This is a genomic window from Marinobacter sp. (assembly GCF_041595835.1).
Classification (GTDB): Bacteria; Pseudomonadota; Gammaproteobacteria; order Pseudomonadales; family Oleiphilaceae; genus Marinobacter.
This window is the reverse complement of sequence record NZ_JBFHJO010000017.1, coordinates 1-54,134: the sequence shown is the minus strand read 5'-3', so window position 1 is coordinate 54,134 and position 54,134 is coordinate 1. Positions and strand designations below refer to the sequence as shown.

Genomic DNA, 54,134 nt, shown 5'->3' with positions numbered 1-54,134 from the left:
GCTGGCGGAATGCGCCGCGCATCTGGATGTCAACGTAAAGACCATTCAGCGGTGGTTCGCCCGTGAACTGGGCATCACCTACGGAAAATGGCGCAAACAGGCCCGGTTGCTGGTGGCACTGGAAGAGCTTGCGCTGGGACGGAGCATCCTTGATGTGGCTCTGGAGGCCGGTTACTCCAATCCAAGCGCCTTTACCGCAATGTTCCGCCGTGAGTTTGGTATCGCGCCAACGGCTTTCCAGCGGGCCCAGCGCAAAGCGTCTGAGTGAGGGGCTGGCTGTGTTTGTCGTGCGTATGTCAGTAACAGGTAACTCTCCAGAAAATGTCCATTAATCGACGATTGAGGTCTATCCGTCGTTAGACGGGGGTGGCAGCTATTGGCAAGCTTAACGCCCCTCGACAACCCTGGTTACAAGCAATGATCGCCAATCAATCAACTCCACTTCAGCACGAACTGCTGAAACAGTTAACTCGGATTGCAGATGCTCTGGAGCGGGCATACCCCGCCGAACAGGATCAGCAACTGGACCCTGATATCATCGCATTTCAGTGGCAGTACCGTCTGACGCAAGGGGGAAAGAAAGCGGTTTTGCTTCCCGTTCCGAACCCGGGGCTGATCAGCTTTGACCAACTGAAGTCGGTAGATCGACAGAAGCAACTCATCCGGCAAAATACCATCCAGTTTCTTGAAGGAAAGCCCGCCAATAACGTGCTGCTGACGGGCTCACGGGGTACGGGCAAGTCTTCGCTGGTGAAGGCCTGTCTGCATGAGTTTCACCATCAGGGTCTTCGGCTGGTTGAAATCGACAAGGAAAACATCGGTGATCTGCCGGAAGTCATCGATATCCTGAGCCGCCAGCAGGGCAAGTTCATATTGTTCTGTGATGATCTGTCTTTTGAAGAGGGTGATATAGGCTACAAGCGCCTCAAAACAGCCCTGGATGGTTCCATAACCGGACAAACCTCCAATATCCTGATCTACGCCACCTCCAATCGCCGCCATCTGATCGCTGAGCGTATGTCGGATAACCTGAATATGATCCGGGGCGCAGACAACAGGCTTCATCCGGGTGAGGAAATCGAAGAGAAGATCTCCCTATCCGAGCGGTTTGGGCTTTGGATATCCTTCTATGGCTTTTCGCCCGATGAATACCTTGAAGCCGTCAGGCATTGGCTTAAAGAGTACGAGGTTCCGGATGAGGCCTATGAAGAGGCGGTCATACATGCAAATCGCTGGGCAACCCAGCGAGGTTCTCGCTCCGGGCGTATTGCCGCGCAATTTGCCCGTGACTATGCGGGACAATTTGCCTGACCTTTACATTTTAAAGTCCCGACAGGTACTGCGAGATGAGTGATTTCCTGAAGCTGGGTAAGAATACGGGCGGCCGTGATTTTATCGTTGGCGATATTCACTTCAAAATGCCGGATTTTTTTCATGGCCTTAACGCGCTTGATTTCAACCCGGCATGCGACCGTATTATTTCGGTCGGGGATCTGATCGACCGGGGCCCCGATCCGGCGGGTGGATTGAAACTATTGGATCAGTCCTGGTTTCACATGGTGATGGGTAATCACGAGCAGATGCTTATTCAGGCGTATGACAATGATCCATGCGGATCGTCTCCTGCAGGAGGGGCAGCCTGGTGGGATTCGATAGATCAGCGGTCCCGCATCCGGATCGTCCAGCGACTAAAGTATCTTCCGGTTGCCATCGAACTGGAGTCTGAGCAGGGGGGAATTGGGATAGTTCATGCCGACGTCCCTGTCGGGATGGGGTGGTCCGAGTTCAAGAGCGATATCGTCAACGAGGAAACCAAACGTTACGCGCTCTGGGGCCGGAAGCGGGTCAGAGATGCAATAGTGTCAGGCGTTCACGGTGTATGGCGTGTTTGCGCGGGCCATACCAAAGTTCCGGCGCCACTCCGGCTGGGCAACTATCTCGCCCTCGACTGCACCGGTGGAAACGAAGGTGCTCTCGCTTTCTACTCGGTCAGAGAGGATCGCATCTACACCTTTTAGCTTACCGAGGGCTCTACGTTTGAGCGCTACGGTTTTTCGGGGAATTACAGATCAGCCAATGGTTGCATCCGTTTTAACCCGGCTGCCATAGGCGCGCAGAAAAGTGGTCACCGCCCCGGCACCTGTTTTTAACCTGCGTCTGGCCCTGTGGGGCTTCTGGCCACTGGTATTGGCAGGGGGCCCGGATAACTCCGACCAATAACCTGGATGCCGCACGATGTCGGACATGCCCCTGCACAGCTAACCTTTACTCGGCCGTTAGCAACATTTTGACAGCCTTTTCCTTTGCCGCCTGGCCAAAAATGTCATAAGCCTTTTCGATATCGTTGAGCTTGAAACGATGAGTCACCAGGTCCTCTGGTTTTACATCACCACTCTCGACAACCTTCATAAGTACAGGGATGGTGTTCGTGCTTACCAGGCCTGTACGCACGGTAATGTTCTTGATCCACAGGTCCTGTAGTTTGAACTCAACGCTTTTACCGTGAACCCCTATGTTCGCGATATTGCCACCAGCACGGATGATGTCCTGGCAGATATCGAAGGTTTCGGGAATGCCGACTGCTTCCATCGCAACGTCCACACCCTCACCATTGGTCAATTCTTTAATGGCTTCAACAGGATCTCTGGCGATGGTGTCAGTGGCGCCTAGCATTTTGGCCATGGCCAGGCGGTTTTCATCAGGGTCGATCATGATGATTCGCGCTGGAGAGTAAAATCGCGATGTCATCACCGCGGCTAACCCGATAGGGCCGGCACCGACAATGGCTACGGTATCGCCAAGCTTTACTTCGCCGTTCAGGGCACCAATCTCGTGTCCTGTGGGGAGAATATCACTCAACATAACGGCTGCAGCCGGATCCATTCCGACGGGCAGTGTGTACAGGCTGTTGTCTGCGTGGGGGATGCGCACGTATTCGGCCTGCGTGCCGTCGATCAAATGGCCGAGGATCCAGCCTCCGTCGCGACAATGGGCGTAGATGCCACGCTTGCAATAATCGCAACGCCCGCAAGACGTAACGCAGGAGATCAATACCTTGTCGCCTATTTTGATGTTGCTGACGCCGTCGCCGACTTCTTCAACGACACCAACACCTTCGTGGCCTAGGATGCGGCCTTCTGTAACAGCGGGCACATCACCTTTCAGAATGTGGAGGTCGGTACCACAAATGGTTGTGTGGGTAACACGAACTACCGCATCCGTTGGTTTATTGATGGTAGGTTTTGGTTTGTCTTCCCAGCTATGTTTGCCCGGTCCGTGAAATACCAGTGCTTTCATAATGCATCCTCCTGTTTCGATGTAGAGTTGCCTGTAGAGAGTATAGTTGTGATCGGGTGACGTGCTGAGTAGGTGGTGATTACTTGACATGAATCAAGAAGAGAGCAGAGGCGTGAATTGTTTGAAAAATATACGATTCAGTGTTTGCAGAAAAGATAGTAACCAATTACTATCTTTTCTGTAGTCAATCATATTAAAGAGAGCATCCAACGATGGCGGGGCGGTTTGGCGATCATAAAGTTATGGCCCTGGCTGGCCTGATTGGCGGGGTCCTGTTGATAGTGTTCCTTGTGTCTTTACGAGAAGGGCCCGCACGTAATTTGACACCAACCGAGCCGCCAACATTAACGGTGATTGAAGTACAGCCTTCTCCCTTTGTTTATAAGGCTCGCGGGCCTGGCATTACCCGGCCCGCAAAAACCTGGCTGGCTGTTGCCAGCGTAGCTGGCCGGGTTGTGACGCGCCACCCGGATCTGGAAAGTGGCAAGCTGCTGCCGGCTGGTACGCTATTGCTGGCACTGGATTCCGCCCGTTACGAGTTGGCCATTGCAGAATCCGAGGCAGAGCTGGCTTCTCTGGTTGCAGAGCAAGCCCAATTGAAAGCGGAGAAACAAAATACTCACAGCCTTCTGGAACTGGAGAGTGAACGGCTTATATTGTCCGAAGGCGAGCTCAGCCGCATTGAGCGCCTGCTAAAAACCGGTGCAGTATCCCGGTCGCGGCGGGATGAACAGTTACGGGCAACTTTGTCGCAGCGCCAGTTGGTGCAGTCTCTTAAAAATCAGCTCTCCTTGTTCCCGTCCCGGCAGCAACATCTTGAGGCGCAGCTTCAGCGCGCAAACACCCGGCTTGAACAAAGCCGGCGGGATCTTGAGGATACCCGCTTTATCGCGCCCTATGATCTCCGCATCCGTTCCGTTGAAGTGGACCTTTACCAACATATAGGAGTTGGTCAGCCGTTGTTTCTGGCAGACGGAATTGAACAGGCTGAAGTCGAGGCACAGGTGCCTCTGGCTATGCTGCGGCGGCTGATGTCAGCCGTGTCGAAACCGATTGAGGCCGGGCGACCTGTGCTGGATATTGCGGAACGGCTGGATTTTTCAGCCATTCAAGGTGAAGTACGCCTTACTGGTTTTCCTGAAGTTCGCTGGCCTGCAAAGGTAACAGGAATTGCCAGTGGTTTGAGTCCCGGTACCCGGACCGGGCGTGTGATCGTTGCTATCAGTGAGCCCTACAGTCTTGAACATGTGCCTGAACGTCCCGCATTGCAACGGGATATGCATGTTCAGGTTGTCCTTTCCGCCAAAGGTCAAAATGATCTGCTGGCGGTGCCGGCATCAGCGGTGCATCAGGGTGAAGTCTATGTGCTGGGTGAAGATAATCGTCTGAAGCGGCAGCCGGTGACCATTGCTTTTGAACAGAATGGTCTTGCCGTGATTGAGAGTGGGGTGAACGCCGGCGATACGCTGATCACCGATGACCCCGGCCTGGCTATCTCCGGTATGAAAGTAACGCCATACCGTAACCGGGATCTGGAGCAGCAGTTGCAGCAACGGGCGTTAGGTGAAGAGCTATGATCCGCTGGTTTGCTGGTCACCCTACGGCGGCTAACCTGCTGCTGTTACTGCTTCTGGCTGCGGGATTGTTTGCGGCTCCTGACCTCAAGCGGGAAACCTTTCCTGACTACCGTCCGGTGGAAGTAAGTATCGATGTTGTCTATCGCGGTGCCAGTGCTGCAGATGTTGAAGATGCCATCTGTCGACGGCTTTACGATGCTGTCAAAGGTCTGGATTATCTGGACGAAATAGAGTGTGTCGCACAGGATAATCTTGCTCACGCCATCGTCAGCATGGAAGCAGGCGGAGATTCTATCCGTTTTCTGAGTGATATAGACACAGAAGTGAACGCCCTGACAGATCTTCCCGCCCGGGCAGAAAGGCCAGTGGTAAGGGAGTTGCACCGAAGTGATCTGGTGGCAGCGGTGGCAGTACATGGTGATCTGGCGCCGAGTCAGCTGGAAGATTATGCGTTGGGGCTGGAAGATCGCATCATGGTGCTTCCCGGGGTTGCAGACGTATCGCTTAAAGGCCTTTCCCAACGGCAATGGCAGGTTGAGGTCGGCAGAGACCTGCTCGCGCAATACAATCTGTCAGCTCAGGATCTGGCCATGCGGCTTCGGCAGCAGAGTATTGATGTTCCGCTGGGCACACTGGAGACACCAGAGCAAGATATCCTGTTACGGTTTACCGATCAGCGGCGCAGCCTTGAGCAGCTTTCTGATTTGGTAGTGGTATCCGGTGTCGGAGGCGGAGAGCTTACCCTCGGGCAAATTGCAACGCTGACAGAAACCGGCGAACAGCCTGAAGCAAAGATCTATTTTAATAACCAGCGAGCAGTGGTTTTGGAGGTTAGTAAAACACTTCAGGATGACTCCCTCGACGTTCTGGAGGAGCTGACAGCTCTTATAGAAAGTGAACGTCAGCGCATAAGCGCACCGCTCAATCTGACGCTGACCCAGAACATGACCAACATTGTCCGGGATCGCCTGGAAATGCTGGTAGGCAATGGGCTGCAAGGTCTTTTATTGCTGGTTGTCGTATTAGGTCTGTTCTTCCGGCCGCGCCTTGCATTATGGGCGGTGCTTGGATTGCCTGTGGCTTTTGCCGGTGCCTTTCTGGTGATGGGTCTTACTGGTCTGACGCTGAACATGATTACCTTGGTGGCGCTGCTGATGGCGCTGGGTATCGTTATGGACGACGCGGTGGTGATCGCCGATAACATTGCTGTTCAGGCCCGGGCGGGCGCTTCACCTCTGGCGGCCGTTGTGGTTGGCACCCAGCAAGTGTTGCCAAGTGTTATGTCCTCTTTTCTGACTACTGTATGGGTATTTGCCCCTCTGGCGTTTCTGGTGGGAGAACTGGGGGCTGTGCTTAAAGTGCTGCCAGTGGTTTTGATTGCGGCGTTGTTTGCCAGCCTGATTGAAGCCATCTGGATTTTGCCTCATCACTTGAAAGGCAGTGTGTTGTTGTTGCAGACGCCCCATCAATCCCGTTTCAGAACAGGGTTTGATCGGAGATTTGGTGTTTTTCAGGAATACATCGGCAAGCTTGCCGACAAAGCCGTGAGCTGGCGTTATGCGGTTTTGGGCGGGATGTTGTTTCTTCTGCTGGGTACGGCAGGCTTCATGGCGGGCGGGCACATCAGCACAGAAGCAATGCCGGATCTGGATGGTGACACCCTGGAAGCTCGTATCCTGATGCCTCAGGGCACCCCGTTAGCACGTACCGAACGTGTTGCCTCTCAGGTGTCGGAGGCTATGTGGCAATTGAATGATGAGCTGACGTCTGAGCAACCCGGAGAAACTCCGTTAGTGCGTGCGGTTCAGGTGCGTTTTAATTACAACCCCAGTGCGCAGGAAGCTGGTACTCATGTTGCAACGGTCATGGTTGACTTGCTGAGTGCTGAGCAAAGAAGCATCACGCTGGACGAACTGACGTTTGCCTGGCGTGAGCATATTGGTGATATTCCGGGGCTTTCCAGCCTGATTATTCAGGAGCCGGGGTTCGGGCCAGCGGGTATTCCGATAGAAGTACGCCTGCAGGGAGAGGATCTTGATGCGCTTAAAATGGCAGCGCTGGATGTCAGCATGCACCTGTCCGGATATGAGGCGGTCTACAACATCATTGATGATCTCCGGCCCGGTAAACCCCAGCGTACCTTCACCCTGAAAGAGGGCGCTTTAGCGACGGGGGTAACCGCAGACATGGTGGCTTCACAGTTGCGGGCAGACTTTCTGGGAGAAATTGTGGATACCCAGCGGATCGGCCGGCGTGATGTAGACATTCTGGTGCGCCAGGCGGAATACGACAGGTCCAGCCTGGATGACCTTGCTGACCAGACCATCACCATGCCCGATGGTCGGCACATACCATTGGAAGTGGTTGTGGATACCCACGATCAGAGGGGCTGGGCCATGATTACCCGGGTGGGTGGTCAGCGTACCGTTACGGTTCAGGCAAACGTGGATGCGGGTAAGGCAAGTGCTCAGGCGGTTGTTAATGATATGAGCGGGGAATGGCTTGCAGTATTTCATCAGCGCCACCCAGATGTGTTACTCAGTTTTGAAGGGCAGGTAGCCCGTTCCGCTGAAACCGGTGGCTCCATTATACGGGGGCTGCTGATTGGTTTGCTTGGCGTATTTGTGATTCTGTCTTTCCAGTTCCGCAGTTATCTGGAACCGCTTATCGTTATGCTGACCATTCCACTGGCCTTTGCCGGGGCATTGTGGGGGCACGTTCTGATGGGCTGGTACATATCGATGCCTTCAATGATTGGCGCAGCGTCTTTAGCGGGTATCGTAGTGAATAATTCCATACTGTTGGTTCAGTTTATTAAGGAAAACCGCAGTAAGGGAATGACCGTGGTCGTTGCCGCAGGGAAGGCCAGTCGGGAACGGCTCCGCGCCATTCTCATTACCTCAACTACCACGATTGCTGGTCTGTTGCCCTTGCTCGCGGAAACCAGTGTCCAGTCTGCCGCCATCAAACCATTGGTGATTTCCGTGGTGTTTGGTTTGCTGGTTACAACCGTGTTGGTTCTGGTGATGATCCCGGCAATCTACGTGTTGTTTGATGACTGGGGCTGGACGCAGCGTGAGCATGAAGACGACAGTAACTGTGATATTGCATGAGAGCGAATAATGGATAAATCCCGAGCCAAGAACCTTCCGGCGGAAGAGCGTCGGAATGTGACTGTGGAGGCGGTGCTTGACCTTGCCGCAACAACCAACCCGGGCGAGATCACAACGGCCGCGATCGCTAAACACATGCAATTGACTCAGGGCGCGCTGTTCCGGCACTTCCCGAATAAAGAAGCCATCTGGCGGGCAGTTATGAAATGGGTGGCTGAGAACCTGATGTCGAGAATCGAGAAGTCAGCAGAAGGAACTGAGTCGCCGTTGGCGGCAATGGAAGCCATGTTTATGGCACACATTGCTTTTGTGTCTGAGCATCCCGGTGCGCCCAGAATGCTGTTTGGTGAGCTGCAGGGTGCTAAACCCACGCCGGCGAAGCGGCTGGCCCATGAGTTACTCAAGCAGTATGCGGATCGCCTGAATGGATTGATTGATACGGCAAAAGCTCGGGGTGATTTACCGTGTAACCTGGACAACCATGCCGCCGCGACACTCTTCATTGGCACAATTCAGGGGCTGATTATGCAGTCTATGATCTCCGGTGATATGGCTCAGATGTGTCGGGATGCACCCGGGGTGTTTGCCATATACCGCCGAGGTGTAGCCTGTCTGGCTCCGGAAACATCTACCACCTCAGATGAGTAATCCGGCTCGCGCTTGGTAAAGAAAAGGAATAATGGTATTTTCGTGGCCTTACCGGACTGGCCATTACCGCATTTATACAGGGCGCTATCAGCAGAATCGCTTTATGCCGGATTCACCGAAAAATGACGAATACTGGATGGCCCGGGCATTGATGCTGGCGGGGCGTGCTGCGTTGATGGATGAGGTTCCCGTAGGGGCCGTCATTGTTCACAATGGCCGGGAGATAGGCGTAGGGTATAATGCGCCGATTACCGGCTGTGACCCCACAGCTCATGCTGAGATTCGGGCCCTGCGTGATGCGGCGGCCCGGGCGGGGAATTACCGGCTCACCGGAGCCACACTGTATGTCACGCTGGAGCCTTGCACTATGTGTGTTGGTGCCATTGTGCACAGTCGTATCAGTCGTCTTGTTTACGGTGCCCGAGAGCCCAAAGCGGGCGCGATCGAGTCAGCCCGGCGCACGCTGGACGAACCCCACCTGAACTGGCATGTTGAAACAGAGGGTGGTGTTTTAGAAGAGGGCTGCAGTCAGATTATCAGCGATTTTTTCAGCCGCCGGCGGGCCGAAATCCGCCAACGGCGCACACAACATTCAGGGAAGGAGTAATTCTACGTGAAAGTACTAGTAACAGGCGGTGCCGGTTATATTGGTAGTCACGTTGTTCGCCAGTTGGCGGAAGCTGGTCACGATATTGTCGTTTTCGATAACCTGTCTACTGGATATCGTTGGGCGGTGACCGCAGGCGAGCTGGTGGTAGGCGATCTGGCTGATGAACACGCGATTGAACAGGTGTTTGCCGCAAACAACTTTGAAGCTGTACTGCATTTTGCTGCCAATATTGTGGTGCCAGAGTCGGTTTCCAATCCACTCAAATACTATGGCAACAATACCCGAAACACCCTGAATCTGCTTAAGGCGATCGAACGTCATAAAACCCCGTACATGGTCTTCTCCTCAACCGCTGCGGTTTATGGCATGCCGGAGCAGACAGTCCTGACGGAAGATCTTCCTTTGGCACCGATCAATCCATACGGCGCTTCGAAAATGATGAGCGAGCGTATGATCATGGATCTGGCTGCTGCCTCCAGTCTTAACTACGTGGTGTTGCGCTATTTCAATGTGGCAGGTGCCAACCCCGATGGCCTCCTGGGGCAGGCGACACCTGAAGCGACTCACCTGATTAAAGTGGCTTGTGAATGCGTTACTGGACAGCGTGACGGAATGAGCGTTTTCGGCACCGACTACGACACCCGTGACGGCACCTGTATTCGGGATTATATCCACGTTGAAGATCTCGCCAAGGCGCACGTTATGGCGCTGGATTATATGGCTCGTGGTGGTGAATCTCAGGTACTGAATTGCGGTTACGGAAGTGGTTTTACCGTGAATGAAGTGATTGACGTGGTTAAAGCTGAATCCGGCGTTGATTTTCCTGTTCAGAAAACCGGTCGCAGAGCCGGAGATCCGGCAGCGCTGATGGCCGATAATGCCCGGATCAAGCAGGTTCTGGGGTGGCAACCTGATTACGATGACCTCAATACCATCGTCCGCACAGCGCTGGCCTGGGAAAAAATCTGGCTTCAGAAAAAAGCAGCTAAATAACGCTTTAACTTATTCTTCAGGAAAGAAGCATGAAAATTACGATCTTTGGAACGGGTTATGTGGGGCTGGTGACCGGAGCCTGCCTGGCCGATGTGGGGCATGACGTGCTTTGCATGGATGTGGATAACGGCAAAATCGAAAAGCTCAGGAACGGTCAGATACCTATTTATGAGCCTGGCCTGGATGCGATCGTCAAACACACCGTTGAAGCCGGCCGCCTGTCGTTTACCACCGATGCGGAAGAAGCGGTAAAACACGGAACCCTGCAATTTATAGCAGTAGGCACGCCGCCTGATGAAGATGGCTCTGCCGACCTCCAATATGTGCTGGCGGTGGCTAAGTCTATCGGTCAATACATGGATGACTACAAAGTCGTTGTAGATAAGTCTACGGTTCCCGTGGGTACTGGTGACAAGGTAAAGGGCGCAGTACGGGCTCAGTTGGATCATCGCGGGATTGAGTTGGATTTTGATGTGGTCTCCAACCCGGAGTTCCTGAAAGAAGGGGCGGCCATCAATGATTTTATGAAGCCTGACCGTATCATTATTGGTACTGACAGCGAGAAAGCGGCGGATGTGCTCCGGGAGGTTTACTACCCCTTCAACCGTAACCACGATCGCATGATTTTCATGGATATCCGCTCTGCGGAACTGACCAAGTATGCTGCAAACTCCTTGCTGGCTACAAAAATCAGTTTCATGAACGAAATGTCCAACCTGGCTGAGCGTCTGGGTGCTGATATTGAGGCTGTACGCCGGGGTATTGGTTCTGATCCCCGGATTGGCTACCACTTTATCTATCCGGGTTGTGGTTATGGCGGTTCCTGTTTTCCTAAAGACGTGCAGGCACTGGCTCGAACCGCGAGTGCCTGTGGTTACGACGCCAAACTGCTGAATGCTGTAGAAGAAGTGAACTATGCCCAGAAGCACGTCCTGTTTGACAAGATCAGCCACTACTTCCAGGGAAACCTGAAAGGCAAAGTGGTTGCGCTCTGGGGGCTTGCATTCAAACCGAATACAGACGATATGCGTGAGGCATCATCCCGGACTCTGATGGAAAGCCTCTGGAAGGCCGGGGCGAGTGTCCAGGCGTTTGACCCTGAAGCGATGAACGAAACTCAGCGGATTTATGGTGACCATAGCGGATTGACGTTGTGCGGTACCAAGGAGCAGGCTCTTAAAGGTGCTGATGTGCTGGCGATATGCACGGAATGGAAAGAGTTCCGCTCGCCAGACTTCGACGTTATCGCGGGTATCCTGAAAGAACAGGCGGTCTTCGATGGCCGTAATCTGTACGAGCCGGAAATGCTGGAACGCTATGGTCTGACCTACTACGCGATTGGTCGTGGGCAAAACCAGTTCCACTCTATCGATTAGTGGCGAAGGGATGGCTATGTTTGAGCTTCATGAGCGCTTAGCGGCGGATACCCATAGCCTGGGGCGGTCCCGGTTGTGTGATATCCGGCTGATGAATGACCGGACCTGGCCATGGATTATTCTGGTGCCTGCGGTTGCAGGCATACGGGAAATTTACCAGCTGACACCAGAACAGCAGGTTCGGCTGCTGGAGGAGTCGTCAGTACTCAGCGAAGGCATGATGAAGCTCTTCGGCGGCGATAAGATGAACGTAGCGGCACTCGGGAATATGGTGCCGCAACTTCACCTGCACCACATTGTCCGCTTTGAAGATGATCCGGCATGGCCGGCTCCGGTATGGGGTAAGCAGGCTGCGGTGCCCTATAGCGAAAATGAACTGGCCAGTATCCGTGAAAAGCTCAGGCCCGTTTTGCTGCAGTTGGCTTGATGTATTAAATGATTACTCATCCCGGCCCTGCTGCCATTGAGCCAGGGTATGGGAGCCTACCAGAATCATCCTCAACTCAATCTTTAGCTTTGTTTTTAGTTCTTCGCATTCTTTGGGCGTTGCATCAAGCGCCTCGGCACCTTGACTGAATACCAGCGTTACCATGGCTTCCGCCACCAGGCGGGCATCAGATAATGGTTTATTTTGCTCCTCAGCAAAGCGGTGCAGATCAGCGGCCAGCTCTGTGACGAAATGTTCAATCTCAGCCTTGACGGCGGTTCGGAACGGTTTGGAAACCCCGGTGCGTTCTCTCAGCATCAGCCTGAAAAGGTTGGCATTGTTGCCAAGGTATTCCATGAAAGTGTCGACAGAGGTTGATATGGCGCTACCATCCCGGACAATTCGTTTTCGCGCCTGGCGCATCAGTTGCCGCAGAGCTACGCCGCCTTCATCGACCAGGGCAAGGCCCAGTTCATCCAGATCTGAAAAGTGTCGGTAGAAGGAGGTAGGGGCAATGCCTGCTTCCCGGGCCACCTCTCTCAGGCTCAGGCTGCCAAAGCCCCGGTCTGCGCTAAGCTGAGTCAGGGCAGCATCCATCAATGCCCGCCGGGTTTTCAGTTTTTGCTCTGCTCTGGTGGCCAAAATACCTGCTCCAATGACTGCCTGAAGGCAGCATTCTAGCCGTCAGTTCCTTTGGAGTCATCCGAGTGTCTGAAATGCGTTCCGGTACGCCTGATTTTCAGTGTCATTGTGTTTATAATGGGCGGCTTTTCCAGTAAGGTCGCAAAAGTTTTTAACGGCCAAGATTTTGCTTGCCCAGACATTACGAATTAACGCACACATTCAGACACAACGGGAACCGGTATGCGCAGTCACTATTGCGGTGGGATCAACGAATCTCACATTGATCAGGAAGTTACACTCTGTGGATGGGTACATCGCCGCCGTGACCACGGTGGGGTTATATTCCTGGATCTGCGGGACCGGGATGGCATTTCTCAGGTCGTCGTAGACCCAGACACCGAAGAAAGCTTCGCTCTGGCCGAGAAAGTTCGTAGTGAGTTTGTTGTAAAGGTAACCGGCATCGTGCGCCGTCGCCCTGCCGGGACCGAAAATAACAACATGCCTACGGGCCAGGTAGAACTGCTGGGTAAAGAACTGGTCATCCTGAATGCTGCTGCCACGCCACCGTTCCCACTGGATGAGCACGTAGACGTAGGTGAAGATGTTCGTCTGCGCTATCGCTTTATCGATCTGCGCCGCCCGGAGATGATCAACCGCTTGCGTTTCCGCTCCCGGGTGACCAGTTACCTCCGTAACTTCCTGGACAGCCGTGGATTCATGGATGTGGAAACCCCCATCCTGACCCGTGCAACCCCGGAAGGTGCCCGTGATTACCTGGTGCCTAGCCGTACTCACGAAGGTTCATTCTTCGCGTTACCCCAGTCTCCACAGTTGTTCAAACAGATGCTGATGGTGTCTGGTGTTGACCGTTACTACCAAATTGCCAAGTGCTTCCGTGACGAAGATCTGCGTGCCGATCGTCAGCCGGAATTTACCCAGGTAGACATCGAGGCCTCTTTTGTTGATGAAGAAAGCCTGATGAACCTGAACGAAGACATGATCCGCGCCCTGTTCAAAGATGTTCTGGATGTGGATCTGCCTGAATTCCCACGTATGCCGTACGCTGAAGCCATGCAACGCTTCGGTAGTGATAAGCCGGATTTACGTATTCCGCTGGAGTTGCAGGACGTTGGCGATCTCGTTGAAAGTGTCGACTTCAAAGTCTTTGCTGGCCCGGCCAAAGACCCGAAAGGCCGTGTCGCAGCCCTGCGTGTGCCGAAAGGTGGAGAACTGAGCCGCAAGCAGATTGACGAATACACCAAGTTTGTCGGCATTTACGGTGCTAAAGGTTTGGCCTATATCAAGGTCAATGAACTGGCGAAAGGTGTTGAAGGCCTGCAGTCCCCAATCGTGAAATTCCTGGGCGATGACGTTGCTCTGGCTATTATGGAACGGGTAGGTGCTGAAGACGGAGATATCGTGTTCTTCGGTGCTGATAAAACCGTTGTCGTTAATGAAGCCCTGGGTGCGCTACGCATTAAAGTGGGGCACGACCTGAACATGTTGACCTGTGAATGGGCTCCAATGTGGGTAGTAGATTTCCCGATGTTCGAGGAAACTCCGGACGGCGGTCTGACAGCTATTCACCACCCGTTCACGGCACCGTCCTGCAGTCCTGAAGAACTGGCGGCTGACCCGGCGAACGCTTTGTCCCGTGCCTATGATATGGTTCTGAACGGTACCGAGCTGGGAGGCGGTTCCATCCGTATCCACGACGGCGAAATGCAGGAAACAGTGTTCCGCATCCTCGGTATCAGTGAAGATGAAGCCCGCGCGAAGTTTGGCTTCTTGCTGGATGCTCTGAAATTCGGTTGCCCGCCACACGGAGGCCTCGCCTTTGGTCTTGACCGTCTGGTGATGCTGATGACCGGTTCGTCGTCTATTCGTGATGTCATTGCCTTCCCGAAAACCCAAAGCGCAACCTGTCTGATGACCCAGGCGCCGGGTGGAGTAGATGAAAAACAGTTGAAAGAACTGCACATTCGTTTGCGCCGCTCCGCTAAGGCTGCGGAAAGTGACAAGACTGAAGATGCAGAATCATAAGTGCTGAAACCAGGGGGCGGCGTAGGCCGCCTCTTTGGTTTGACCATCCTCTTACACCTCTGAGGGCAAGCGGATGCCTATCATCCTGGGGGTAGACCCCGGTTCCAGAATTACCGGCTACGGAATTATCCGAGTGGAAGGCCGCCAGATCGAATATCTCGATAGTGGCTGTATTCGAGTGGGCGAAAAGCCTATGGCTGAGCGCTTGCAAACCATCTTTCAAAGCCTTGGAATGTTGATTGGCGAGTTTCGCCCGGAAGAGTTCGCCATAGAACAGGTGTTTATGGCCCGGAACCCAGACTCAGCCCTGAAGCTGGGGCAGGCCAGGGGAGCTGCAATCGTCAGCGCTGCGAACAGTGGGCTTGCGGTTCACGAATACTCGGCCCGACAGGTTAAACAGGCCGTTGTAGGCACCGGCGGCGCTGAAAAATCTCAGGTTCAGCATATGGTCCAGGCACTTCTGGGCTTATCCCGGAAGCCCCAGGAAGACGCTGCCGATGCACTGGCTATTGCCCTGTGCCATGCCCATATGAATCAAAGTATGCTGAAGCTGGCAGGCGCGGGCGGGAAAGTCAGAGGCGGGCGTGTTCGGCGTCAACAATAACAGGCTTTAGGTAGCCACAGGAGGCGGGCTTTGATTGGACGTATTCGGGGAATGCTTGTAGAGAAAACCCCAGGCCAGGTACTGGTTGAATGTTCCGGGTTAGGGTACGAAGTTGATATTCCTTACACTACCTTCTTTCACCTGCCAGAAGCCGGGCATGAGGTGACACTCCACACCCATTTTGTTGTCCGGGAAGACTCTCAGGGCCTGTTTGGTTTTGCCTCGAGGCTTGATCGCAATCTGTTCCGGTTGTTAATCAAAGTAAACGGTGTCGGGCCAAAAGTAGCGGTTGGCATCCTGTCGGGGCTGGATGCCCAGCAGTTCATTCGGTGTGTTGAGGGTCGAGACATAAATGCCTTGGTTAAGTTGCCCGGCATTGGCAAAAAGACGGCTGAACGACTGTTGATTGAAATGACCGACCGTATAGGTCAGCTTGAAGGGCAGTTTGTGCCTTCTGCGCCAGAAGTGACGGCAGGTGGGCGCGCGGCCAGCGCTGTTTCTGTCGGCCCTGACCCTCGAGAAGAAGCCGAAGCCGCCTTGATAGCTCTTGGCTACAAACCCCAGGAAGCGGCGAAAGCTATCAGTAAAGTGGCTGAGCCGGAGATGAGCAGTGAGGCGCTAATAAGGCTGGCGCTGAGAAATATGATTCCAGCCGGGTAGCCCCGGCTTTTTTGTGTCGCATGATGACACTAATGTGTATAGAGCTTAACGTGACTCAGCTCGCGCCCTTTGTACAATTGGTGCAACCTATAAGCCTTGGGTGGCTAGCGGGCACGTTGTTTATTCCCAGCAAGCGGATAATGCCATGATCGAATCGGACCGACTGATAACGGCAAAAGCCGGAGAATACGAAGAAGTGCACGACCGTGCTATTCGCCCGACGCTGTTATCTGAATATGTTGGTCAACCCACCGTCCGTGAGCAAATGGAGATTTTCATCTCTGCGGCACGGGCCCGGGAAGAGGCTTTGGATCACACTCTGATTTTCGGCCCTCCTGGCCTGGGCAAGACTACCCTGGCGAATATTATTGCCAACGAAATGGGCGTGGCTATCAAAACGACATCCGGTCCGGTGCTGGAAAAAGCGGGCGACCTGGCGGCTATGCTGACTAACCTCGAAGAAGGCGATGTTCTTTTTATTGATGAGATCCACCGCCTGAGCGCCGCGGTTGAAGAAGTCCTTTATCCGGCCATGGAAGATTATCAGCTGGATATCATGATCGGAGAAGGCCCGGCCGCGCGGTCCATTAAGCTGGATTTGCCACCGTTTACCCTGGTTGGTGCCACAACTCGTGCCGGGCTGCTGACGTCTCCGCTACGTGATCGGTTTGGTATCGTTCAGCGGCTGGAATTTTATAACACTGCCGACCTGACCCACATTATTGCGCGTTCGGCCCGGCTTTCGTCCGTAACACTGGATGATGGTGGTGCTTTTGAAATTGCACGCCGTTCGCGGGGGACACCTCGAATTGCTAACCGTTTACTACGCCGGGTGCGGGATTTTGCAGAAGTACGTTCGGATGGACGCATTACCGCCGATATTGCCGACCAGGCGTTGAATATGTTGAAGGTGGATAGCCAGGGCTTTGATCATATGGATCGCAGGCTGCTTCTGGCAATGATTGAAAAGTTTGACGGAGGCCCTGTCGGCGTTGAAAGCCTGGCTGCAGCGATCAGTGAGGAGCGGGGTACCATTGAGGATGTGCTGGAGCCTTTTCTGATTCAGCAGGGTTTCATGCTACGGACACCCAGGGGCCGTATGGTGACTTCCAGCGCTTACCAGCATTTTGGTGTCGTACCACCCAAATCTGGGAGAGAGAATGACGTTTTTGAGTGATGCCTTGGGCCCGAAAGTATTTGAACTACCTATCCGTGTGTATATAGAAGATACCGATGCGGGTGGTATTGTCTTCCATGCGAAATACCTGCACTACATGGAGCGCGCCCGCACGGAATGGGTTCGCAGTCATGGGGTCGAACTAAGAGCCGGGCTGGAAGATAACGTCAGTTATGTGGTTCAGCGGATGAACCTGCATTATGCAGCACCCGCTAAACTGGATGACCAGTTACTGGTAACGGCTGAACCGATTGCGTCATCGAGGGTATGGATGACCTTTCGCCAACAGGTTCTGCGGGCGAATGACCGGCAACTGATGTGTGATGCTGAGGTGAGGGTGGCGTGTGTCGCCTTAGACACTGGCAAGCCCCGAAGGTTGCCCGAAAACATGAAAGAAATTCTTGAGAAAGTTATTTAATTATCTGAAAAATATAGAAACTTGTTTGGGAGCGTACAGTGGAATCGGAACTTTCAGTCTGGCATCTGATTGCGAATGCAGGGGTTCTAGTACAGCTGGTTATGCTGTTGCTGGCATTGGCATCTGTGATGTCCTGGGCGCTGATCTTTCAGCGCGTTCAGGTGTACCGCAAGGCTAAGCAGGCTCAGTTGGCGTTTGAAGAACGTTTTTGGTCCGGCATGGATCTTGGCCAGCTGTACAAAGAAGTGAACGCTAATCCTACACCTTATTCCGGGATGGAAGCCTTGTTTCGGGCCGGGTTCAAAGAGTTTTCACGGCTGCGCCAGCAAAGCCGGGATGCCGATGCGGTTATGGAAGGTGCGCAGCGCGCAATGCGTGTTGCATTCTCTCGTGAGCAGGAACGCCTGGATATGCATTTGCCGTTTCTCGCAACCGTTGGTTCCACCAGCCCATATGTGGGTCTGTTCGGTACGGTTTGGGGCATCATGAACTCGTTTCGTGGGCTGGCTCAGGTACAGCAAGCCACCCTGGCAACCGTTGCGCCGGGTATCTCCGAAGCTCTTATCGCTACGGCTATGGGCTTGTTTGCGGCGATTCCTGCTGTTATCGCCTATAACCGGTTCTCGACAAAGTCAGATGCGCTACTTAAAAATTATGAGACCTTCGCGGAAGAGTTCTCCAGTATTCTGCACCGCAGAGTTCATAACTCGAATCAGGCGGGCGCGTAATGCGGCGTAAGGATAAGGGGAGGACGCTCGCATGAAAGGTATGGGAATGATGCCCCAGCAACGGCGTAAGCCGATGTCAGAAATCAACGTTGTGCCCTACATCGATGTAATGCTGGTACTGCTGGTAATCTTTATGGTGACGGCTCCGATGCTTACGCAAGGGGTGAAGGTCGACCTTCCTGAGACCACGTCAGAGCCGATTCAGCAAGATAAAGATGTACAAACGATCACAGTGACGGTTGATAGCAACGGCGCTTACTACCTTGAAGTGGGGGATGACAGCAGTGAACCCATGGCACTTGAGGAAGTGGGGGCGCAGGTTGCCAAAATTCTGTCTCAGAGCGGTAATAATGAAGTATTGGTCCGTGGTGATGAGTTTGTGGATTACGGTGTGGTGGTGCGGCTGATGGCTGAGCTGCAAGCGGCTGGGGCTTCAGGCATTGGCCTGATCACAGACGCACCTCAGAATCAGCCTTAACAGGGTGGCAATATTGTTGTGAAGGGTCACGAAAGGGACACCATAAGTACAGACAGCACCTCCCTGAAGTCGCCGGTTGTGTTGTCGTTGGCCTTGCACTTGCTGATCCTGGCCGTGGCACTTGCCGGCTGGTCATGGACCAATCCGGTGCAAGAACCAGAGCCCCGAAGCATTGCAGCCAGGTTGATCAGTCCGGAGCCAGAACCAAGCCCGCTGGTTGATGATCAAGACCAGCGGAAAAAGGATCAGGAGCTGAAGGAAAAACAGCGCCAGAAAGCCGAAGCGGAACGCAAACGCATCCAACAAGAGGAAGCGCAACGGGAAGCAGAGAAAAAGGCTCAGGAGCTAGCTCGTAAACAGGAACAGTTGAAAGAACAGGAACGTAAGCGGCAAGAAGCACAGGCTAAACAAAAAGCTGAACAGCAGGCTCGTGCAAAAGAGGCCGCTCGTAAAAAAGCAGAAGCGGAAGCCAAAGAACGCGAACGTCAGAAAGCCGAGCAAGAGCGTAAGCGACAGGAGCAGGTAAAACGTAAAGCTCTGGAAGAGAAAAAACGGCAGGAAGAGCTACGTCGTAAAGAGGAGGCTGAGCGTCAGCGCAAAGAGGAAGAGGCACGCAAAGCTGCTGAGCAAAAACGACAGGAAGCCGAACGCCGCTTGAGAGAGCAGCAACTGAACGCGCTGGCTGAAGAGGCTAAAAAGGCTCAGGAGAATGAGGCGCGCAAACAGAGGGAGGCTCAGGCTGCCAGGGCTCGTGAGGCGCAAATGCTGACCGACAGTCAAAAATACCAGGCGCTGATACGTGAGCGATTGAGTCAGGCTTGGTATCCACCCTCTTCGGCTACCGAAAACATGACAGCACGGTTGCAGATTACGCTGCTGCCAACCGGGGAATTGGCGAGCGTAACACTGGTCAGTAGCAGTGGTAATACCGCTTTTGATAATTCGGCTCTGGGTGCCGTGCGTTCGCTGAAGCGTTATCCAGTGCCGGATAACAGAGACAGCTTTGAGCGCTACTTCCGGCAGTTTACGATTGAATTCAACCCGCAACGGTTGCGATGAGGCTGACAATGCTTATGACCAGAAAATCGAGTAACGCCAACCTGAAACGAAACATGGTTCTGTTTGGCTGGTTGATGGTAATGCTGATGGCGGCGTCTGCCGCCCGTGCGGAACTGCTCATCAGAATCACCGAGGGCGCGAATGCAGCCATACCGGTTGCCGTTGTTCCGTTTGCTGAAAGCGGGGTCATGCCTGCAGGCGATAAGGTAAGCAACATTGTTCAGGCTGACCTGACCATGAGTGGGGAGTTTCAGTTATTGGCCCCGGAAAAAATGCTCAGCCTGCCCTCGAAGCGTTCGGAAGTGTACTTTCGCGATTGGCGCTTGCTGGGTCAGCGCTATGTGCTGGTGGGAGAGTTAACGCGAAGCGGTCAGAGAGTAGAGGCGCGTTACGAACTGTTTGATGTAAACCGTGAACAACGAATTCTGGGTGAAACTGCTGGCGCATCGGCTAGTAATATCCGTTCTCTTGCTCACCACATCAGCGACAGAGTTTATGAAACTATTACAGGTGAACCGGGCGTTTTTTCTACCAAACTCGCCTATATCACCCTGACGACCTCGGGTAACGAAAGTGTTTATCGCCTTCAGGTCAGTGACATTGACGGGCAGCGTTCAAAAATACGCCTGGAGAGCCGTGAACCGATTTTATCGCCCGCCTGGTCGCCCGATGGCAAAAAGCTCGCTTATGTGTCGTTCGAAACAGGCAAGCCCGTCATTTTTATACACGAACTGGCAACAGGTAAGCGCACCAAGGCTGCGGATTTTCCCGGGCTTAATTCTGCTCCGGCCTGGTCGCCGGATGGTCAGTCCTTGCTGATGACGCTCTCCCGGGACGGCAACGCCGAGATCTACCAGATGAATCTGGCCAGCGGCAAAACGACAAAACTCACCAACCACTGGGCTATCGATACCGAAGCGGCCTGGGATCATGCTGGTCGAGGGATTTTCTTTACCTCTGACCGTTCAGGTGGTCCACAGATCTATTATATGGAGCGCCCTGGAGCAGAGCCTCGTCGCCTGACCTTTGGTAGCCGTTATAACGCACGGGCACGCCCGGATTCGAAAGGTGAGTACGTATATTATATTCATCAGCGGCAGAACACTTTTCACATTGCCCGCAGAAATCTGAAAACCGATGAAGAGTCTATTATCACTCGGACAGGGTCCGATGAGTCTCCGAGTGTGTCACCTAATGGTCGTATGTTGATTTATTCCACGCAACAGGATGGCAAAGGTGTACTGACAGTTGTTTCGGCTGATGGTGGTGCGGCTTATAGCCTGCCGGCATCGGAAGGTGAAGTAAGAGAACCGGCTTGGGGGCCGATCAGTCGCTAACCACCCCGTAAATTTGGAAAGCCAACATCAGAAAGAGGAAAGTTGAACATGAAAGTATCTGCACAAAATAAAGCGTTCGCGATGCTGTTGTCGTTTGGTCTGGTGGCTGGTTGTAGCTCCACTGGCGAAACCATCGGTGAAGGTGACTACGGTTATGAATCTGGCTCAGACGTTGCGGCGATTGATGAGGACGGTGGTTCTACAGTCTATGGCGGAGCAGAAGGCGAGGGCGTTTCCTCAACTGCACTGAGCGATGAAGAACGTGAAGAAGCCCGCGCTCAGGCAGAGCAGGCAGCACTGCGTAATATCACAACCTTTTACTTTGATTTTGATACTTCAGAAATCAAGCAGGATGCCCGTGATGCTCTGGTGGCTCATGCCCGTTACCTGTCCAGTAATCCGCGCCAGCAGTTGCGCCTTGAAGGTCACGCTGACGAGCGTGGAAGTAAAGAATACAACCTGGCCCTGGGCGAGCGCCGGGCCAAAGCTGTTGAGCGCTTTCTGGTAGTAAATGGTGCTTCACGAGGCCAGATTGAAACCGTAAGCTATGGTGAAGAGAAGCCAGCTGTACGCGGCTCTAGTGAAAGTGCCTGGGCGCAAAATCGTCGTGTTGAGCTGATTTTCAAGTAAACCAATCAGATAGAATAACCGGACCTACCCATGAGAAAACCGCTCATGGCGGCCGTGCTGATCCCGCTGGGCCTTGGCCTGGCGGGTGTCGCTTCCGCACAGTCGTCGATTCCCGCATACCAGAATAACGCCTCAGAAGCTCAGCGGAAGGCTGGAAACAGTCAGGCAACCGCAGAGCTGTTTTACATGATTCAGCAGCTTCAGGGTGATGTACGGCGGCTACAGGGTAAAGTTGAAGAGCAGCAGTACGAGATCAACAGGCTCCAGCAACAGGGCAGGGACCGTTATGTTGATCTTGATCAGAGAATTCTGGATTTGTCGAAAACATTGGAAGACAGAGCCTCAGTGCCTGAAGCAGTCAATGGGAGTAACGTTTCAGGCGGTTCCGAAGCGCCCGTTACTGCACGGGACTATCGGGCGCCAGTTGCGGAAGAGCAGCAGGCCTATAACAAGATAATTGACCTGATCCGGAATAAGAAAGACTACGACGGGGCAATCACCCAATTGTATGACTTCGTCGATAAGTATCCGGAAGGCGATTTGACTGTTAATGCGTACTATTGGCTTGGCGAGGTGTATCTGGCTAAACCACAGCTTGAGCAGGCAAAGCAGGCATTTACCATCGTAGCTACACGCTATGCCGACCACAGGAAGGCGCCCGATGCGGTTTATAAGCTGGGGGTAACTCTGGACCGCCTTGGTGAAAAAGAAGAAGCCGGGCGGCGCATGAAGATGGTTGTGCAGAATTACCCGGAATCAGGTGCGGCAGAACTTGCTCGTAAGTTTCTCGGGGGTTCGTGAAACTGTTCACATAATCGCCTGGTTGGTTGTTGAGTGATCAGCAATGAAAAAAAATGGGAAAATCCCGAAAAAAGGGGTTGATCAGCAAAAAAATATCAGTAATATGTGCGCCTCCATTGGGTCGTTAGCTCAGTTGGTAGAGCAGTTGGCTTTTAACCAATTGGTCGATGGTTCGAATCCATCACGACCCACCAAATTCAGAACTGCGAGATAATACTCGAAGTTCGCCGGATGAAAAGCCGGCATTACCAGTTATGGGTCGTTAGCTCAGTTGGTAGAGCAGTTGGCTTTTAACCAATTGGTCGATGGTTCGAATCCATCACGACCCACCAATACAGCAAAGCCGGTTTACAGGGTTTTGCCTGAAAAAGAGCCCGAGGGCTCTTTTTTTTTGCCTGCACATAACGGCGGGTACGTTGCACCCTCATCAATTCAATTTTGGAAGTGATATACTTCGCCTGTAACGTTCAACGCAGAGATTCATCAATGACACGAGCTCAAGACCGTATCCTTGTTCAGGAACACCTGGCTCATGCTGCCGAGCCAAAGTCCCTCAGTGCCAGTGAGAAAGCCGAGCTTGAGGCCCGCATCAAACAGGCGCTTACAGACAAAGATGCCGTGCTGGTTGCTCATTACTACACGGACCCGGATATTCAGCGTCTTGCGGAAGAAACGGGTGGTTGTGTGGCAGACTCCCTGGAGATGGCGCGTTTTGGTAATCAGCACTCGGCCACTACTGTAGTGGTTGCGGGCGTCCGGTTTATGGGTGAAACCGCGAAAGTGCTGAATCCCGAAAAACGGGTTCTTATGCCCACTCTTGAGGCAACCTGCTCACTGGATGTGGGATGTCCGGCAGACGAGTTTTCTGAGTTCTGTGATCAGCACCCTGACCGGACCGTTGTGGTCTACGCTAATACCTCTGCCGCAGTTAAGGCCAGAGCAGACTGGGTTGTGACCTCTAGTTGTGCTCAGGCGATTGTGGAGCACCTGGACGCGAAGGGGGAAAAAATCCTCTGGGCGCCAGACAAGCACCTGGGCCATTATGTGCAGAAAACAACCGGGGCTGACGTGCTGCTGTGGGATGGCTCCTGCATTGTGCATGAAGAGTTTAAATCCAGGGGGCTTGGTGATCTGAAAGCACTCTATCCAGACGCGGCGATTCTGGTGCACCCGGAGTCCCCGGATGCAGTGGTTGAGCTGGCGGATGTGGTGGGCTCTACCTCTCAGTTGATCCATGCTGTGCAGACTATGCCCAACGAAGAGTTTATCGTTGCCACGGATAACGGCATTTTCTACAAAATGCAGCAACTGGCGCCGAATAAGACACTTATTGAAGCACCCACAGCCGGTAACGGAGCGACTTGCCGAAGCTGTGCGCATTGCCCGTGGATGGCGATGAATGGGTTGGAAAACCTGCTCCATGTGCTGGAAACCGGTGAGCAGGAAGTGCATGTAGATCCGGTTCTCAGGGAAGGTGCTTTGCGTCCGTTAAGACGTATGCTGGATTTCACTGCAAACATGAACCTGAAAGCAGCCGGCAACGCCTGATCTGTGCGATTGCTTCGAATTACGATCTGTTTGTTTCCTGAAGGCGGCTGGCGATATCGCTCAGCCGCTCATTGACTACCTGCCGCTCAGCAGAACCTGCAGGTAGTTTTTCCTGGGCCTGGCGCAGTTGGCGCTGGGCCGATCGTAGATTACCCATCAAGACTTCATATTCTGCTCTTGCTCTGTGAACACCTACGATATTTCGGGCCATGCCTTCGGCTTCCGCAAGGCGCAGCCAGATCTGGTCGCCGGATGGGCGTTGCCGCGACAGGTCTTTAAGGTAGTTTGCTGCCGCCGCACCATTTCCGTCTGCTATCTCGATGTTCGCTAAGCTCCAGGTGATAGGGTAGTTGCCAGGATTTCTGGCCAGCGCTGATTGTAATAAGGTTCGGGCATCTTCGTAGCGTTTCTGGTCAGCGAGGACTTCTGCCAGGGTCACCTGAAAAGTGATTCTTCCCGGATTCTTATCCAGTAGATCCCGCAGTATCTGTTCAGCGTTTACCAGCTGTTTGTTCTGTTGATACGCAACGGCAAGGCCATAGCGGATGGCGTCGTGGTGTTGTACATCGTCCCGGTTGAGATACGATTCAAATATCTCAACAGCAGCTTCTGCAGAGTTCGCATAGTGAACCTGCAAACGGCTGCGCATCAGGTGGTATTCCTGGCCGTCCTGAACCCGCTTGCTGGGGTATTGCTCGGCCCGGTTCTGAGTGTCTGCTACCCGGCTTTGGGTGAGTGGATGAGTGGATAAATATTCCGGCATCTGATTACCCTGAAGGCGATTCTGACGCATCATGATCTCGAACATTTCCGGCATTCCTCTGGGGTCCATCCCCGCACTGGCCAGAATATCCATGCCAACCCGGTCTGCCTCCTGCTCATGGGCCCGGCTATAAGCCAACATATTCTGCAGTGCCAGGGCCTGGGTGCCGGCGATGGCTGCAATACCGATATCAGACTGAGTGACCGCCGAAAGAACGATTCCGGCAATCATGCCTGCCAGAGTTAAAGGTGCACTGGTTTCGTTCTGTTCCATGCGGCGAGCAAAATGGCGCTGGCTAAGGTGGGCCAGTTCGTGTGCGAGCACTGAGGCGAATTGCTGTTCTGTGGCTGCATTGAGAAACAGTCCGCCGTTAACGCCAACCACACCTCCGGGTACTGCGAAAGCATTAAGTGCAGGGCTGTCGATCAGTACGAGGCTAAGGTTTCGGTTATCAAGTGGAGCCGAGGGCACCAGGCGGTAAATGATGTTATTGAGGTAGTCGTAAACCAGCGGGTCCTCGATTTGCGGAGCCGAGCGGCGTATAGACGTCATTACCTGCTGCCCGATAGACGCTTCTTGCTGGCCGGCGATTAACCCGCCGCTGCCGCCAAAGCTGGGCAGGTTGGCAGACTGGGCGTTCAGCGAAGGGGCGCTGGCAAGCGTGGCAGCCATGAGCAGGGCAGCGGCGATAACCGCAGGCTTGAAACGGGCTTTGGGAAATAGCTTCATGGAATCTGGTAATGCCTCAACATCAGAGTGCAGCTTTGACAGCAAACACCCTACTATAGTTCTTTTCTAAAGCTGGTAGCTGAAAATGTATTACTAACTCTTGAGATGCAATAGGGTAACACCCCCGGCATAATGCCTGCCGCTTACTGAATGAATATTAATGGTGTTTTTTACTATGGCTCACCGAATACTTAACGCAAGCGGGCTTCGCTGCCCGATGCCGCTGCTGAAAACCAAGCTGGAGCTCAATACCATGGTTGCCGGCGAGCAGCTGGAAGTCATTGCAACGGATGCCGGTTCAGCTCGTGACATACCTGCCTACATAAAGTTATCCGCACACGAACTTATTAGCCATGCAGAAGATAACGGCGAGTACCGGTTCGTGATAAAGTGCGGCGGATAATCTTCGGAGTTTTTCATGGTCAGAATTTTACGAGATCTTGCCAATAAGTATTTTTCAGATGAAGAAGCCATTGTCCTGTTTCTGATTCTGGTTGTCGGCACAATATTCATTATCTGGTTCGGAGCCATGCTGGCACCGGCTCTTGCCTCATTGATCATCGCTTTTATTTTGCAAGGCCTGGTTCTTAGGCTGAAAAAAATGGGGGTGCCCGACTTCGTAGCAGTGCTTGGGGTTTTTCTGATGTTCCTGGGTGTGCTTGTTAGTTTTATCTTCGGCTTGTTGCCGCTGGTTTGGACCCAGGTATCCAATCTTGCTCGTGAAACGCCCCGGATTATCCGCGAACTTCAGTCTTATCTCGAGGTGCTGCCCGATGAATATCCCCAGCTGGTCTCGGCAGAGGCGGTAGATGCTATCTATCAGCAAGTTTCGGCTGAAGTGGCGAGCTTCACACAATGGCTGGTGTCGTTTTCACTGTCCAGCATACCGGATCTTGTTGCGTTGCTTATATACATGGTCTTGGTGCCGATCCTGGTGTTTTTCTTTTTGAAAGACCGGCAGGTTCTGGTGAGTTCGTTTGCCCGCCTGTTGCCTTCGCAACGCCCGATGATGATCAGCATCTGGCAGGAAGTGAATGTGCAGTGTGCCAACTATGTGCGTGGGAAGGCTGTAGAAATCCTGATCGTGGGCTCTGTTACCTATATCGCCTTCAAGGTTTTAGGGATGCCGTATGCCGCTTTGCTCGCATTGTTGGTGGGGCTGAGCGTGGTGATTCCTTACATTGGTGCTGCAGTTGTAACGATTCCGGTTGCTGTTATCGGGCTGTTTGCTTTTGGTTGGGGTAGCCACTTTATATGGGTGATGGTGGTCTACGGCATTATTCAGGCTCTGGATGGCAATGTACTGGTGCCCGTCCTGTTCTCGGAAGTTAACAACCTTCATCCGGTAGCGATTATCATAGCCGTGTTGTTTTTTGGTGGAATCTGGGGCTTGTGGGGAGTGTTCTTTGCCATCCCGCTAGCGACTGTGCTAAAAGCGGTATTTGCAGCCTGGCCGGTGAAAGATACAGCTCAGACACCGGCCATGGAAAGGTAGGCGGTTACAGGGCTTTGACGGCGTCCAGAACTTCGTCGGCATGGCCCTTAACTTTAACTCCACGCCACTCTGCGCGCAGTATGCCTTCCTTATCAATCAGGAACGTGCTGCGCTCAATGCCCATGTATTCTTTGCCATAGAGCTTTTTAAGTTTGATGACATCAAACAGTTTGCATAAGTCTTCATCTTTATCTGAAATCAGGTGAAACGGAAACTCGTGCTTTGCCCGGAAGTTTTCGTGTACTTTCAGGCTATCGCGGGAAACACCAAATATTTCTGTGTCCAGAGCAGAGAACTGTTCCATTCGATCACGGAAATCCTGGCCTTCAGTGGTACAACCCGGGGTGTTGTCTTTCGGATAAAAGTAGATAATAACGTTTTTGCCCCTGAGTTCAGACAGGGTAATGGTTTGATCACCGGTGGCCTGGGCCTGAAAATCGGGTACAGGCTGTTTCAATGCTACGGATGACATGACATCTCCTTTAATTCCCTTGTGTCAGTTCGAGCCCAACATTACCATATCGGTTTTATTCGGACGGAGTTTTTATGATTACGGGTAGCCTCGTCGCACTAGTTACGCCCATGCATCCCAATGGTGAGATTCACTGGGAAGATCTGGACAAACTGGTGGACTTTCATATTGAAAATGGCACTCATGGCATTGTGGCTGTGGGCACCACCGGTGAATCCGCCACTCTGGACCCAAAAGAACATTGTCGGGTTATTGGTCATATCATAAAGCGGGTGAATGGCCGGATATCAGTGATCGCCGGGACCGGTGGTAACAGTACCCGGGAAGCGATTGAGCTGACGACCGAGGCTCATAAACTGGGTGCAGATGCCTGTCTGCTTGTTGTTCCTTATTACAATAAGCCCACTCAGGAAGGTTTGTATCAGCACTTTAAAACCATTGCTGAAGCCGTTCCTGGCATGAGCCAGATTCTATATAACGTGCCGGGGCGTACTGCTTGCGACATGCTGAATGAAACGGTTCTTCGCCTGGCCGATATTCCGAACATTGTGGGTATCAAAGACGCTACCGGCAATATCCCACGTGGTATTGAACTGATTGAAGGTTTGGCTGGCCGATTGGCGGTTTACTCAGGTGATGATGCTACGGCTGCGGACCTTATGCTGGCGGGTGCCAAAGGTAACGTGTCGGTTACCGCAAACGTTGCTCCAAAAGGTATGTCTCAGCTCTGCGAAGCTGCCATGGCCGGTAATGAAGAAGAAACTCGCCGCTTGAATGAGCAGTTGATGCCGTTAAATCACAAGCTGTTCCTGGAAGCGAACCCGATTCCTGTAAAGTGGGCTTTGCAACGCATGGGTATGATCGGTGAGGGGATTCGTTTGCCGCTGACTCCGTTCAGCGAGAAATTCCATGGTGAGTTGGAAGACGCGCTCAAGGCTTCAGGTGTTCTCTGAGGCCAACCTATTCCCTTTCAACCGGAGTAACCCGATGCAGGTTCCTGGAAGAACCCGTTACATACTTGCCTCTCTGGCCCGGCCAGCTGCCGGGCTTGTGCTTGCAAGCGCCCTGACGGGGTGTGGCTTGTTGCACGATCGTTCCGAAGACTATGTATATGCCCCGGAAGGAACACCCATTCAGGTTCCTGAAGGAGCGGACAGCTCTCGTTTGAGCGAAGTTATGCCTATCCGCAGTGTCAACACTGACGACTCCCGCCGGATGTATCCTTCTTCCATTCCGCGCCCACCGGATATGACGTCTGAAATTCTGGATCAGAACTACGTGATCGAAGAACTGGACGGAAGGTTGTGGTTATTGGTCAACGATGTACCTGGACATCTTTGGCCGGTCGCGAGCGCCTGGTTGCACCAGTCAGGTCTGGGTGTGGCATACGACAGCCCCCAGCTAGGCGTAATGCAGAGTGAGCTCGCCAATTTCAGCAAACGAAGCCGAGAGTTGTTGGGGCTGGCGAACACGCCTGCGACATCGGAGCCGAGGGTTTTGGTTCAGCTCAGGCTGGCGCCGGGCATCAGGCGGAAGACGACTGAAATCCGCGCGCAGGTATTGGAGCTGGATGAAAAACCGGAAGGATTGGTTGCCTGGAATCCTGATGCCGGTGAGGATCAGACATCGAAAGAGCTTCAGAAGAAGCTTCTTGGTGAACTGGCTGAGTTTCTTCAGCAACGGGAAGACAATAAGTCGTTCTCAAGGGCGGCTTCAGGCATGGTCGCTAAGCCGCTGGTACGCCTGATGTCCGAGGACGAACAGGCCAAAGCGGTTGAAGTGGAACTTGATTACGGCCGAACCTGGGCTGAAGTGAATCGCTCACTTAAAGAAATCGGCGCGAATATTCTGGACATCAACCGCAGCGAAGGTTGGATACAGGTAGATTTCCGCACGGAAGACGAACGTGCTCCGGGCTGGTTCTCCTGGTTCAGTGATGAGCAAGAGCCAACTCATACCCACACGGTAACAGTTAGCCAGGCAGACGATGCCATGGTAGTTACGGCCGAACAAGTAGACGCCTATAATGGCGATTACACCAGTGCCGACCTGCTTACCAAACTGTTTGAACACCTGTACTGATTAACGGGGGTGGCCGGTCCAGGCCACTTGCCGTTTGGAGACCCTAATGGAAAAGCGCGAAGAGCTTTACGCTGGTAAGGCAAAATCTGTTTACCGTACTGATGACCCTGACCTTTTTGTTCTGGAATTCCGGGATGACACCTCCGCCTTTGATGGCGAAAAGATGGAACAGCTTAACCGTAAAGGTATGGTGAACAACAAGTTCAATGCCTTCATTATGGAAAAGCTTGAAGCTGCAGGTGTGCCCACTCATTTTGAAGGGCTGCTATCCGGCACAGAATCCCTGGTGAAAAAGCTGGATATGATTCCGGTTGAGTGCGTGGTGCGCAATATCTCCGCAGGCAGCCTGTGTCGCAGAATCGGAGTGGAAGAAGGGTTAGAGTTGAACCCGCCCACTTTTGAGCTGTTCCTGAAGAATGACGCCCTGCATGACCCTATGGTTAACGAATCTTTGGCGGTCAGCCTTGGTTGGGCTACGGAACCTGAACTGGCAAAAATGAAAGAACTCACCTACAAGGTGAATGACGTACTTAAAGCCATGTTTGATGAAGCGGGTATGCTGCTGGTTGATTACAAACTGGAATTTGGCCGCAGTGACGGTGCCATTTTGTTGGGTGACGAATTCAGCCCCGACGGTTGTCGTATCTGGGACAAAGAAACCCGGAAAAAAATGGATAAAGACCGTTTCCGTCAGGGGCTTGGCAACGTGATTGAAACCTACGAAGAAGTAGGTCGTCGTCTGGGCATTAACTTTGACTGATCAGTTAAAACAATTAAAGAACGAGTGTGTTATGCGTAAATTGATGATTGTTTTGGGTGGCTCGTTGGTACTTGCCGCCCCGCTGGCAAATGCCGACATTCTGGGTGTAGGTGCGAATGTCAGCTACTGGGATTCGGATTTTTCCGGCGACGTGGTGAACAAAGGTTCTGCTGTAGATATTGAGGACGACCTCAACATGAGCAGCGATGGTAACGCCAACTTTACCGCTAACTTTGAGCATCCGATTCCTCTGCTGCCGAATGTACGAGTGAACTACACGGATATTTCCCAGAGTGGGAGCGGTAACATTGGTGCTGGTGGCTTTGATGTTATTGGTGCTAATTCGAGTGTTGACTCCGAACTGGACATCGAACAGCTCGACGCCACCTTCTATTATGAAGTGCTGGATAACTGGGTGAACCTCGACCTGGGTCTGACCGCCCGTAAATTTGACAGTGAACTGGTTTTGCGTGACAAGAGGAGTGGTCAGGTCAGTAATACTTCGGTTGATGCTGTCGTACCTATGGGTTACGCCGCGGTTCGCTTTGACCTGCCGTTTTCCGGCGTCTCCGTTGGTGGTGAAGGCAATGTGATCGCCTACGATGGCGACTCTTTGCACGACTTCAACGTATATGGCCAGTATCAGTTTGCCATGGTGCAATTGCGCGCAGGCTATCGCCAGATGGCAATTGACTATGAAGATGACGACGATCAGCTGGATGTTGAACTCTCCGGCCCGTTTGCAAGTGTTGGCGTTAGCTTCTAAGCAAGATTAAAAGGCGCCCCCCGGGCGCCATTTTTCTGGAGAACGAACCTTGAAAATTCTCGTAACGGGAACCGCCGGCTTTATCGGCTCACACCTGGCCCATCGGTTGCTGGATCGCGGCGATGAAGTGATCGGTGTCGATAACGTTAACGACTATTACGACGTAAACCTGAAAGAGGCTCGTCTGGCACGTTTGTTGAACAAACCGGGCTTCACAGAAGTACGTGAAGACGTGGCTGATCGTGACGTGATGGAAAAGCTGTTCCGGGAGCACAAACCGGAACGGGTAGTGCATCTGGCCGCTCAGGCTGGTGTTCGTTATTCCCTGGAAAATCCACACGCATACATTGATGCCAATCTTGTGGGCTTCATGAATATTCTGGAAGGCTGCAGACATAACGATGTGAAACATCTGGTTTATGCCTCCAGCAGTTCGGTCTATGGTGCCAATGAAACCATGCCATTCTCCGTGCACGATAATGTGGATCATCCACTGAGCCTGTATGCCGCCTCCAAGAAGGCCAATGAGCTCATGGCTCACACCTACAGCCATCTGTACAACCTGCCGACCACCGGCCTACGGTTTTTTACAGTGTATGGCCCGTGGGGGCGTCCGGATATGGCGTTGTTTATCTTCACCAAGAAGATTCTGGCGGGTGAGCCCATTGATGTATTCAACCATGGCCAGCACAGACGAGACTTCACCTACATTGATGACATTGTAGAAGGCGTTATCCGCACGTTGGATCATGTGGCTGAACCAAATCCGGACTGGTCCGGCGCTCAACCAGACCCGGGTACCAGTAAAGGGCCGTATCGCATCTACAACATCGGTAGCAATAACCCGGTAGAACTGTCCCGCTTTATCGAAATTATCGAGGAGCGTGTGGGTAAAAAAGCACAGAAGAACCTGTTGCCTTTGCAGCCTGGTGACGTACCCGCCACTTACGCTAATGTGGATGACTTGATCAAAGATGTGGATTACAGGCCCGCGACACCGGTAGAAGAGGGCATTGCCAACTTCGTAGACTGGTACCGGGACTTTTATAAGGCCTGACCGAAGGCCTGTGAGCGCTTGAGTAGCGGGCAATCGAAAGCCAGATATACAGCTTCCAGCTGTAATCCTTCCGGGCTCGCTTGCCCATAGAGCCTGTCCCCGATAATGGGGTGGCCGATGCCAGCAAGGTGCCGTCGAATCTGGTGTTTTCTTCCGGTTTCGATGGCCACTTTCACCAATGTGGCATTAGCCTCTTCATCAAAACTCAAAGTGGTCACCCGGCTTACAGACTCTTTGCCATCCAGGGCTGCATCAACCTGTAAATCTTCAGCTTCCAATCGCCCCGCTACCTTCGCCTGGTAGATCTTGGTCACGGAGCGGCCAGAAAACATCTGTGAAAGCGCACCTGCGGCTTTTCCATCGTGGGCAACCAGCATTAACCCTGCTGCATCCCCATCAAGACGATGAATCAGAAAGCATGGCCTGTTTAACTTAACTTCTGCGAGTCGAAGTAAACTGCAGTGATCTCCCCACTGTGACCCCTGAGAAAGCAAACCGTGGGGTTTAAACCAGACGCTATAGCTGCGGAAATCCTGCACGAGTATGGGGGGCTCCGGAACTTTTGAAAGAACCTGGTCGTCGTAAAATAATTCGATGCGAGTGCCAGGTTTAAGCTCTCGCTTGGCCTTGCGTAACCGTACCTTTTTACCTTTCTGAGTCCACCAGCAGGCACCCTTTGCCATCGCATCCTTAATGCGCTGTTTAGAGAGTTCAGAGCCTTCAGCAAGAGCATCTACAGCAGTCTGGGCTGAATCAACGGTTATATCGAGCTGTGTGCGCATCGGTATCCTGGCTGGCGAAGGTTGGTGAATGAAAGACAGGGCAATGGTACGAAGCTGCACAGCCTTGGACAAGCCATTTCTCCCAGTGTCAGAGCGTTACCGTGTGCCAGAAGACTGGGGTACACTGAACGGAAGCACAGAAAAGGAGCTGAATGATGCCGGTAATTGGTTGGTTGTTTATTCTGGGCGCTATCGCCATGGTGGTTGGCAGCCTTCTACTGCTCAGGGATACCGCCAACATGCAAATTCCCAAAGACAAGCTGGAGAAAATCCGGGAGCGGAAAGCCGAGCAGGAGAAGGAAGAAAAACATAACTGGTAGGTAACTCTATTCAGGTTGCCCGAACGGTACTGGTTTTGCTTTATACTGCCCACCGAATCCGAAGCTTCATTTTAAAGGTTTATTCAATGCGAGTGGTTATCCGATATTTTTTCCGGACTTTACGTCTTATTCTGACTCCCTTCGTGCTGTTAAGCGAAAAACTTGGCGGTGGGAAGCCTGTGGAGCGAAACTCTGAAGAGCAGCAGAAAGTGGATGCGGCTTGCGAGCAATTGGCGCTATATCAATTTAAAACCTGCCCGTTCTGCGTGAAAGTGCGCAAGCAGATCGCACGGCTGAACCTGAATATAGAATTGCGGGATGCGCAGCATAATGAAGCTCATCGGGCTGAGTTGCAGCAAGGTGGCGGAGCCGTGAAAGTACCTTGCTTGCGGATTAAAAATAGCGATGGCAGTGAACAGTGGATGTACGAATCCAGCGATATTAACGCGTGGCTGGAAAAAAGGTTTGGAGGTGCTGCCTGAATAGGCAGTTTACCACCGCCTGAAACGAAAAAAGCCACTTGGCATATGCCTAAGTGACCTTTTTTCTTGCAGAATTGGTAGGACCACCCAGATTCGAACTGGGGACCTCTACCATGTCAAGGTAGCGCTCTAACCAACTGAGCTATGGTCCTGTGTCCTGCAACGGGGACGAAATATACGGATTTCGTTCCGGTGGGTCAACCTCTTTGGCTGCTATTTTTTACTTTCAGAAGGCCTTTGATGGCACGGCTGATAGCATTCCAGCGGTTTACCAAAAGTGCAGCGAAAATCAGGCCGCATCCGGCGAGTTGAAGGCTGCTCATGGTTTCGCCAAACCAGACCGTAGCAAACAGCGCAACCCACACGGGTTCCAGTACAAGAATGACTACCCCATGGCTGTGCACAGAAAGGCTCTGGGCATAGGTTTGCAGTAAGAATCGACCCGCAGTTGCTATCACTGCACTCGCCAGCACCCAAACGTACAACATAGGCTGAGGGTTGGCGAGGGAGGGAGCCCAGGGTTCGCTGATAGAAGATTCGGCTAAGGTAACCGCGCCAACAGTCAGTAGCGCCATCGCCGTGAGGGGCAGGGCGGGTACCTTTTTCTTCTCGACGGTTTGGCCTTGTTTATCCACCACGGTCCGGTGATTGGCTGCCCTTGTGTTCAGGGTGAAATAGAGTGCGAATATACATGCAGCAGCAACGAAGTAAAGCTGCCCCGGCTCAGGCTGAAAGCCGTTTTCCAAAGACAGCAATGCCAGCCCTCCAACAGCAATCGGGATGGCCATCCACGTACTCATAGGTTGTACTTCGCCAAATACGATGCGGGCGATGATCGGAACGATAACGACGCCCAGGCTGGTTAAAAAGGCACCTTCCCCCATGCTGTCGCCATGAAAAAGGCCCATGATCCAGCAGGTCATGGCAATGCCGAAGACCGCGCCCACGCCTATACTACGAAGCAGTTGCTCCTGGCTGAGCCTGAACAGAGCGGGAATGGCGATAATGGCAAGAACACCGCCGGCCAATAAGAAACGTGCAGCCATAAACATCAGCGGCGGCATCATCAGCACGGCTTCTTTGGAAAATACCCAGCCCATTGCAGCCAGCAGGGTCACGACAACAAGCAAAAGATCAGATTTTTTTGCGTCAGACATTATCGGACCAGGCTAAGTAAGAATGGCAGAGGAAGGTTGATTTCAATCTATAGTCAGAATCTCGGAAAATAAAGCAGCGAAAACCGAGGGGTGCGGGCTTTAACTAAGTGATATATTCGAGAATCGTTAAGTATAGCCAGATTGTCTATGGCCTTATATATACGATACATTTCCGGAATTACTTTTTTCTTCAGACAATCGATCAGGGGCGCTGAACTATGCGGTACCTTCAGTCATTCCACCGGCGGTTACGTTACCTGCGGGAAGCGGGGCAGCTTTCTCTGGCTGACGTTGCCAACATGTGCGGTGTTGATGAAGCCCGGGTGCGAAGCTGGGAAGCCTCAGAGCTGAAACAGCGTAGCTATCCTGGCGTGAACGAGCTTCTGGATTTGTGTGTGAAAACAGAAACGCCTCTTGAGCATTTGCTGGATATGGATGAAAGCGGTGACCGTGATCAGCTGGAATTGCCGGGGCTGGCTTTCAGCAACAGTGACGACCTTACTGTCGCGCTAAAGGAGTTGGAGCAGGAAATTGACCGCATTCAGTTATCCGACGAAGAGTCAGAAATTCTGCGCCGGTTCCGCAAGGCTTCAGCGGACAACCGGCGCATGGTCATGCAGTTGTTAGGGGGGTGAGCCCTTAGTTGCCTTTCTTGTAGATGTTTTCGTAAACGTAGTTAGTGGCTTCAACAAACCCATCGATGCTGCCGCAATCAAAGCGCCTGCCTTTAAATTGGTAAGCCAGCACGCAGCCATTCTTGGCCTGCTCCATCAATGCATCTGTGATCTGAACTTCGCCATTTTTTCCGGGAGGCGTGCGCTCCAGAATCTCGAAAATGTCTGGTGTCAGAATATAGCGACCGATGATCGCCAGGTTGCTTGGCGCATCTTCCGGAGCTGGTTTTTCAACCATATCGGTAATGCGGTAAAGGCCGTCTTTCATGGACTCACCCGCAATCACACCATACTTATGGGTTTCATCCATAGGCACTTCTTCAATGGCGACGATTGAGCAGCGGAACTGATTGTACAGTTTGACCATTTGGGTCAATACACCATCACCATCCTCCGGGCCAATACAGAAATCATCCGCCAGTACCACGGCAAATGGATTGTCGCCGACCAGGTTTCGGCCCGTCAGGATGGCGTGACCTAAGCCTTTCATTTCATTCTGGCGTGTAAAGGCGAAAGTGTTGTTAGTGATCAGGTCACGGATGGAGGTCAGTAAGCCTTCTTTACCTGTGCCGGCAATCTGATGCTCCAGCTCGTAGCTGATGTCGAAGTGATCTTCGATAGCGCGTTTGCCCCGGCCGGTCACAAAACCAAATTCGTGCATGCCGGCATCCGCTGCCTCTTCAACCCCATACTGAACCAACGGCTTGTTAACAACCGGCAGTATTTCCTTGGGCATGGCCTTGGTGGCCGGAAGAAAGCGTGTGCCGTAACCGGCAACGGGGAAGAGACACTTTTTGATCATGTTGTTCATCCTTTATTCGATACGTGCTTGTCGGGAGCCTTCCCATAAAGTGTGCTAAGTGTAACCAAGTTGCCCGCCTAAAAGGAGCGTTTCCTGTTGATACCGGTACGCACGAGCCCGCTCCACTCCACTAATGCAAACAATCATACTTAAGCCTTATGTCTTATTGTTGACAATCCCTCTGTTGGAGCGTAGTTTTCGGATCATCAACGCATGGATTGTTAACAAAATATGGCCGAACCTCAATTACAGACTCAAACCCGTGCCGATGAGGCGTTCGATTGTTTGCAAACGGCAATCGTAAAAGGTGACTTGGCTCCAGGTGAAAAAATAGGCGAAGTTGAACTCTGCTCACGCTTCAATCTGACCAGAGGGCCACTGAGGGAAGCTTTGGGGCGCCTTGAATCCAGGGGCTTGCTGGTACGCCGCCCACATGCGGGTGTGAATGTGGTGTCTGTCAGCGCTGAGGAACTGATAGAGCTGTACCGGATTCGTGAGGTAATGGAGGGGTTAGCTGCACGGCAAGCCGCTGAGCGGATGACCGATGAGGAAATCCGAGATCTTCAGGCTACACTCGATAGCCATGAAGCATTGATTGAGGAAGCTCAGGGCCAGGCCTATTACCAGGCCGAGGGCGATTACGATTTCCATCACCGGATTGCCACCGGCAGCCGCAATACCAAGCTGGCCCAGATGCTTCTGGGAGATCTTTATTACATGGTGCGGATGTACCGCTATCGGTTAAGCACCTCAGCCGGGCGCCCCCATATGGCGCTGGGTGAACACCGCCGTATCGTCGAAGCCATTGCCCAGCGCGATGGTGATCTCGCCGAATTTCTAATGAAAAGACACATCAACGCCGCACGCCAGAATATTGAGAAAAAGATTCAGGAAGGCGTGTTAACTATCTGATTAAAGAGGTTATTTGTTATGGCTAATAAACTGTCAGCTGGCGCTCGGTTCCGCAAGGCTCTGAAGGAAAATCACCCTTTGCAAATCGTTGGCACCATCAACGCCTACACGGCCATGATGGCTGAGCGAGTAGGGCATCAGGCCATTTACCTGTCTGGTGGTGGTGTTGCGAACGCATCATACGGCTTGCCGGATCTGGGCATGACCAGTATGAACGATGTACTGGAAGACGTGCGCCGTATAACGGCTGCAACGGATGTTCCTCTTCTGGTTGATATCGACACCGGCTGGGGTGGTGCATTTAACATCGCCCGCACCATTCGTGAGATGGAGCGTGCCGGCGCGGCGGCTGTCCACATTGAAGACCAGGTTGCCCAGAAGCGCTGTGGCCACCGCCCGAACAAAGAAATCGTTTCCAAAGAAGAAATGGTTGACCGGATCAAAGCTGCGGTAGACGCCCGTGAGGATGATGATTTCTTCATCATGGCCCGTACCGATTCGTTCCAGAAAGAAGGCCTGGAAGCGGCTATCGACCGTGCGAAAGCCTGCATTGAAGCTGGTGCCGACGGCATCTTTGCTGAAGCCGTGCACGAACTGTCAGATTACAAAGCTTTCGCTGAAGCCATTGATGCGCCGATTCTGGCCAACATCACTGAGTTTGGTGCAACGCCGCTGTACAACAAATCCGAACTCGCCGAATCCGGTGCCGCGATGGTTCTGTATCCCTTGAGTGCCTTCCGCGCCATGAATAAAGCTGCGCTGACGGTATACCAGAATATTCTGGAAAAAGGCGATCAGAAAGACGTAGTAGACCTGATGCAAACCCGCATGGAGCTATACGACTTCCTGAACTACCACGACTTCGAACAAAAGCTGGACCAATTGTTCGTTCAGAAAAAAGACTAATCACCAAAATTCCAAAAAATTGAAAATGATGGGAGACCAGCATGGCTGAAGCAAAAAAACTAGGCGGAGCAGGCCTGCGTGGCCAGGTGGCCGGTGAAACGGCCCTGTGTACGGTTGGTAAAACCGGTGCCGGCCTGACCTACCGTGGTTACGACGTAGTTGATCTGGCTGAAAATGCCCAATTTGAAGAAGTGGCATACCTGCTGCTGCGCGGCAAGCTACCAAACCAGCAAGAGCTGGATGCCTATAAGGCCAAGCTTAAGAGCCTGCGCACACTGCCGGACGCTCTGAAAACGGTTCTGGAACAAATCCCGAGCACCGCTCACCCGATGGATGTCATGCGTACCGGTTGTTCCATGTTGGGTAACCTGGAAACTGAAAAAGATTTCAGTGAGCAGGACGATAAAATCGATCGTATGCTGGCGACATTCCCGGCGATCATCACTTATTGGTACCGGTTCGCCCACGACGGTGTGCGCATTGACACCGCTAACAGTGAGTCAGACTCCATCGGTGGTTTGTTCCTCGAGCTTCTGCACGGTAAAAAGCCGAGCGAGCTGCATGAGCGCGTAATGAACGTGTCTCTGATTCTGTACGCAGAGCATGAGTTCAATGCCTCCACCTTTACTGCCCGCGTGTGCGCGTCGACCCTCTCTGACATCCATAGTTGTGTGACTGGCGCGATCGGTTCGCTGCGTGGACCGTTGCACGGTGGTGCTAACGAAGCGGCTATGGAGCTGATTCAGCGCTTCCAGACGCCGGATGAAGCAGAAGCCGGCCTGATGGGTATGCTTGAGCGTAAAGAAAAAATCATGGGCTTTGGTCATGCTATCTATAAAGAGTGTGACCCTCGCAACGGCATCATTAAGCAGTGGTCCGAAAAGCTGGCGAAGGAAGTGAACGATACCGTTCTGTACCCGGTGTCCGTTCGTTGCGAAGAAGTTATGTGGCGTGAGAAGAAACTGTTCTGCAATGCTGATTTCTTCCATGCATCGGCTTATCACTTCATGGGCATTCCAACCGAGTTGTTTACCCCCATTTTTGTGATGTCCCGGGTATCCGGCTGGACGGCACACGTTAAAGAACAGCGTGCCAACAACCGTATCATCCGCCCAAGCGCAGACTACACTGGTCCAGAACACCAGGAGTGGTTGCCAATTGAGAAGCGGAGCTGATTATTATGAATATCGAATTTAGAAAGCCCCTTCCGGGCACAGACCTGGAATACTATGACACCCGTGCGGCCATCGAAGCCATTCACCCGGGGGCATACGCAAAACTGCCATACACCTCCAAAATTCTGGCGGAACAACTTGTTCGTCGCTGTGATGCAGAAACCCTGACGGATTCTCTGAAACAGCTGATCGAACGCAAAAGCGATCTGGATTTCCCCTGGTATCCAGCCCGGGTTGTTTGTCACGACATTTTGGGGCAAACGGCGTTGGTTGACCTTGCCGGCCTGCGTGATGCCATCGCAGAGAAGGGCGGCGACCCGGCGAAAGTGAATCCGGTAGTACCAACCCAGTTGATTGTGGATCACTCCCTGGCGGTAGAAGCTCCGGGTTTTGATCCGGATGCGTTTGAAAAGAACCGTGCTATTGAAGAGCGTCGCAACGAAGACCGTTTCCACTTTATCAACTGGACTCGTACCGCGTTCCGTAACGTAGACGTCATTCCGGCCGGTAACGGCATCATGCACCAGATCAACCTGGAGAAAATGTCTCCGGTGATCCAGAACCGGGCTGATGAAGACGGCCATCAAATCGCCTTCCCGGATACCTGTGTCGGCACCGACAGCCATACCCCGCACATTGATGCGCTGGGTGTAATCGCAGTAGGTGTTGGTGGGCTGGAAGCTGAAACCGTGATGCTCGGCCAGCCATCCATGATGCGCCTGCCGGATATCGTTGGCGTGAAACTGACGGGCAAGCGTCAGCCAGGTATCACCGCTACCGATATCGTACTGGCCATTACCGAATTCCTGCGCAAGGAAAAAGTCGTGGGTGCGTACCTGGAGTTCTTCGGTGAAGGTGCATCCAGCCTGACCATCGGCGACCGAGCCACCATCTCCAACATGACCCCCGAATACGGCGCAACGGCCGCGATGTTCTACATCGACGATCAGACCATCGATTACCTGAAGCTCACCGGCCGTGAGCCAGAGCAGGTAGATCTGGTTGAAAAGTACGCAAAAGAATCCGGTTTGTGGGCCAGCGAAATGACAGAAGCCCAGTACGAACGTGTTCTTGAGTTTGATCTGTCGACCGTGGTTCGTAACGTGGCCGGACCATCCAACCCGCACCGCCGTGTGGCTACTGCTGATCTGCACGATCGTGGTATCGCTGTTAATCTGGATGCGGCGCTGGAAGAAGAGAAAAAAGGTTTGATGCCGGATGGTGCGGTCATTATCGCTGCGATTACATCCTGCACGAACACCTCCAACCCTCGCAACGTCGTAGCAGCCGGGCTGGTAGCCAAGAAAGCGAACGAGCTGGGGCTGGTTCGTAAACCCTGGGTTAAATCGTCCTTTGCGCCGGGCTCGAAAGTGGCTCGTTTGTATCTGGAAGAAGCCGGGTTGCTGCCTGAAATGGAAAAGCTGGGCTTTGGCATTGTGGGCTATGCCTGCACCACCTGTAACGGCATGTCTGGCGCCCTGGACCCGAAAATCAAACAGGAAATCATCGACCGCGACCTCTACACAACCGCAGTGTTGTCTGGCAACCGGAACTTTGATGGCCGTATACACCCGTATGCCAAACAAGCGTTCCTGGCGTCACCGCCACTGGTTGTAGCCTACGCCATTGCCGGTACCGTTCGTTTTGATATCGAGAGAGATGCGCTGGGTTATGATAAAGACGGCAACCCCGTCACTCTCAAAGACCTGTGGCCGTCTGACGAAGAAATCGATCGCATTGTCGGTGAATTCGTTAAGCCTGAGCAGTTCAAACAGGTCTACATCCCGATGTTTAACCTGGATGCAGTAGAGCAGGCCAAGAGCCCGTTGTACGACTGGCGGCCGAAGTCTACTTACATTCGTCGTCCGCCATACTGGGAAGGCGCATTGGCCGCCGAACGCACCATGACTGGTATGCGCCCGCTGGCGGTTCTGGGTGACAACATCACTACAGACCATCTGTCGCCGTCTAACGCCATCATGATGGACTCTGCCGCCGGTGAATACCTGCACAAAATGGGCGTGCCGGAGGAAGACTTTAACTCCTACGCAACCCACCGTGGGGATCACCTGACCGCCCAGCGCGCCACCTTCGCCAACCCGAAACTGTTGAACGAAATGGTTCGGGATGAAAACGGCGAAGTGAAGCAGGGCTCTTTGGCGCGAATCGAGCCAGAAGGCAAAGTAACTCGCATGTGGGAAGCTATTGAAACCTACATGGAGCGCAAGCAACCGCTGATCATTGTTGCCGGTGCTGACTACGGCCAGGGTTCTTCCCGTGACTGGGCTGCCAAAGGTGTACGTCTGGCGGGTGTTGAAGTCATCGTTGCTGAAGGTTTCGAGCGTATTCACCGCACCAACCTGGTGGGCATGGGCGTACTGCCTGTGCAGTTCCGTGAAGGTGAAACACGCCACACCTACAACATCGATGGCACCGAAACCTTCGATATCAAAGGTGAAATTGCCCCAGGTGCGGAGCTCACTCTCGTGATCCACCGTAAAAACGGCGAAACCGTAGAAGTGCCTGTGAAGTGCCGACTGGATACCTTTGCCGAGCTGAACATCTATTCAGCTGGCGGCGTACTCCAGCGCTTTGCCCAGGACTTCCTGGAAGCTGAAGGCACCGCATAATCTGATTGTAGTTTGGACACCTGACCCCAAAGCCATGCTGGCAAAGGGGTCAGCGTTCATCCACCCAAATGCTTTCAAAGAGAGGCATTTCATGAGCTTCCCCCCACAAATCAAAGTACCCGCTACCTACATGCGTGGCGGCACCAGTAAAGGCGTATTTTTCCGCCTTCAGGACTTACCTGAAGCCTGCCAGGTTCCCGGCGAAGCCCGCGATAAGCTATTGCTAAGGGTGATCGGCAGCCCTGATCCCTACGAAAAGCAAATCGACGGTCTTGGCAATGCCTCCTCCAGTACCAGCAAAACGGTGATTCTGGCTGCGCCCACTCAGCCAGATCACGATGTGGACTATCTGTTTGGCCAGGTGGCCATTGATAAGCCATTTGTGGACTGGAGCGGAAACTGCGGCAACCTGACAGCTGCTGTTGGAGCCTTCGCAATTAATGGTGGATTTGTCGCTAAAGAGCGCATCCCCGAAAATGGCGTGTGCACCGTTCGGATCTGGCAAGCGAACATCCAAAAGACCATCATTGCTCATGTACCTGTCACTAACGGTGAAGTGCAGGAAACGGGTGACTTTGAGCTGGACGGTGTCACTTTCCCTGCGGCTGAAGTAAAAATCGAATTTATGGATCCAGCCGATGGCGAAGGTGCCATGTTCCCGACCGGCAACCTGGTGGACGAGCTGGATGTTCCGGGTGTGGGCACACTTAAAGCCACGATGATCAACGCGGGCATCCCGACCATCTTTATTAACGCCGAAGATATTGGCTATAAAGGCACCGAACTACAGGACGACATTAATAGCGACCCGAAAGCGCTGGCCATGTTCGAAACCATTCGTGCCCACGGCGCCGTTAAAATGGGTTTGATCAAAGAGATCGGTGAGGCAGCTGGCCGCCAGCACACCCCGAAAGTCGCAATTGTGGCCAGGCCGGTAGATTATGTTTCCTCCAGCGGTAAGAGTATCCGGGCGTCTGATGTAGACCTGCTGGTTCGCGCCATGTCTATGGGCAAACTGCACCATGCTATGATGGGTACTGCGGCCGTGGCTATTGCTACAGCCTCTGCCATTCCGGGAACTCTGGTAAATCTGGCCGCTGGCGGTGGAGATCGAACAGAAGTAACCTTTGGTCATCCGTCCGGCACCTTGCGTGTTGGTGCGGAAGCAAAAGAAGCAAACGGCCAGTGGACAGCCACCAAAGCCATTATGAGCCGCAGTGCGCGGATTATTATGGAAGGTTGGGTGAGGGTGCCTGGCGATACTTTCTGAACTTAGGGGTATCGCACATTAAACAAAAATGTGGGCCACGGAACGTTTGCAGTTTCAAGGAATTGCCGTACAATTCTGAAACGGTTTGTTACGGTATGTAGCAAAGGACGCTAGTAGTACGGTGCAGTATAAACCGCACAAGGAGATGACGTGGCCCACGTCAGGTTATTCAGACACTATATCCACCTGCCTTTTGTTATTCTTGGCCTTATTGACTTTGTCGTTATGGCCCTGGCGTTTTCATTGGCTGTATTTTTTCGCCTTTTTGGGGAAGTCGGTTTCTTCGTTGAAAGCCTGCCTTACGTTATCCCCTCAATTATCGTCTTTTCTCTCGTTAATCTTATCGTCATGATTGCCCTTGGTGTGCATCAGTCCAGTGTCGAAGAAGGCATGTCAGGCATGATGCTGCGCACCATAATGGCCATGATTCTTGCTATACCGGTACACGGTTTCGCCTACTTCGTCGCAGACGACTGGTTATGGTATCTGGGCAGCTTCGGGCTGCTGACATCAGCCACCGTTTTGTCGATATTTTCATTGGGCATCGTGCGGGTAGTGTTTTTTGCCATTGTAGGCAATGAAGCCTTCAAACGGCGAGTGCTGGTGCTGGGGGCCGGTCACCGTGCCAAGCAAATGCTGGAAGACCTCACAACCCCATTTAATCGCAAAGGCTTTACCCTGGCTGGCTTTGTACCTTTGCCTGATGAACCCGTCGAAGTGGCAGAAAAACACCTGATTAACCTGCCAACTACTTTGCACGATTACGTAATACGCTATCCGGTCAGAGAGATAGTTGTGGCGGTAGATGATCGCCGCCGCGGGCTCCCTATGGATGACCTTCTGGAATGTAAAATGGAAGGTGTGCAAATCATCGACGGCGCCAACTTCTACGAGCGGGAATCCCGCAAGGTGGCCCTGGAAATGATCACCCGGGGATGGCTGGTGTTCTCCGATGGTTTTACCGTCTCTTCAGTGTACGGTGTGGGCAAACGTGCACTCGATATTCTCTCTGCCGGCGCATTGTTGCTGGCCACATTCCCCATCATGTTACTGACGGCTCTTGCGATTAAGCTGGAGGATGGTTTCAAAGCCCCGGTGCTGTATAGCCAGGAGCGGGTAGGGCTGAACAACAGAGTTTTCCGGGTTTATAAGTTCCGCTCAATGAGAACCGATGCAGAAAAGCATGGGGCCGTGTGGGCGAAAAAAAACGACAACCGTGTAACCCGGGTTGGAGAGTTTATTCGTAAAGTCAGAATTGATGAGCTTCCGCAGATCTTTAATGTGCTTAATGGCACCATGGCCTTCGTGGGCCCCAGGCCTGAACGTCCAGTGTTTGTGGAACAGTTATCGGAGAGAATCCCGTTCTATTCAGAACGCCACCGGGTAAAACCAGGGCTGACAGGCTGGGCGCAGTTATGTTTTGCCTATGCAGACAACGAAGAAGATACCCGGGAAAAACTCAGGTATGACCTATACTACATCAAGAATCAAAGCCTGCTTCTTGATTTGCTGATTATAATACAAACAGTAGAAGTGGTATTGTTCAAGAAAGGATCAAGGTAGTTTCGGGGGCAACCTGTTCCCGAAACATGGAAAGTAGCATGGACCTCAGACGCGAGGAAAAAAGATGTCACGGAAGTATCTTATTCAAGGGCTTTTTACGTCCTTTGTGGCGGTAGCCATACTCTCCGGCTGTGCCGGCCCCTCTGTATCATCCCCTGAACAAATCCAGCGGGCTCTGGCAGTTGATACCAGAGACAGCGTTAACCAATATGTACTGGGCGCAACTGACGTAGTTCAGGTGTCTGTCTGGCGTAACGATGACCTGAGCATCTCAGTTCCCGTGCGGCCTGATGGCAAAATATCGGTTCCGCTGGTAGGTGATGTTCAGGCCAGTGGCCGTACACCTGAAGAGCTGGCCAGTAACATCAAAACCTCTCTCACCGAATACATTCGTGAGCCACAGGTCAGCGTAGTGGTTACCTCTATGGGTAGTCACGAGTTTACTGACAGGGTGCGGGTAACCGGTGCTGTTGCTCAGCCGATCTCTGTACCCCATCGGAGTGGCATGACCGTATTGGATGTGTTTCTGAGTGCCGGAGGCGCTAACGAGTTTGCGTCGCTGAACAGCGCAATGCTGTATCGGGTTCTGGACGGCGAAGTTGTCGCGATTCCGGTCAAGCTTGACGACATCCTTAGCAAAGGCAAAGTCGAAACCAACTACTCCATGCGGCCAGGAGATATTCTCTCTGTCCCAGAGCGACGGTTTTAATCAGAAGTTCCGCAGGATTATTTAAGGTTGGGTTGATATGGCGTTACCCCTGTCGCAGATACCACAGGAAGTTATCAGAGAGGTTCGTAGCCGTAAATGGCTCGCATTTCTGCTGTTTGTTGTCGTGAGTTTTGCGATTCTCGGAGCCGGATTTGTGTGGCCCTACAAGTATCAGTCGGATGTCATCATCTTTGTTGATGACAAAAATATCATTACCCCGCTCATGGAAGGGCGGGCCGTCACTACAGAAATCAGTGACAGAATCTCTGCGGCCAAGGAACTGATTCTCGGCCGCACAGTGATTGAACAGGTAGCAACTGATACCTCAATATTTGAAGACGCAGCCATGGACCCGGAATCCATCGAGCGTCGGATTGCCTACGTGCGGGCAGGTGTGGCCATCCGCCCGCGGGGCGACAGCTACTTCAGTATCGGCTTTACATCTACCTCCCAGATGGAAGCCTTTCGCACCGCTCAACGCCTTGCTCAGCTGTTTGTTGAAGAAACCAAAGAGCGCAAGCGCGTAGAAAGCCGCGGGGCATACGAGTTCATTGATAAGCAGGTAAAAACCTACGAGCAGCAATTGACAGAGGCAGAAAACCGGCTCAAACAGTTTTTGTCTGAGCATAATGATGGCACTGAGCAGGAAGGCAACTCGCGTATGGCTCAGCTGCGGAATCAGCTGGAACTGGCAAAGCTGGAGCAGGAAGAACTAACAACACGCACGGCCTCGTTAGAAGAGCAGCTGGCAGGTATTAGTCCAACCATCCGCCAGGGCAGAACGGAAGACGCATACCGGGAGCGCATCAGATTACTTGAAGAACGACTGGATTCGCTTCGCTTGCAGTACCACGATTCATACCCTGACATTGTGATCCTTCGGGAACAATTGGCAGAGCTGAGAAAACAGCAAAAAGCAGCGTCGCAACGGCCACCATCCCGGAACTCGCTGGCCGGTGATGATGCAGTCAACCCGCTGTATCAGGAACTCAGCGCAGCGCTCTCCACAACACGAGCCGATATGGCCACCGTCAAAACCCGAATTTCTTCGCTGGAGCGGTTAATGGAGGAACAGGCACTTCGAATGGAGCGCATCCAGTCCAATAAAGCCCGGTACTCTGAGTTAACCCGCGACATGGAAGTGAACCGGGAAATTTATGATGACCTCCTCAAACGAAGAGAAAAAGCCCGAGTCTCTATGCACCTGGATATTGAAGGTCAGGGCCTGAATTACCGAATCAATGAGCCGGCCCAGTATCCGAGAGAGCCCAAAGGACCGAAGTTCTCTATGTTTGCAACAGCCGGGCTGCTGTTGGGCATGGTTGCGCCATTTGGTGCCTTAGCTGGCATGCTGCAGATTGACCCACGTATCCGTGCCAGAAACCAGCTTGAAGAGGGGATTGGGCTGCCGGTGTTGATTGAAATTCCGAAAGTGCGAACACCTTATGAAAAACGTGTAGACCGTAAAGTCACCATAATGGTTGGAGTCTTCGCCTTGTTGGCTGTCGCCGTTTACATTGCGGTTGTTGTACTCGCTTATCTGGGGGTGATCTGATGCCTGAGCAAAGAAACTTACACCCCAAAGTTCAGAAAAACGACGAGGACGATTCCCGCCTGCTGGTGCCGAGTTCGCTGGAACTTGGCCCGGGTGCTGTTGATAAATACGTGATCAGTAAACAGATCGTCCGTATGCAAGAGCCCAGAAAGCTCACGCCAGACGATCTGGATGAACGCAGAGTTATTTATCCGGAATCCCGGGACAGAGCACTGGTTAACCGGTTCCGGAGCCTTCGCACCAAATTGCTGGAACTTTCGGGTGGTAATAACTTTACCATGGTTGTTAGTGGTGCCTGCCCGGGGGCCGGGGCTTCATTTGTTGCACTGAACCTCGCTGCAGCGTTCGCCTTCGACCAATCTAAAACCGCGTTGATCATCGACTGCAACCTGCGGGAACCGTCCCTTCACAGCACGCTTGATGTGTTGCCTGAAACCGGCCTGACAGATTTCCTGGACGACCCAGATTTTGATATTGCCCGAATTCTCTACCCAACGGGCATCCCGCGCCTTCGCCTGATACCGGCTGGCAGCCGAAGAGAAACACCGGGAGAATTTTTCACCTCATTCAGAATGAAACAGTTTCTTCAGGCGGTACGGCGCCGTTATCCGGACAGGTTCATTGTGCTGGATACCGCCCCGATTTCTGAATCTCCGGATGCTCGCATTCTGACGGAGTTGTGTGATTACGCCATGCTGGTTGTCCCACACGGGAAAATCACGACAGCAGCGGCAGAAAACGCAGCAGCGGCTTTCAATCCCGATAAATTTGTTGGAGCGGTCATCAATGGCTAGTCAGCAGGGAGCAGGGATGCTCCGCACCGCAACACAACTGATGTTCACACTCGCCGTAGCCGGCACAACGGCGTCAAATGTTGCGGCCCAGACTGAAATTACCGGCGGCATTGATTCCAGATACACAGACAACGCGAGAAAATCCGACAGCGGCGAAGTCAGCGACCTTGAATCCCGGGTATACATAAAGGCCGATTACACCAGCGACCCGGGCAGATGTAATGCAAACCTTCGAGGCACCGTAGGCTATTCCTATTGGCTTGATGACAGCTTCGATGACGAAACATACGGCGAAATGGATTTTATCGGTGACTGCGAGCTGGCAGACCAGCTGTACTGGGATGCTGCCAACACCCTGCGGGAAGTTAATGAAAGCAGCCGGGCAGGCGACACTCCAGACAACCGTACCCGGAAAAATGTGTTCAGCACGGGCCCACGCTATAACTGGCGGATTAACAACGCCAACTGGCTGACCCTTTCCACCCGATATGAAAACACCGAATTTTCAGACATTGAAGACAGTGATACCGAGCGTTACACCGGAACAGCCTCCTGGAATCACTTATTCAGCCAGACACTGAACGGTGGCCTGAGTGCCACCTATAGCCGGACAGACTACGATAGCGGTTCTGAAGTTGATGTAAAAACCGGGCGAGTCACCTTCAGTAAACGTTGGGCAACGACGGATGTATCCGGTTCTGTGGGTATCAGTGAAATAGAAACCCGCTTCGGGGCCACCACCCAAAGCAGTGATGGCCTGGTCGGTGAGTTAGCTATTTCACGAGCGTTGACTCAAAGTTCCGACTGGTACTTCAGAGCAGCACACGAGTTAACCGACAGAACGTCGAATCTGGATTTCCGGTACGGTGATTTCCAGTTCAACCTCCAGGACTCCATCTCTGTAGAAACAAGCACGGTATCGACGGGTTTCAATCAGCGGTTCTCAAACAGCAGCACACTGAACGTCGACCTGTACGGCAGTCAGTCAGACTACCTGGACTCCCCAGAGCGTGAAGATGGCGGCGGAGTGAGGCTTCGTTACTCGCGGCCCGTAGCACAGAGAACAAACGCCTATCTGGGGCTGGGTTATGACTATCAAACCTATGCAAGCGACAACGTGGATGACCGAACATCAAGTGTTGAGCTGGGAGCAGAGTATCAGGCCTCCAGAGAACTCAACCTCCAGGCCAGAATGGGCCATGAGAATAGAGTCAGTGACCAGGCCAGCAGCGAATACAATGAAAACTGGGTGCTTTTGGGTGTTGAATACCAGTTCCGTTAACCGTCACAGGATGTGACCGAGACTAATGCTATGACACAGCAAATTCAAAATGCACTGACCATCGATGTGGAAGATTACTTCCAGGTTGCTGCGTTAGCTGAAGCCGTAAATTACGACGACTGGTCCAGCATGGAGTACCGGGTAGAGGCCAACACAGACCGCATACTCAGTTTATTCGACAATGCAGGTATAAAAGCCACCTTCTTTACCCTTGGCTGGGTAGCTGAACGTTCCCCTGAACTGGTCCGGCGCATTGCAGATGCCGGCCACGAAATCGCCAGCCACGGGTACAGCCACCAGTTGATTTACAATCAAACGCCGGAAGTATTCCGTGAAGAAACCATTCGCTCCAAGGGCGTGCTGGAAAACATTATTGGCGCACCCGTAACGGGTTACCGTGCCGCCAGTTACTCCATAACGAATGAGTCCCGGTGGGCGCTGGATATTTTGGCAGAGCAAGGCTTTACCTGGGATTCTTCAATCTTCCCGGTGCATCACGATCGGTACGGCATGCCGGGCACCCCAAGGTGGCCCCACCGCCTGACAACCGACAAAGGTTATGAACTGGCAGAGTTCCCCCTGAGCACACTGAAACTTCCGGGATACACGTTACCCATAGCCGGTGGCGGATACTTCCGCCTGTTTCCGTACTGGTTCAGCCGAATGGGCCTGGGCTCCATCAATCGCCAGGGTAAACCGTTTGTCTTCTACCTGCACCCCTGGGAAGTTGATCCTGAACAGCCAAGGCTGGACGTTAAATGGTTCTCCAGATTCCGCCACTACAACAACCTGGATGTGTGCGAACAGCGTTTAGCCAAACTGGTGAAACACTTTTCCTTCACAACCATGAGCAACGTACTGCGGAATCAGGGGGTGCTTGATGCCAACGCAACCCAGGCAGAAAAAATGGAAATTTCAGGTGATCTGGCATGATGCAGTTTGTATTTTGGGCGTCTTTTCTATTGCTGTTTTATATCTATTTTGGCTACCCACTGGCCGTTAAAACGGTTGCTGCCTTAAATCCCAGGCCTGTAAAAAAGACCGGAGATTACCAGCCCAAAGTATCCATACTGATTGCAGCCTATAACGAAGCGAATGACATTGAATCCACCTTAAGAAACAAGCTGGAACTGGACTACCCAAACGACAAGCTGGAAATTCTGGTAGTTTCCGATGAGTCAGAAGATGGTACAGACGAGATTGTAGAAAACATCGCTAAAGAAGCTGCGTGCGATGTGCGCTTGTTCCGGCAGGTTCCGAGGCAAGGCAAAACCGCAGGCCTGAACCTGCTCAAAGAACATGCCACGGGTGAAATTCTGGCGTTTTCAGATGCGAATTCACAGTGGGATACCAACGCTCTGAAACTGCTGGTTAGCAACTTTAACGACCCGGAAGTAGGCTACGTAACCGGCAAAATGGTATACGTGAACAGTGATGGTTCCCTGGTGGGGGACGGTTGCAGTGCTTACATGAAATATGAAAACTGGCTGCGAGACCAGGAAACAGAAGTTGGTTCCGTAGTGGGAGTAGACGGTGGCATTGATGCCATGCGTACAGCCTTGTACCAACCACTCCGGGCAGACCAGTTGCCAGACTTTGTGCAACCACTGAAGGTAGTAGAGCAGGGGTATCGGGTTGTTTACGAACCCGAAGCGCTGCTAAAAGAAGAAGCCCTCAGTGACGGTAGCAGCGAATTCAGTATGCGTGTCCGGGTAAGCCTTCGTGCGCTGTGGGCACTTAAAGACATGAAACACCTGATGAACCCGGCCCGTAACCTGTTATTTGCCTGGCAGATGATCTCCCACAAACTGCTGAGGTACGGCGCGTTTATTCCCATGCTAACCCTGGCGTACGCGGCACTTTACCTGGCTCCCGTAAAAGGCTTCTACGCATTGGCGGCACTTGGCTACCTGGCCTTTCTGATTCTCGCCTGGAGCGGGCACAAAAAAGAATCCAGCGGTGAAACACTCTCAGCCGTCTATTCCATTCCGTACTACTTTGTTCTGCTGAATCTCGCCTCCCTGCAAGCCTTCGTGGCGTTTTTGAAAGGAGAGAAGAAGGTAGTGTGGAATCCAAGGAAGGGATGAGTGTGGCTTTGCCAAAGCTTGAAACCATACTCCAGTCCAATAAGCTCCCAGGTCTTGATGGCTTCAGGATGATTGCGGTGATGGCCGTAGTGCTCGCTCACTCTGGTGTTGGAACATTGTTTTTTTCAGCACGGCATGGAGTAGCTGGTTTTTTTGTCTTGAGTGGCTTTTTGATCACTTGGCTCTTACTCAAAGAGTATGAAAAGAACGGCAACATATCCCTCAAGAACTTTTATATACGGCGATCACTGAGAATTTTCCCTGCGTACTATGCCTTTATAGCGGTATCGATCAGTTGGGACTTGTTTCGGGGTAATGATGACACCCGGGAAGTAATCTTTCCCGCATTGTTTTACTTCGTCAATTACCACAATGCACTGGAAGGCCATAGCTCATCCTCACTCGCCCACCTTTGGTCATTAGCGGTTGAAGAGCAGTTTTATCTCATCTGGCCTGCAATATTTTTAACCTTGATGAAGCGCGGGAAAAACACCGTGCTCGCTTTTTTGTTAGGAGCAGGCGTTGTTGTTGTGATTTGGCGAACCGTAACCTATACCGTGCTGGATTGGGGAAGTTCATATGCCTACAACGCTTTTGATACTCGTTTCGATAATCTGGCTATTGGGTGTGCGCTTGCATTATTGGTTGAACGTCAGCGCGCACTGCATGTACTGAATGCTTTGAGCAGTCAATTCTGGATGCCTGTTGTAACCTTCATGCTCCTGTTTATGTCCCGGCAACTAGCGGGTGATAACTACTCTTATGGGCCAGGGTTTACTGTTGACGCGCTATTACTGGCAGTTTTGCTCGTACAATTAGTGCGGTTAAGCTGTGGCCGATTCTGGGGGTGGCTGAACCATCCGTATGCCGTGTATCTCGGTGTTATTTCTTACCCCATCTATTTATGGCATGTATGGGGAGTGCAGGCTGGCCTTAAACTGAATTTTTTGCCGGAGCCACTTCAGTTATTTGCGGGTGTCGTTTTTAGTTGCTGCTTGGCTGCTGGCTCTTATCATCTTCTTGAAAAACGTTTTTTGGCCTTAAAAGGTCGCTTTGAAATGTCCCGAGGTAACCATGCAAACGGGGCATTAACCAGACCTACCCGAGCGCGATAATGAAAGTTCTTCATTTAATAGATAGTGGCGGCCTTTACGGTGCAGAGAAGATGCTACTTGCCCTGGTTAAGGCGCAACTGGATCAAGGCCTGGCTCCTATGATTTTAAGTGCAGGGGACCCGGACATTGAGGAAAAGCCTCTGGAAGCCGAAGCTAAGCGCCAAGGGCTTCCGGTTATTGCATGGAGAATGAAGCCGGGATTAAATCTTGTGCAAAGCCGGAAAATCGTGAAATGGGCCAGGGCTAATGGTTACCAACTGCTCCATTCGCATGGTTTTAAATTCAACGTATTGCTAGGTTGCTATCCCCGCTTTATTCGGGGTATTCCCATGGTTGCAACGCTGCATGGTTATGTTCACGCACCTCGATTTACTAAATTGTGGGTGTATGAGTTGCTAGACCGGCTGGCGATATCTTTAATGCAAAGGGTAGTTTTGGTTGGCGATGCAATGAGCGCAGAGTTACCAAGTCGCCTGGCGCTCTCTGAAAAGGTTTGCACCATACGCAATGGGCTGCCTATAGATGAAGTTGTAAAACGCTCTGAATCCGAATTGCCGGAAGATTTTCAGCAGTTCTTTAGGCAGCATAAAGCCGTCATCCTCGGCGTGGGTCGCTTATCTCGAGAGAAAGGCTTCGATCACCTGATTATGGCATTTCGAGAGATTCAGGCTAAAAACCCAAATGTAGGCTTAATGATTGTTGGCGAAGGAAATAAGCGGCCGGAGCTGGAGGCGCTAGTTAATAAGTATGATCTCGGTAAGCATGTAATCATGCCCGGATATTTCGATAATGTTCCCGCTCTCATGGCCAAATCCTCTGTTTTAGCTATTTCTTCATTGACTGAGGGGTTACCTATTACGTTGCTTGAAGCCCTCGCTGTTCGATTGCCGGTTGTTTCGACTTCTGTTGGTGAGATTCCTCATGTTCTTAACGGCGGCTCTCATGGACTATTAATCAAGGATGTTTCGGAAAATCGTCTTTCGAAGGCAATTCTTCAGGTGTTGGAAGATCCAGACGAAGCGCTTAAGCGATCAGATTCTGGTTTTAGAATGCTTTGTGGGAAATTTTCAGCTATGGCAATGGCCGGTGCTTATATTAGCGTGTACGAGCATGTCACAACCTAATTTATATATTTCTACTTTGACGGAATTATTGGCTTATATTTTAGATTTTTGTAAAAGGTAATTTTTATGTCGATAAAAAAAATCATGAAGCCAAAGGTTAAAGTGTCAATTGTTATTTTGACATTTTGTAGACCCGATGAGTTGAAGCGGAACGTCAGCGAGATTTTGTGTCTGAATTATGGAAACCTTGAGATAATAGTTGTCGATAATGCTTCAGATATTCCTGCGAGTAAGATAATTTCTGATCCTAGGGTTAAGGTCATAAGATGTGATGAAAATGTTGGGGTAGCGGGCAGGAATGTTGGGATTTTAGAAAGTGAAGGCGATGTTATTGTTACTTTAGATGATGATGTTTTTGGTTTTGATGATGATTCATTGGTCAGGTTGATATCATGTTTTGAGAAAGATTCATCGATTTCTGCTGTTAATTTTAAGGTTATTGATGATTTTGATGAAAAGCAGGTAAATTGGATTCATCATAGGAAAATTGAGGTATATGGTGATAAAAATTTTGATACCTATG

54 protein-coding genes and 3 tRNA genes are annotated in these 54,134 nt (G+C 52.3%); 49 read left to right on the top strand and 8 right to left on the bottom strand.

Annotated features, from left to right (window positions below; translation table 11 throughout):
- The 3 genes from ABYA77_RS08125 to ABYA77_RS08115 all read left to right on the top strand — a co-directional run.
- Positions 1–268 (top strand): helix-turn-helix domain-containing protein (locus tag ABYA77_RS08125; protein ID WP_372965450.1); only part of this gene is annotated, 268 nt, incomplete at its 5' end.
- A gap of 149 nt (positions 269–417) precedes the next feature.
- On the top strand, positions 418–1,311 hold the full coding sequence (locus tag ABYA77_RS08120) for an ATP-binding protein (protein WP_372965449.1): 894 nt from the start codon (positions 418–420) through the stop codon (positions 1,309–1,311).
- Positions 1,312–1,346: 35 nt separating this feature from the next.
- The gene (locus ABYA77_RS08115; RefSeq protein WP_372965448.1) at positions 1,347–2,018 is read left to right on the top strand and encodes a metallophosphoesterase; all 672 of its coding nucleotides are present in this window, start codon (positions 1,347–1,349) and stop codon (positions 2,016–2,018) included.
- Positions 2,019–2,265: 247 nt separating this feature from the next.
- On the opposite strand, the gene ABYA77_RS08110 is transcribed toward ABYA77_RS08115, so the two are convergent.
- Positions 2,266–3,297, bottom strand: a complete 1,032-nt coding sequence (locus ABYA77_RS08110; protein WP_372965447.1) for a zinc-dependent alcohol dehydrogenase family protein — start codon at positions 3,295–3,297, stop codon at positions 2,266–2,268.
- 212 nt (positions 3,298–3,509) lie between these two features.
- Between ABYA77_RS08110 and ABYA77_RS08105 the strand changes: the two genes are divergently transcribed.
- The 7 genes from ABYA77_RS08105 to ABYA77_RS08075 all read left to right on the top strand — a co-directional run bounded on the left by ABYA77_RS08105 (position 3,510) and on the right by ABYA77_RS08075 (position 12,041).
- Positions 3,510–4,874 (top strand): efflux RND transporter periplasmic adaptor subunit, encoded by a 1,365-nt coding sequence (locus tag ABYA77_RS08105; RefSeq protein ID WP_372965446.1) that lies wholly within the window; start codon positions 3,510–3,512, stop codon positions 4,872–4,874.
- Positions 4,871–7,987 (top strand): efflux RND transporter permease subunit, encoded by a 3,117-nt coding sequence (locus ABYA77_RS08100; protein WP_372965445.1) that lies wholly within the window; start codon positions 4,871–4,873, stop codon positions 7,985–7,987. Before ABYA77_RS08105 ends, ABYA77_RS08100 begins: the two co-directional genes overlap by 4 nt.
- A 9-nt stretch (positions 7,988–7,996) precedes the next feature.
- The gene (locus ABYA77_RS08095) at positions 7,997–8,635 is read left to right on the top strand and encodes a TetR/AcrR family transcriptional regulator (RefSeq protein WP_372965444.1); all 639 of its coding nucleotides are present in this window, start codon (positions 7,997–7,999) and stop codon (positions 8,633–8,635) included.
- 103 nt (positions 8,636–8,738) lie between these two features.
- Entirely contained in the window at positions 8,739–9,242 is a 504-nt protein-coding gene (gene tadA, locus ABYA77_RS08090; protein WP_372965454.1) for a tRNA adenosine(34) deaminase TadA, read from the top strand.
- 6 nt (positions 9,243–9,248) lie between these two features.
- On the top strand, positions 9,249–10,238 hold the full coding sequence (galE, locus tag ABYA77_RS08085; protein WP_372965443.1) for a UDP-glucose 4-epimerase GalE: 990 nt from the start codon (positions 9,249–9,251) through the stop codon (positions 10,236–10,238).
- Between the two features lie 29 nt (positions 10,239–10,267).
- Positions 10,268–11,614: a UDP-glucose/GDP-mannose dehydrogenase family protein gene (locus tag ABYA77_RS08080; RefSeq protein WP_372965442.1), complete on the top strand. Its 1,347-nt coding sequence runs from the start codon at positions 10,268–10,270 to the stop codon at positions 11,612–11,614.
- Between the two features lie 16 nt (positions 11,615–11,630).
- Entirely contained in the window at positions 11,631–12,041 is a 411-nt protein-coding gene (locus tag ABYA77_RS08075) for an HIT domain-containing protein (RefSeq protein WP_372965441.1), read from the top strand.
- A gap of 12 nt (positions 12,042–12,053) precedes the next feature.
- On the opposite strand, the gene fabR is transcribed toward ABYA77_RS08075, so the two are convergent.
- A complete protein-coding gene (fabR, locus tag ABYA77_RS08070; protein ID WP_372965440.1) occupies positions 12,054–12,683 on the bottom strand; it encodes an HTH-type transcriptional repressor FabR in 630 nt (209 codons plus the stop codon).
- Positions 12,684–12,905: 222 nt separating this feature from the next.
- Between fabR and aspS the strand changes: the two genes are divergently transcribed.
- The 14 genes from aspS (at position 12,906) to nadA (ending at position 24,148) form a co-directional block, all read left to right on the top strand.
- A complete protein-coding gene (aspS, locus tag ABYA77_RS08065) occupies positions 12,906–14,708 on the top strand; it encodes an aspartate--tRNA ligase (protein WP_372965439.1) in 1,803 nt (600 codons plus the stop codon).
- A 73-nt stretch (positions 14,709–14,781) separates the two neighbouring features.
- Positions 14,782–15,312: a crossover junction endodeoxyribonuclease RuvC gene (gene ruvC / locus ABYA77_RS08060; RefSeq protein WP_372965438.1), complete on the top strand. Its 531-nt coding sequence runs from the start codon at positions 14,782–14,784 to the stop codon at positions 15,310–15,312.
- Between the two features lie 30 nt (positions 15,313–15,342).
- Entirely contained in the window at positions 15,343–15,972 is a 630-nt protein-coding gene (gene ruvA, locus ABYA77_RS08055; RefSeq protein ID WP_372965437.1) for a Holliday junction branch migration protein RuvA, read from the top strand.
- 145 nt (positions 15,973–16,117) lie between these two features.
- Positions 16,118–17,149, top strand: a complete 1,032-nt coding sequence (gene ruvB, locus ABYA77_RS08050) for a Holliday junction branch migration DNA helicase RuvB (protein WP_372965436.1) — start codon at positions 16,118–16,120, stop codon at positions 17,147–17,149.
- Complete coding sequence (gene ybgC, locus ABYA77_RS08045) at positions 17,133–17,567, top strand: tol-pal system-associated acyl-CoA thioesterase (protein ID WP_372965435.1); 435 nt, start codon at positions 17,133–17,135, stop codon at positions 17,565–17,567. The genes ruvB and ybgC overlap by 17 nt, the downstream gene beginning before the upstream one ends.
- 38 nt (positions 17,568–17,605) lie before the next feature.
- Positions 17,606–18,295, top strand: coding sequence for a protein TolQ (tolQ, locus tag ABYA77_RS08040; RefSeq protein WP_372965434.1), 690 nt, complete (start codon positions 17,606–17,608; stop codon positions 18,293–18,295).
- 31 nt (positions 18,296–18,326) lie between these two features.
- A complete protein-coding gene (tolR, locus tag ABYA77_RS08035) occupies positions 18,327–18,773 on the top strand; it encodes a protein TolR (protein WP_372965433.1) in 447 nt (148 codons plus the stop codon).
- Between the two features lie 18 nt (positions 18,774–18,791).
- Positions 18,792–19,832, top strand: coding sequence for a cell envelope integrity protein TolA (tolA, locus tag ABYA77_RS08030; protein ID WP_372965432.1), 1,041 nt, complete (start codon positions 18,792–18,794; stop codon positions 19,830–19,832).
- A gap of 53 nt (positions 19,833–19,885) precedes the next feature.
- Complete coding sequence (tolB, locus tag ABYA77_RS08025; protein WP_372965453.1) at positions 19,886–21,169, top strand: Tol-Pal system beta propeller repeat protein TolB; 1,284 nt, start codon at positions 19,886–19,888, stop codon at positions 21,167–21,169.
- Positions 21,170–21,217: 48 nt separating this feature from the next.
- Positions 21,218–21,799, top strand: a complete 582-nt coding sequence (pal, locus tag ABYA77_RS08020; RefSeq protein WP_372965431.1) for a peptidoglycan-associated lipoprotein Pal — start codon at positions 21,218–21,220, stop codon at positions 21,797–21,799.
- A gap of 30 nt (positions 21,800–21,829) precedes the next feature.
- Positions 21,830–22,600 (top strand): tol-pal system protein YbgF, encoded by a 771-nt coding sequence (gene ybgF / locus ABYA77_RS08015; protein ID WP_372965430.1) that lies wholly within the window; start codon positions 21,830–21,832, stop codon positions 22,598–22,600.
- A gap of 118 nt (positions 22,601–22,718) precedes the next feature.
- A tRNA-Lys gene (locus ABYA77_RS08010) sits at positions 22,719–22,794 on the top strand.
- 62 nt (positions 22,795–22,856) lie between these two features.
- A tRNA-Lys gene (locus tag ABYA77_RS08005) sits at positions 22,857–22,932 on the top strand.
- Between the two features lie 154 nt (positions 22,933–23,086).
- Positions 23,087–24,148, top strand: coding sequence for a quinolinate synthase NadA (gene nadA, locus ABYA77_RS08000; protein WP_372965429.1), 1,062 nt, complete (start codon positions 23,087–23,089; stop codon positions 24,146–24,148).
- 19 nt (positions 24,149–24,167) lie between these two features.
- On the opposite strand, the gene ABYA77_RS07995 is transcribed toward nadA, so the two are convergent.
- The gene (locus tag ABYA77_RS07995) at positions 24,168–25,640 is read right to left on the bottom strand and encodes a M48 family metalloprotease (protein WP_372965428.1); all 1,473 of its coding nucleotides are present in this window, start codon (positions 25,638–25,640) and stop codon (positions 24,168–24,170) included.
- 175 nt (positions 25,641–25,815) lie between these two features.
- Here ABYA77_RS07995 and ABYA77_RS07990 point away from each other — a divergent pair, with 175 nt between their 5' ends.
- Entirely contained in the window at positions 25,816–26,043 is a 228-nt protein-coding gene (locus tag ABYA77_RS07990; RefSeq protein WP_372965427.1) for a sulfurtransferase TusA family protein, read from the top strand.
- A 15-nt stretch (positions 26,044–26,058) separates the two neighbouring features.
- Positions 26,059–27,135 (top strand): AI-2E family transporter, encoded by a 1,077-nt coding sequence (locus ABYA77_RS07985; protein WP_372965426.1) that lies wholly within the window; start codon positions 26,059–26,061, stop codon positions 27,133–27,135.
- Positions 27,136–27,139: 4 nt separating this feature from the next.
- Here the strand turns inward: ABYA77_RS07985 and ABYA77_RS07980 are convergent, their stop codons facing one another.
- On the bottom strand, positions 27,140–27,607 hold the full coding sequence (locus ABYA77_RS07980; protein ID WP_372965425.1) for a peroxiredoxin: 468 nt from the start codon (positions 27,605–27,607) through the stop codon (positions 27,140–27,142).
- Between the two features lie 74 nt (positions 27,608–27,681).
- On the opposite strand from ABYA77_RS07980, the gene dapA reads away from it, so the two are divergent.
- Genes dapA through ABYA77_RS07955 form a run of 5 tightly spaced genes read left to right on the top strand, consistent with a single transcriptional unit; the run spans position 27,682 to position 32,272 of the window.
- On the top strand, positions 27,682–28,560 hold the full coding sequence (gene dapA / locus ABYA77_RS07975; RefSeq protein WP_372965424.1) for a 4-hydroxy-tetrahydrodipicolinate synthase: 879 nt from the start codon (positions 27,682–27,684) through the stop codon (positions 28,558–28,560).
- A 34-nt stretch (positions 28,561–28,594) separates the two neighbouring features.
- Positions 28,595–29,689 (top strand): outer membrane protein assembly factor BamC, encoded by a 1,095-nt coding sequence (gene bamC, locus ABYA77_RS07970; protein WP_372965423.1) that lies wholly within the window; start codon positions 28,595–28,597, stop codon positions 29,687–29,689.
- 46 nt (positions 29,690–29,735) lie between these two features.
- Positions 29,736–30,449 carry a phosphoribosylaminoimidazolesuccinocarboxamide synthase gene (purC, locus tag ABYA77_RS07965; RefSeq protein WP_372965422.1) on the top strand — a complete coding sequence of 238 codons (714 nt, stop codon included), beginning with the start codon at positions 29,736–29,738 and terminating at the stop codon, positions 30,447–30,449.
- 31 nt (positions 30,450–30,480) lie between these two features.
- Positions 30,481–31,215, top strand: a complete 735-nt coding sequence (locus tag ABYA77_RS07960) for a TIGR04219 family outer membrane beta-barrel protein (protein ID WP_372965421.1) — start codon at positions 30,481–30,483, stop codon at positions 31,213–31,215.
- Between the two features lie 49 nt (positions 31,216–31,264).
- The gene (locus tag ABYA77_RS07955) at positions 31,265–32,272 is read left to right on the top strand and encodes an NAD-dependent epimerase (protein ID WP_372965420.1); all 1,008 of its coding nucleotides are present in this window, start codon (positions 31,265–31,267) and stop codon (positions 32,270–32,272) included.
- On the opposite strand, the gene ABYA77_RS07950 is transcribed toward ABYA77_RS07955, so the two are convergent.
- Positions 32,260–33,054, bottom strand: coding sequence for a pseudouridine synthase family protein (locus ABYA77_RS07950; protein ID WP_372965452.1), 795 nt, complete (start codon positions 33,052–33,054; stop codon positions 32,260–32,262). The two genes, ABYA77_RS07955 and ABYA77_RS07950, sit on opposite strands and share 13 nt — an antisense overlap.
- Before the next feature lie 152 nt (positions 33,055–33,206).
- Here ABYA77_RS07950 and ABYA77_RS07945 point away from each other — a divergent pair, with 152 nt between their 5' ends.
- Together ABYA77_RS07945 and ABYA77_RS07940 are read left to right on the top strand one after the other, a co-directional pair.
- Positions 33,207–33,374 carry a DUF2897 family protein gene (locus ABYA77_RS07945; protein ID WP_372965419.1) on the top strand — a complete coding sequence of 56 codons (168 nt, stop codon included), beginning with the start codon at positions 33,207–33,209 and terminating at the stop codon, positions 33,372–33,374.
- 86 nt (positions 33,375–33,460) lie between these two features.
- A complete protein-coding gene (locus tag ABYA77_RS07940; RefSeq protein WP_372965418.1) occupies positions 33,461–33,856 on the top strand; it encodes a glutaredoxin family protein in 396 nt (131 codons plus the stop codon).
- A gap of 75 nt (positions 33,857–33,931) precedes the next feature.
- On the opposite strand, the gene ABYA77_RS07935 is transcribed toward ABYA77_RS07940, so the two are convergent.
- Positions 33,932–34,008: transfer RNA gene (locus tag ABYA77_RS07935), tRNA-Val, on the bottom strand.
- 45 nt (positions 34,009–34,053) lie between these two features.
- Positions 34,054–35,013, bottom strand: a complete 960-nt coding sequence (locus tag ABYA77_RS07930) for a DMT family transporter (protein WP_372965417.1) — start codon at positions 35,011–35,013, stop codon at positions 34,054–34,056.
- 218 nt (positions 35,014–35,231) lie between these two features.
- Between ABYA77_RS07930 and ABYA77_RS07925 the strand changes: the two genes are divergently transcribed.
- Positions 35,232–35,648 carry an XRE family transcriptional regulator gene (locus tag ABYA77_RS07925; protein WP_372965416.1) on the top strand — a complete coding sequence of 139 codons (417 nt, stop codon included), beginning with the start codon at positions 35,232–35,234 and terminating at the stop codon, positions 35,646–35,648.
- A gap of 4 nt (positions 35,649–35,652) precedes the next feature.
- Here ABYA77_RS07925 and galU read toward each other — a convergent pair whose 3' ends face one another.
- On the bottom strand, positions 35,653–36,489 hold the full coding sequence (gene galU / locus ABYA77_RS07920; RefSeq protein WP_372965415.1) for a UTP--glucose-1-phosphate uridylyltransferase GalU: 837 nt from the start codon (positions 36,487–36,489) through the stop codon (positions 35,653–35,655).
- A 231-nt stretch (positions 36,490–36,720) separates the two neighbouring features.
- On the opposite strand from galU, the gene ABYA77_RS07915 reads away from it, so the two are divergent.
- The 15 genes from ABYA77_RS07915 to ABYA77_RS07845 all read left to right on the top strand — a co-directional run.
- Positions 36,721–37,401: a GntR family transcriptional regulator gene (locus ABYA77_RS07915; protein ID WP_372965414.1), complete on the top strand. Its 681-nt coding sequence runs from the start codon at positions 36,721–36,723 to the stop codon at positions 37,399–37,401.
- Between the two features lie 18 nt (positions 37,402–37,419).
- A complete protein-coding gene (gene prpB, locus ABYA77_RS07910) occupies positions 37,420–38,307 on the top strand; it encodes a methylisocitrate lyase (protein ID WP_372965413.1) in 888 nt (295 codons plus the stop codon).
- A 41-nt stretch (positions 38,308–38,348) separates the two neighbouring features.
- Positions 38,349–39,482: a 2-methylcitrate synthase gene (gene prpC, locus ABYA77_RS07905; protein WP_372965412.1), complete on the top strand. Its 1,134-nt coding sequence runs from the start codon at positions 38,349–38,351 to the stop codon at positions 39,480–39,482.
- 5 nt (positions 39,483–39,487) lie between these two features.
- A complete protein-coding gene (acnD, locus tag ABYA77_RS07900; protein WP_372965411.1) occupies positions 39,488–42,112 on the top strand; it encodes a Fe/S-dependent 2-methylisocitrate dehydratase AcnD in 2,625 nt (874 codons plus the stop codon).
- A 91-nt stretch (positions 42,113–42,203) separates the two neighbouring features.
- Complete coding sequence (gene prpF, locus ABYA77_RS07895; protein ID WP_372965410.1) at positions 42,204–43,382, top strand: 2-methylaconitate cis-trans isomerase PrpF; 1,179 nt, start codon at positions 42,204–42,206, stop codon at positions 43,380–43,382.
- 150 nt (positions 43,383–43,532) lie between these two features.
- Entirely contained in the window at positions 43,533–44,945 is a 1,413-nt protein-coding gene (locus ABYA77_RS07890) for a TIGR03013 family XrtA/PEP-CTERM system glycosyltransferase (protein ID WP_372965409.1), read from the top strand.
- A gap of 64 nt (positions 44,946–45,009) precedes the next feature.
- Entirely contained in the window at positions 45,010–45,654 is a 645-nt protein-coding gene (locus ABYA77_RS07885) for an XrtA/PEP-CTERM system exopolysaccharide export protein (protein ID WP_372965408.1), read from the top strand.
- A 37-nt stretch (positions 45,655–45,691) separates the two neighbouring features.
- Positions 45,692–47,209: an XrtA system polysaccharide chain length determinant gene (locus ABYA77_RS07880; protein ID WP_372965407.1), complete on the top strand. Its 1,518-nt coding sequence runs from the start codon at positions 45,692–45,694 to the stop codon at positions 47,207–47,209.
- On the top strand, positions 47,209–48,003 hold the full coding sequence (locus ABYA77_RS07875) for a polysaccharide biosynthesis protein (RefSeq protein WP_372965406.1): 795 nt from the start codon (positions 47,209–47,211) through the stop codon (positions 48,001–48,003). Before ABYA77_RS07880 ends, ABYA77_RS07875 begins: the two co-directional genes overlap by 1 nt.
- Positions 47,996–49,285 (top strand): outer membrane beta-barrel protein, encoded by a 1,290-nt coding sequence (locus tag ABYA77_RS07870; RefSeq protein ID WP_372965405.1) that lies wholly within the window; start codon positions 47,996–47,998, stop codon positions 49,283–49,285. Before ABYA77_RS07875 ends, ABYA77_RS07870 begins: the two co-directional genes overlap by 8 nt.
- A 30-nt stretch (positions 49,286–49,315) precedes the next feature.
- On the top strand, positions 49,316–50,218 hold the full coding sequence (locus tag ABYA77_RS07865) for an XrtA system polysaccharide deacetylase (RefSeq protein WP_372965404.1): 903 nt from the start codon (positions 49,316–49,318) through the stop codon (positions 50,216–50,218).
- On the top strand, positions 50,215–51,372 hold the full coding sequence (locus tag ABYA77_RS07860; RefSeq protein ID WP_372965403.1) for a glycosyltransferase family 2 protein: 1,158 nt from the start codon (positions 50,215–50,217) through the stop codon (positions 51,370–51,372). Before ABYA77_RS07865 ends, ABYA77_RS07860 begins: the two co-directional genes overlap by 4 nt.
- Positions 51,373–51,374: 2 nt before the next feature.
- Positions 51,375–52,487, top strand: coding sequence for an acyltransferase family protein (locus tag ABYA77_RS07855; protein WP_372965451.1), 1,113 nt, complete (start codon positions 51,375–51,377; stop codon positions 52,485–52,487).
- A complete protein-coding gene (locus tag ABYA77_RS07850; protein ID WP_372965402.1) occupies positions 52,487–53,611 on the top strand; it encodes a glycosyltransferase in 1,125 nt (374 codons plus the stop codon). Before ABYA77_RS07855 ends, ABYA77_RS07850 begins: the two co-directional genes overlap by 1 nt.
- A 66-nt stretch (positions 53,612–53,677) precedes the next feature.
- On the top strand, positions 53,678–54,134 hold a 457-nt coding region (locus ABYA77_RS07845), incomplete at its 3' end, for a glycosyltransferase family 2 protein (protein WP_372965401.1).

Excerpts from the sequence above, each read along its gene's own strand:
- ABYA77_RS08075 (WP_372965441.1), top strand. The coding sequence starts at position 11,631 with ATGTTTGAGCTTCATGAGCGCTTAGCGGCGGATACCCATAGCCTGGGG.
- tolR (WP_372965433.1), top strand. The coding sequence starts at position 18,327 with ATGAAAGGTATGGGAATGATGCCCCAGCAACGGCGTAAGCCGATGTCA.
- ABYA77_RS08080 (WP_372965442.1), top strand. The coding sequence starts at position 10,268 with ATGAAAATTACGATCTTTGGAACGGGTTATGTGGGGCTGGTGACCGGA.
- ABYA77_RS07870 (WP_372965405.1), top strand. The coding sequence starts at position 47,996 with ATGGCTAGTCAGCAGGGAGCAGGGATGCTCCGCACCGCAACACAACTG.
- nadA (WP_372965429.1), top strand. The coding sequence starts at position 23,087 with ATGACACGAGCTCAAGACCGTATCCTTGTTCAGGAACACCTGGCTCAT.
- tadA (WP_372965454.1), top strand. The coding sequence starts at position 8,739 with ATGCCGGATTCACCGAAAAATGACGAATACTGGATGGCCCGGGCATTG.
- ABYA77_RS07930 (WP_372965417.1), bottom strand. The coding sequence starts at position 35,013 with ATGTCTGACGCAAAAAAATCTGATCTTTTGCTTGTTGTCGTGACCCTG.
- ABYA77_RS07915 (WP_372965414.1), top strand. The coding sequence starts at position 36,721 with ATGGCCGAACCTCAATTACAGACTCAAACCCGTGCCGATGAGGCGTTC.
- prpC (WP_372965412.1), top strand. The coding sequence starts at position 38,349 with ATGGCTGAAGCAAAAAAACTAGGCGGAGCAGGCCTGCGTGGCCAGGTG.
- ABYA77_RS08100 (WP_372965445.1), top strand. The coding sequence starts at position 4,871 with ATGATCCGCTGGTTTGCTGGTCACCCTACGGCGGCTAACCTGCTGCTG.
- ABYA77_RS08095 (WP_372965444.1), top strand. The coding sequence starts at position 7,997 with ATGGATAAATCCCGAGCCAAGAACCTTCCGGCGGAAGAGCGTCGGAAT.
- ABYA77_RS07990 (WP_372965427.1), top strand. The coding sequence starts at position 25,816 with ATGGCTCACCGAATACTTAACGCAAGCGGGCTTCGCTGCCCGATGCCG.
- ABYA77_RS08120 (WP_372965449.1), top strand. The coding sequence starts at position 418 with ATGATCGCCAATCAATCAACTCCACTTCAGCACGAACTGCTGAAACAG.
- ABYA77_RS07885 (WP_372965408.1), top strand. The coding sequence starts at position 45,010 with ATGTCACGGAAGTATCTTATTCAAGGGCTTTTTACGTCCTTTGTGGCG.
- ABYA77_RS07985 (WP_372965426.1), top strand. The coding sequence starts at position 26,059 with ATGGTCAGAATTTTACGAGATCTTGCCAATAAGTATTTTTCAGATGAA.
- dapA (WP_372965424.1), top strand. The coding sequence starts at position 27,682 with ATGATTACGGGTAGCCTCGTCGCACTAGTTACGCCCATGCATCCCAAT.
- ruvC (WP_372965438.1), top strand. The coding sequence starts at position 14,782 with ATGCCTATCATCCTGGGGGTAGACCCCGGTTCCAGAATTACCGGCTAC.
- ybgF (WP_372965430.1), top strand. The coding sequence starts at position 21,830 with ATGAGAAAACCGCTCATGGCGGCCGTGCTGATCCCGCTGGGCCTTGGC.
- ABYA77_RS07925 (WP_372965416.1), top strand. The coding sequence starts at position 35,232 with ATGCGGTACCTTCAGTCATTCCACCGGCGGTTACGTTACCTGCGGGAA.
- ABYA77_RS07945 (WP_372965419.1), top strand. The coding sequence starts at position 33,207 with ATGATGCCGGTAATTGGTTGGTTGTTTATTCTGGGCGCTATCGCCATG.
- ABYA77_RS08105 (WP_372965446.1), top strand. The coding sequence starts at position 3,510 with ATGGCGGGGCGGTTTGGCGATCATAAAGTTATGGCCCTGGCTGGCCTG.
- ABYA77_RS07880 (WP_372965407.1), top strand. The coding sequence starts at position 45,692 with ATGGCGTTACCCCTGTCGCAGATACCACAGGAAGTTATCAGAGAGGTT.
- ABYA77_RS07950 (WP_372965452.1), bottom strand. The coding sequence starts at position 33,054 with ATGCGCACACAGCTCGATATAACCGTTGATTCAGCCCAGACTGCTGTA.
- ABYA77_RS07875 (WP_372965406.1), top strand. The coding sequence starts at position 47,209 with ATGCCTGAGCAAAGAAACTTACACCCCAAAGTTCAGAAAAACGACGAG.
- ruvB (WP_372965436.1), top strand. The coding sequence starts at position 16,118 with ATGATCGAATCGGACCGACTGATAACGGCAAAAGCCGGAGAATACGAA.
- tolB (WP_372965453.1), top strand. The coding sequence starts at position 19,886 with ATGGTTCTGTTTGGCTGGTTGATGGTAATGCTGATGGCGGCGTCTGCC.
- bamC (WP_372965423.1), top strand. The coding sequence starts at position 28,595 with ATGCAGGTTCCTGGAAGAACCCGTTACATACTTGCCTCTCTGGCCCGG.
- ABYA77_RS07860 (WP_372965403.1), top strand. The coding sequence starts at position 50,215 with ATGATGCAGTTTGTATTTTGGGCGTCTTTTCTATTGCTGTTTTATATC.
- ABYA77_RS07995 (WP_372965428.1), bottom strand. The coding sequence starts at position 25,640 with ATGAAGCTATTTCCCAAAGCCCGTTTCAAGCCTGCGGTTATCGCCGCT.
- ABYA77_RS07865 (WP_372965404.1), top strand. The coding sequence starts at position 49,316 with ATGACACAGCAAATTCAAAATGCACTGACCATCGATGTGGAAGATTAC.
- ABYA77_RS07940 (WP_372965418.1), top strand. The coding sequence starts at position 33,461 with ATGCGAGTGGTTATCCGATATTTTTTCCGGACTTTACGTCTTATTCTG.
- ABYA77_RS08110 (WP_372965447.1), bottom strand. The coding sequence starts at position 3,297 with ATGAAAGCACTGGTATTTCACGGACCGGGCAAACATAGCTGGGAAGAC.
- galU (WP_372965415.1), bottom strand. The coding sequence starts at position 36,489 with ATGATCAAAAAGTGTCTCTTCCCCGTTGCCGGTTACGGCACACGCTTT.
- prpF (WP_372965410.1), top strand. The coding sequence starts at position 42,204 with ATGAGCTTCCCCCCACAAATCAAAGTACCCGCTACCTACATGCGTGGC.
- prpB (WP_372965413.1), top strand. The coding sequence starts at position 37,420 with ATGGCTAATAAACTGTCAGCTGGCGCTCGGTTCCGCAAGGCTCTGAAG.
- acnD (WP_372965411.1), top strand. The coding sequence starts at position 39,488 with ATGAATATCGAATTTAGAAAGCCCCTTCCGGGCACAGACCTGGAATAC.
- pal (WP_372965431.1), top strand. The coding sequence starts at position 21,218 with ATGAAAGTATCTGCACAAAATAAAGCGTTCGCGATGCTGTTGTCGTTT.
- ABYA77_RS07850 (WP_372965402.1), top strand. The coding sequence starts at position 52,487 with ATGAAAGTTCTTCATTTAATAGATAGTGGCGGCCTTTACGGTGCAGAG.
- ABYA77_RS07960 (WP_372965421.1), top strand. The coding sequence starts at position 30,481 with ATGCGTAAATTGATGATTGTTTTGGGTGGCTCGTTGGTACTTGCCGCC.
- purC (WP_372965422.1), top strand. The coding sequence starts at position 29,736 with ATGGAAAAGCGCGAAGAGCTTTACGCTGGTAAGGCAAAATCTGTTTAC.
- ABYA77_RS07980 (WP_372965425.1), bottom strand. The coding sequence starts at position 27,607 with ATGTCATCCGTAGCATTGAAACAGCCTGTACCCGATTTTCAGGCCCAG.
- ybgC (WP_372965435.1), top strand. The coding sequence starts at position 17,133 with ATGACGTTTTTGAGTGATGCCTTGGGCCCGAAAGTATTTGAACTACCT.
- ABYA77_RS08115 (WP_372965448.1), top strand. The coding sequence starts at position 1,347 with ATGAGTGATTTCCTGAAGCTGGGTAAGAATACGGGCGGCCGTGATTTT.
- aspS (WP_372965439.1), top strand. The coding sequence starts at position 12,906 with ATGCGCAGTCACTATTGCGGTGGGATCAACGAATCTCACATTGATCAG.